Origin of the sequence: Oscillibacter sp. (assembly GCF_032018205.1) — a bacterium.
Taxonomy (GTDB): Bacteria; Bacillota; Clostridia; order Oscillospirales; family Oscillospiraceae; genus Oscillibacter.
This window is the reverse complement of sequence record NZ_DALZOY010000007.1, coordinates 47,068-104,382: the sequence shown is the minus strand read 5'-3', so window position 1 is coordinate 104,382 and position 57,315 is coordinate 47,068. Positions and strand designations below refer to the sequence as shown.

The following is a 57,315-nucleotide window of genomic DNA, read 5'->3' as shown; positions in this document are numbered from 1 at the left end:
GGTGGGGTTCACGGCCCGGCCCACGTCGTGGGCCGCCACAATCTGCTTCACCGTTCCGTCGTCGTTGAGAATGCAGATCTGGGTGGCATAGCCGTAGGCCACGTGGCTCACAGGGTTGGGCACGTCCGCGCCCAGAGGGTCGGTCTTCGCCAGATATTCTCCGTAAAATTCCTGCCCGTCTAAATCCGCCAGCGCTTTTCCATTCAGCGCCGCACAAAGCTGGTCACAGGCACGAAGACAGGCCTCGCCGGTAATCAGCGTCTGGCGGGAACCGGAGGTGGTGCCGGAGTCGGGGGCAAGATAGGTGTTGGACCGCTCGTAAATAATGTCGTCCCGCTTGAGGCCCGTTTTTTCCACGGTCATCTGCGTCAGGACCGTGCCCAGTCCCTGCCCGATGCAGGACGCACCGGCGAAAATGTGGAGCTTTCCGTCTGTCACCATCAGCTTTACCCGTCCGGTGTCGGGGATGCCCACGCCCACGCCCGCGTTTTTCATGGCGCAGCCGATGCCCACGTATTTTGCCCCGTCATAATAGGGCTTCACTGCCTCCAACGTTTCGGCAAGGCCGGTGGATTCGTCCACAATCTGCCCGTTGGGCAACTCCTGCCCGGGGCGGATGGCGTTGCGCCAGCGGATTTCCCAAGGTGTGATGCCCACCAGATATGCCATCTGGTTCAAAAGGCTTTCCACGCAGAAGCAGGTCTGGGTCACGCCGAAGCCCCGGAACGCGCCTGCGGGGGGATTGTTGGTGTAATAGGCCCAGCCGTCGATTTCAAAATTCTGATAGTTATAGGGTCCGGAGGCGTGGGTGCAGGCTCGTTCCAGCACTGGCCCGCCCAGTGACGCATAGGCCCCGGTGTCCGCGATGACCTCCGCCGCCACGCCCTGAATGATGCCGTTTTCGTCGCAGCCCATGGAAAACTCCATCTCCATGGGGTGGCGCTTGGGGTGGATGAGAAGACTCTCCGCCCGAGAAAACTTCACCTTCACCGGCCGCTTAGTAAGATATGCCACTAGCGCCGCGTGGTGCTGGACGCTTACGTCCTCCTTGCCGCCGAAGCCGCCGCCCACCAGCAGGTTTTTCACCTTCACCTTTTCGGCAGGCAGGCCAAGCATTCCCAAAATCTCGTGCTGGGTGTCGTATGCGCCCTGATCCGTGGACCAGACCACAACGCCGTCCCCCTCGGGGAAAGAGACGGCGCACTCCGGTTCCAAAAACGCGTGCTCTGTCCACGGTGTTGAAAAACGCTGAGTCAGCACATGCTTCGATTTGGCGATGGCCTCCGCCGGGTTGCCCCGCTGGATGTGCTTGTGAGAGAGAAGATTGCCGCTTTTGTGAACCAGCGGCGCGTCGGGCAGCATGGCGTCTCTGGGGCTGCGGACCATGGGAAGCTCCTCATAGTCAACTTTCACCAGCGCCTTGGCCTGCGCCAGAATTTCCTGCGTCTCGGCGGCCACCACGCAGATGGCATCTCCCAGGTAATGGGTGATATCGCCCACAGCGATCATGGTGTCCCAGTCCTTTGCAAGGTGGCCCACCTTGTTCTGTCCGGGAATATCCTCCGCCGTGAAAATGCCCACCACACCGGGAAGGGCCTTGGCTTCTTCCGTATGGATGGACAGCACCCGCGCACGGGGATAGGCGCTGCGCACCGCGCTGGCGTATATCATTCCGTCCAGATACACATCGTCGGGGTGCAGCCCCGTACCCGTCACCTTCTCCCGTACGTCGACACGGGGGACCCGGGCGCCAAGGCCCCAGTCCTCGGGCGGCGCGGGAATCTCTCCGGCGCGGAGCACCTCCGCCGCCAGCAAAATCCCGTCGATAATCTTCACATACCCAGTGCAGCGGCAGATGTTGTTGCGGATGGCAAAAGCCGCTTCCTCCCGGGTGGGGCTGGGGTTGCCGTCTATCAGCGCCTTGGCCGAAATCACCATGCCCGGAATGCAGAATCCGCACTGCACGGCCCCCGCCGTGCCAAAGGCATAGGCAAACGCGTCCTTTTCAAAATCGCTTAGGCCCTCCACCGTTACAATGGTTTTTCCCTCCAGCTTGTCGGTCTGGGGAATGCAGGCCTTGGTGGGCTTTCCGTCCACCAGCACCGTGCAGGTGCCGCACGCGCCCTCACTGCACCCGTCCTTTACGGAAGTTAGATGCAGCTCGTCCCGCAGGAAACGGATGAGCTTTTGGTTGTTCGGCACGGTTACAGCTTTGCCGTTTACGGTAAATGTTGCCATCGTGTACTCCTCCTTCAGCTCCGTGCCCGCCCCGGTCCCACGGCTATCAATGGGCTGCACTTACATTCCTGAAAGGTCAACCTTTGAGGCAATTATACAATACCTTTTTGTCTGGTGCAATCTTTGTTTATGCAGTTCGTTATACCACTTGTAGTATCACGGGTTGTGATGGGCCAACTCCCAGCCCACCAGCAGCGCGCCCCGGCGGACTGAGATCACAGCCTCGGACTCAAGGAAATGATTGCTGACGCCCAGCGGAAATTCCGGCGTGAGCACGGCATTACTCAGGGGATATTGAAACCCCTTCTCGTCCACGCCCTCCGCCCGATCCCCCAAGCAGAACGCGGAAAACAGGCCCCACTCCATCTCTTTTTGGATGGTGAGGGACTCGTTTTCAATGGCTGTCCAGAGGAAATCGTCGCCGTACAGCCACCCCCGGACCCCTTTGCGGCGAAGAAACAGCAGGGATTGGAGGTTTGCCAGAGTGTGGTCCAGTCGTTTCCCGCCGGTAAATCCGTAGAGGTAAAACACGTCGCAGCCCTTTTCAAGCCCCGTTTTCAAAGCCAGCATGGCGTCGGTGTCGTCTTTTTCCACCGGGGACCGGTGTACAGCCACGCCCGACGGCTCTTCCATGGAGTCAAAGTCGCCAAGCACAAGGTTCGGTGCGATGCCAAGCTTTTGGCACAGAAGATAACCCGCGTCGGCGGCAATGATAAGGTCGCCGGGGGCAGGACGCTCCCGCAGGCCATAAAAGCTGCCCGCGGCGAAAATAAAACAGCGTTTCATAGATGCTTCCTCTGTTTCTCCCGATTCCGGGCGGGCAAAGGATTTGCCTGCCGGTTTTTGGCAGATTATAGCATAATTTGCACCAATTGACAAACAGGGGGCTGACAAACAGACCCCGGCTCCGCCGAAAGCAGAGCCGGGGTTTTTCGGGGAAATTCCGCTTTTTTGGCGCGGGCAGGTATTACATAATGTGTTCTTCACAGAAATTGTCCACTACCCGCACGCCCATCTCGCCCCGATTGGCCACGGGGAAGAGTGCAATGCTCGTCGGGTCAAAGGCCGGGCAAAGCCGCTTTTCCGGCTCTAGGCGCAGGGCGGGCGCGTGCCTGACGGAACGGTCGGGCCGCTGTTTTTTGCTCATAAAATCACCCTTTGCTAGTTTGTGACCGGGTGCAAAAAGTATTCAAGGTATTTTTTAAAAAAAGGGGTTGACAACTCCGGAATTTTTTGTATAATAATATCTGTTCGCTGCACAGATTGCTTGTACTGCGGACAACAGATAGCGGGTTTGTGTAATGGTAGCACGCCGGACTCTGACTCCGTCTGTGAGGGTTCGAATCCTTCACCCGCTGCCAAAGGAAAAACTCTTGGAACCATTGGATTACAGTGGTTCCAAGAGTTTTTTGTGCTGATTAGGACTGCACTCCACTTTTTATTATTCCCGTTTGAGCCTGCTTGCATCTTATTTTAATGTTGCAAATTTGTTGAACTCATTTAAACTAATTAGTCGTGAGTTAGATTAATGGTATGCACTTGGATTAAGTTGGAACCAACATGAATAATGGAATATGCAGTAATGTTTTTGGTACGTTCCTCGGCGGATACCAGCTATAGAAAGAACTAATTAAATGATAAGGTAAAGAAAACCACTCGCCCTTATAGGGCGAGTGGTTTTGGTTTATCCGTTACTCACGGCTTATCACACAGCCGAATAGGTCGTTTACGAAAATAACATTAAAGAACAAGATGCCTATGGAGAATGTTTATACTCAGTCCAGAATAAGAATAGAAGGTAAATTTATATGCTAAGCACAATGACCAACCATTAGTATAGGGCTGGCGAGCAGTCAATAGATATATCTTGAAAAAACAGGCACGGAAGCCTTTTATTTGGAACTGTACAATCATAGATCGCTGCGCAGCAGAAAATTGCCACAAAACAGAGGTGTGGCGCAAGGAGTGTAGAATCAATGACAGATATTGAAATCAGGCATCTTAGCAAGACGGAGCTGTTGAGTATCCTACGGGATCAGGAAGCTGAACTGGAGCAGCAGCGGACACAGATTGCAAAACTGCAGTCCCAGCAAAAAGCCCAGATTATCCAGATGGAAGAGTGCGGATCCATCGCAGAGGCTTCCCTGCAAATCAATCAGATTTTTCAGGTGGCGCAGGTTTCGGCGGATCAGTATCTTGCCAGCATACGCCAAAAAGAGGTGGATGCGGAAAAGAAAGCACGCCAGGTGGAGACCGAGGCAAACGAGCGGGCGGAAGCGCAGCTTCGGGCCACCGATATAATATGCCGGCAGGCGGAAGAGGAGAGCCAGAGAAAGGCCGCGGCCTTCTGGGATGCGCTGCAACTGCAGCTGAATCAGTTTTACAACAGCCATGAGGGACTAAAGGATATGCTGACAGCATGCGGATTTGATATACAGATTCCCAATCGGGGCAATTGAGTAAGAGATGGGAACGCAGAAAAACACACGTCCTACGCTGGTGCAATTAAACCAGGAATTGGATCGGCGCCACCATAAAAAAGCATTTAACAGGGCACTGCGGGGCACAGTCTGGACTTTGGTGGTTGTGGCCGCCGTAGCCATTATCTGCTCAACGTTCTTTTTTTCAGTCCTTCAGATCGAAGGTAGCAGTATGGAGCCTACTTTAAACGAGGGGGAACTGGTGGTCGCATCAAAGTCAAAGCATTTTCAACGGGACGATATTATCGCTTTTTATTACAATAATAAAGTTTTGTTGAAACGAGTGATGGGGTTTCCCGGCGAATGGATTAATATTGATCAAGATGGAATTGTTTACATAGACAGCCAGGCGCTGGAGGAACCTTATGTTCAAGAGAACGCGTTGGGACAGTGTGACATTACGCTTCCCTGCCAGGTTCCGGAGGAGCGCTGGTTCGTACTCGGCGACCATCGGGCAACGTCGGTGGACAGCCGTTCCAAGGTAATTGGAAACGTTGCAGAGGAACAGCTGGTCGGAAAAGTAGTATTTCGGATCTGGCCACTTTCTAAATTAGGATCTGTCAATTGAGTATTTAGTTCTTCAGGAAGGGGGTGATTGGTTGTTACAAAAATACAATACGGAGAGCCAGCTCATAGTTTTTATTCAAAAACGCAAAAAATGGAAAAAAGTGTTTTTCACTCTGTCCATTTTATCGTTTTTAGTGGCTATGAGCACTTTTCGTCTGCTGACGCTTCCTGCTGTGACGCTAACTGAAGATCCAAACACCATGGAGACCAGCGAGAATTCAGCTTCCTCTGAGGAGGCTCTGCCCGGAGAAGATGGGGAAAACACAGATGAAGCGACGGGGACCGGGGATGTTGCCTCCGGCACAGAGCCGGGGAGCGATGAGGGAGACACGCCCGGCACAGAGCCGGGGAGCGATGAGGGAGACACGCCCGGCACGGAGCCGGGTAGCGATGAGGGAAACACGCCCGGAACAGAGCCGGGGAGCGATGAGGGAAACACGCCCGGCACAGAGCCGGGGAGCGATGAGGGAAACACACCGGGAACGGAGCCGGGGAGCGATGAGGGAAACACGCCCGGAACGGAGCCGGGGAGCGATGAGGGAAACACGCCCGGCACAGAGCCGGGAACCGATGAGGGAGACACGCCGGGAACGGAGCCCGTTCCCAGTGCTGAAGCGGAAAAAAACATCGATCCCGGCATTCCGCTCGACAGTTTGATCAAGGTGCCAGAGATCATTCAACCGTCTGAATACACCTATGACGACGGGAATGGTCTGACGGTCACAGCAGTCCCGCAGGATCCCGCCGCTATTCCAATGGACGCCGAGTTCCACGCGGGTCGGATCACGCAGGAGAGCGCCCCGGACCGCTATACGCAGCTTCAGCAGCTGCTGGTAGAGGAAGGTGGTCTGGTCAGTTCCACGGGGTTTAGCGCCTATGACATCTATTTCCTTCTGGATGGCCTGAAGGTGGAGCCGGGCGGGAGTGAAGTGGATGTAACCATTGTGGATACTACGGACAGTGCCGTCGCACCGGAGGAAGCCCAGGTTTTTCACGTTTTAAACGAGAACTCAGATCCCTCTCTCCAGAAGCTCGCAGTGGAGAATATTGCGGGCAGTTCAGCGGACATGTCGGACGCGGATCAGGGCATCACATTTACAACCGACAGTTTCTCAACGTTTGCGGTGGCGCCTAAGCTTCCCGTCAGCAGCACGCTGACTTATAAGCAGGTTCCTTCGGGTGCACCTGTTTTTACCAATTCCGAATATAATGTTGGCCGGCCGCTTGGCATTGCAGGACATTTCAGTCTGGTCGCTTTTGATACCTTATATATAAGCACGCATTGTAACGGAAACATACTGGCGCAAACCTTGAGCAAGGTCGGGGACTTTGGAACAAAGGGCCTGTCTCCGCTCAGTGAAGTCAGCTATGTTCAAAATTATCAGGACATGAATGGAAACGGTCCCGGAGACAACGAGCTGCTGGTGTTGGGCTCCGATAATGCGGTTGATACCACGGATGGCGGGAACCACTTTACGGTTAAAGGTCACAAATTATCTAACGCAACGGCCCTTTGGCAAGATCATGACACAAGCAGAACTCCCTTTATTGATCTCCAAGCGGTAAAAAGCGAAGCAGAGGGCATATCGTACAGTTTGTCCGCTATACACGATCAGAATATCGAAGTCTTTCTTGTAAATAGCGGGGACCAGACAAAAAGCGGCGTGACGCTGACCGAACCGGGCGGCGTCGGTGTCTACAAAACCACGGCAGATGCTTTGAGCGCATACAATTACTTCAACGTCCGCGGTCTTACGTTCAACGGCGGCGCCCTTTCAGGCGGCACGGTGATTATCAATGTGGATTGCACAGGATGGGACTCGCGTACGTTTAATATGCCGGAATGTAAGATTTATTCGGAGTCCGGCAATGCTCTGAATTTTGAAGAGGTGACGACTTTTACAAACGGAAGAGTCCTTTGGAACTTTACAAACTGCGATGGAATGACGATCAGTACAGGACTGGAATACTGCTCCATCCTCGCGCCGGGAGCAAACATCATAGTTAACCAAAATATAAACGGCACCGTTATTGGCAACAATGTTACGATCAATGCCGAAAACCATCGCGACGATTTTGTCGGTAAGCTTCCGAAGTCGTACGACTATGCCGTCAACAAGGTATGGAAGGACTTAAACGGCAATGTGCTGACCAATGCCGACCTCACGGACTGGAGCGTTGAGGTGGAGCTGCGTGACCAAAATGACAACCTCGTGGATAAGCAGATCTTAAGCAACAGCAACAATTGGAGGTATACCTGGTCTAATCTGGACCGGAACAAAACGTATACGGCTGTGGAGATTGGGGTCTATCGGAATGGAAATCCCACCAACCTGATTGGCCAGTTCACCCCCATCTCCGTCGATTCCGGCGGCAGTTGTACGATTACCAACAGCCAGACGAATTCTTATGAACTGCCGAACACCGGCGGGGCCGGAACCTATCCCTACACTGCCACCGGACTGAGCTTTCTGCTCCTGTCTTCCATTCTCCTATGGAAAAAGAAAAGGGAAGGGAGGGGTTCGGCATAACGGTACCTTTTGGATTCTCAACAAAAAAGTTAGTATAGTGGAAAAGGGGAAATTCGATGAAACCATTGAGAAGAGCATTCAACTTTTTACTGGCAGCGGCTTTGATGCTGGCACTGACCATTCCTGCATTCGCAGCCGACTATTCCATTGATGTTGAAAATGATGCCAGCAAGACCGGGGTATCAATCAACGGGAATACCTACTCAGCCTATAAGATTTTCAACGTAGTTTACGATACGACCAAGAAAGCTTTTTCCTATACGGTGGATAGCGACTGCCTGAACGTTACATACAATAGCCTTTCAGGTTCTGCTCTAATCAACTGGTTGTCGACGGCATCAGATGCGGACGTCCGCAGCTTTGCCGACGATGTCTACACAAAGTATATTGCGGATAAGCTGGTGGCTCCAGCCGGTTCTGCTACAGCCAGCGGTGAAAGAGCCTCGATTCCTTTGACTTCCGCTGGATACTATCTGGTTTACGGCACCGGCGGCAGTGGAGATACCACGGTGACCGCCTCTGTCTCCCTGACCACCGCAAAACCCACCGCAATTATTCAACCAAAGCTGAGCGTGCCCACGCTGACAAAAGAAATTCAACACAATGAATTGAGTTCTTGGGGCAATGTGGGCGACAACCAGATCGGTGACACGGTACACTACCGTACGATCACCTCGGTGCCCGATACCAACAATTACACCACCTATACCTATGTGATCCACGATACCATGAGCGACGGACTCACGTTTGACCCCAGTTCCCTGATGATCAAGATCAATGACGAGGACAGCAAGGTATTGACACTAAACACCGACTATACGATTACATCCGATGCGCATTCTTTCACGGTTGCCTTCAGCAATGTAAAAGCTCTCATCGCGGCCCAAAGCCTCACTACGACTGATCGCTTCTATGTTTACTACAACGCCACTTTAAATGAAAGTGCGAAGATATACACGGAGGGTTCCAATGACAACACCGCTTATCTGGAATACAGCAACAGCCCCTATGATGACGGTCACGGCGAGACGCCGCCGGTGAAGGTTTATGACTGGACCTTTACCATGGATGTAAACAAGACGGATAAAGATAGCCGCCCTTTGACAGGAGCGGAGTTTATCCTGAATACGGACAGTAATTCCACCAATAGCCCCATCGCGCTGATCAAAAGCGGTAGCAGCTATACGATTGCGCCCTCCGGAACAACCGGTACTGTCACCACCATTTCCGCGGGTTCCATCGTGATTAAGGGTCTGGACGATTCCACCATCTATTACCTGCACGAGACAAAGGCTCCCGACGGTTATAATCTGCTGCCCGATCCCGTCAAAATTCAAATCAGCGCAGGTTATGATGCGAACGGTGCGCTGCTCAGCAATTCTCCCACAGTTGCCGTGGACGGTGAGGCTGCAAGCAGCACGCTAAGAACCAACGTCGTGAACCTGACCGGCAATGAACTGCCCTCCACCGGTGGCATGGGTACCACGATCTTCTATGCCGTCGGCAGCATGCTGGCGGTCGGCGCCGGAATTATGCTGATTGCCCGTAAGCGTGTAAAGAACGAAAACTAATCGACTTTTTCTATAATAATTCTAATATGAATACTGCTCCGATTGGGGGAAGTATTACTTTCCTCCAATCGGAAGCAGGGAGAAACCTATGAAAAAGCACTACCCTACCATGATTTTAATATTTGTTTTTTTAGTGGGTCTCTCCGTGCTGCTTTACCCCAGCGTCAGCAATTATTACAACTCTTTTCACCAAAGCCGGGCTGTTGCCAGTTACGACTCAAGCATGGGTAAGCTAACGGAGCAGGACGTTACAGATTCGCTTCAGGCGGCGCAGGCGTATAACGAAAAGCTGCGCAATCAGGGTGAAAGCTGGTTTACATTGACAGATATACAAGAGGCGGAGTGTAATGGTTTACTTAATTTAGATGGGAACGGTATGATGGGCTATCTTTCTATCCAAAAGATTGGAATACGACTGCCCATCTATCACGGCACCTCCGAGTCAGTACTTGCCGCCGGCATTGGGCATCTCACGGGTTCTTCGCTTCCTGTGGGCGGAATGGGAACCCATTGCGTTCTTTCCGGTCACCGAGGACTGCCTTCGGCAAAGCTTCTTACCAATCTTGATGAGTTGGATATCGGCGATACTTTTTCCATTACGGTTCTGCATGAGACATTGACCTATACGGTAGATCAGATTTTGATTGTGGAGCCGAACGAGGTCTCGTCGCTGGATATTGACCCCAACGAGGATTACTGCACGCTGGTTACCTGTACGCCTTATGGAATCAACACGCAGCGTCTTTTGGTTCGCGGGCATCGGGTAGAGACACCCGATGAGACCTATATCTCCGCAGACGCAGTACAAGTTGATCCTTTAATAGTGGCGCCCGTAATTGCCGCACCCATTTTGCTGGTCTTGCTCATCTGGCTGCTGGCCGCTCCGGGTAAAACTGGAACCGCTCAAAAAGGCCGAGAGAAAGAGAAGGGAGGCGAATCGCCTATATGAAATCCATCCTGAAAAAGCTGCTTCATGTGGCTGCATTGCTGTGTATCACCGTCTCCCTCACAACCACGGCCGCCTTGGCGGACAGCTCCCCGTATTCTATTACGCTGAACTGTATGTATGGTGGGACCGCAATTTCCGGCGTGACGTTTCATATTTACCGGGTTCTGGAGAAATCCGGCGACTCCTATGATCTAACCGATGATTTTAAAGATTCAGGGGCCAACATCAAGGCGGGTACCGACAACAAAATCAACTGGGCGGACGCTGCAAACACGCTGGTTGTTTACGTCCGGGCCCACAAAACCTCGATTCACCCCTCCAGCGCGCCCTTGGCCTCGAACAGCAGCGGCAACTGCACGTTCACTCTGAATCAGGAGGGCACCTATCTGATCTTTGGCGATTCCTTGTCGACAAGCAGCGGTACGTATTCCTTCAGCCCATCTCTGGTCACCATCCCGGATTCCAATGAAAAGACGACGACCACCGCCACCGTCAAAGTGTCCTACCAGCCGTACACGTCCCCCGGCAGCGACCCCATCAACGTTACGGTGCTGAAGATATGGAATGACGGCGATGAAGGGGACCTTCGCCCAAATTCCATTATGGTTTCCCTGCTCCGTGACGACAGGGTTCTTTATACCGTGCGGCTTTCAAAGAGCAATAACTGGAGATATGCCTGGAACAATCTCTCCACCGGATATACCTGGTCCGTGATTGAAGACACCGTTCCCGACAATTATACGGTTTCGTATTCGCGGGAGGGGACGATCTTTACAATTACCAACATGTATACGACAAATATCACTCCACCGGAGCCCCCAAAAACTGATGAACCAACAACGGCTGACTTACCGCCGGAACTCATACCCCTGGCAAGCCTTCCCCAGACCGGGCTGCTGCAATGGCCAATTCCGATGATGGCGGTTCTGGGGATCATGCTGTTCAGCCGCGGCTGGTGGGAGCGCTTTAAACGGCAAAACCATGAAAATTAGACGGGATATCGTTTTGATGGCTGCTGGCGGCCTGTTGTTGGCGGGTTCTCTTTTTCTAATGACGTTCAACTGTATGGAAGAAACACTGGCTGACCGTCAGGCTACGGAAACGGTACAGGTTTTGACCCAGCAAATAATTCCGGAGCTTTCTGACAAGACAAATACCGAGACCACCGCCAAGCAAATTCAGTCGGTCAGCGTGAAAGACGAAAGTTACATCGGCGTGCTGGATATTTCCACGCTGGGGCTCTCTCTGCCGGTGATGGACAACTGGAGCTATCCAAAGCTGAAAAAAGCGCCCTGCCGCTACTCCGGTTCTTTTTTGACGGATGATATGATTATTGCAGGTCATAACTACAAGCGGCATTTCGGCCTACTCAAGCAGTTGAAGCAGGGTGATCTGATTACTTTTACAGATGTAGATGGCTTTGTTTATAGCTATCAGGTAGTCACTGTGGAGACTCTGGCATCTTCGGACATGCAGGATATGAGGTTTGAAAATCCGGGCTTGACGCTTTTTACCTGCACTTATGGTGGGAACAGCCGTGTTGCCGTGCGGTGTGAACGGGAGAGTAGCTAATATCAATTGAACAAGGCTGTTTTTCTGCGGTGACACTCGAGGAGGCAAACGTGCAAAAAGCCATAGCACGGCGCGCCGAATCTTTCTGAGATTCAGCGCCAGAATGGACATGGTAACGCTGTGGGCGATGATTTGGTGTGGCATGGTCATAATCAGCCCCAAGCCGCACTTGTGCTTTTCCAGACTGAACCGCCGTTCCACTTCAACCCGCTCGCATTGTCCCCAAAATCCTGTGTTGTGTTTCGAGCCTCATCCTTCTTCGGCCTGTCCAGCGCCGGACCGGAGGTCACAGGAGTGTTTACGGCTGTATAAAAGACCGTTCGTCTTTGAAGACGAACGGTCTTTTATACTTATCCACTACTCACGATTTATCACGCAGCCAAAAAGGCCATTGACAAAAATAGACCGTATGTGTTTGGATAAGTCTCTATTTGGTGACCCGGCGGGGATTCGAACCCCGGACCCACTGCTTAAAAGGCAGATGGTCGTCCTATTGCGTTGGTGGATAAAAGACTATAACAGACTATCTAAAGGAAGTGATGGGGGGTATATCTCAAGCCGGATTTAATAGTATTTGCTCGTCAAATAATTTTTATATGCTTAGCTGTTGACAATGTAAACCGTCGAGAATATAATATGTCTACAATGTAAACAGAATGGAGCGTGATTGGAGTGAATGAGCCAAATATAAGACTTACCAATACCGAATGGCAGCTCATGGAGTGTTTGTGGGAAACGTCACCACGCACCGGCAGAGAGACCACGGATTATTTGAAGAAACATGTGGGCTGGACCCGAAGTACGACATTGACGATGCTTCGCCGCATGACGGAAAAGGGCCTAATCCGCTGCGAGGATAAAGAGGGTATGAAAGTCTATTCTTCTCTCATTAAGCGTGAAGACGCTGCTTTGCAGGAAACAGAAGACTTCCTTAGCCGGGTCTATAAAGGCAGCCTAAGCCTTATGGTAAGCACTCTGACAAAAAAGCAGGCACTTTCGCAGGCGGAACTTGACCAGCTGTATGGGATACTGCAAAAGATGGAGGAGGCAAATAATAGTGATTAAATGGATTGTTACCTCAAGCATTTTAATTGCAGTCATCATCGCTCTGCGCTATTTTTTAAGGGGCAAAATTAGTCTGCAGCTGCAATATGCTCTTTGGGGATTGGTCCTTCTGCGGCTGCTGATCCCGTACAGTATTGGCAGCAGCGGTTTCAGCGTGATGAACACGGTGCAAAAAGTTCCTGTCGTGCAGGACTTTGAAAGTGTGAGAGACGTTGGAAATATTTGGCACACAGAAAGCGGCACCGTTGAGGGATATCCGTCCTATGAACTTATGCCGGAAACGCCAGTCACCGTTGCGGAGAATAAAACGGAGGCAGAGTTTACACGCATGGAAAAGGCGCTCGCCTTCCGCAAAGCATTTATTCAGATTTGGCTATGCGGAGTGGCATTTCTGGTCATCGCTTTTGCTGCTTCAAACGTGCGATTTTCATCCCGCCTCCGCCGTAGCCGCAAGCCGTTGGAGGCAAAAGTCTCAGCGCTTCCTGTATATATTTCCAATGAAACAGACACCCCTTGCTTGTTTGGGCTTTTGCATCCAGCAATTTATTTAACACAGGACGCTGCCGAGAATGCGACGATACTTCGGCACACGGTGGAACATGAAACCACTCATTTCCGGCATGGCGACAATTTTTGGTCAGTTCTGCGGATAGTTTGCCTTGTTCTCCACTGGTATAACCCTCTAGTATGGTGGGCAGCGTTTCTTTCACGGGATGATGCGGAGCTTGCCTGCGATGAGGCAACAATACGCCGTATTGGAGAGGCCGAGCGCGCCGAGTATGGCAGGACACTCATCCGCATGACTTGCCAAAAGCGGGCTGCTTTAATGCTTTCGGCAACCACCATGACTGGAGGTGAGCGCATCATCAAGGAACGTATCACACTGATCGCTAAAAAGCCAAAGCTGCTCATCTCGGCGGTGATTGCCGTTGTACTCGTGGCGTTCGCTACGGCATGTTGCACCTTCACTGGGCCAAAAATGATCTACAATGTTGGTGTTGTTCCACTCACGGCAGAGGAAATGGAACAGTATAATAAAACCTTTGAGCCGCTGCTGTATGACGAGCAGGGGAACTCCGTCAGCGTCAATCCGATCAGCCAATTCCTTTCCTCATACTACGGCCGGCCAGAGGATATCAATTTGGCCGAATTGTTGCGGTATTTTCCTTCTGATGGTGACGTAACGGAGAAAACTGAATTTGAGGCGCTCAAGGATTCCGAAAACTGGCCTTTCGGTGTCGATATGACCTTGGACGGGATGCCGGTTCCCATTCACAAATTCTCAGCCAGCACCGTAAATGAAGCATTAAAAGAATATATGGGCATTTCGCAGGATGATCTTAGCAGAGTGGGAATGGATGAATTGATTTATCTGAAGGACTATGACGCGTACTATAACTTTACCAGTGATGCCGGGTTTGCCTACTTCACATACACAAGCGGTGAACGGCAGGGCGATATTGTACGCCTGTTTTGCGAAACTGCGGCACTCACACTGAGAATACAAGACGGCGGCTTTTTGATTGTGTCGCATCAGCGTATCGGGGACGCACCCGGTGAATCCTCCGATCAAGCGCAAGATGATATTACCTTGCTTGGTTCAAATGGAAAAAATGCCCCCTGAAACTTGGCATGAGCGTGGATGAGGCAACGAAAAAGCTGGAGGCGTCAGCTTGGCACCGCTTTGGAAAACTATGCCCTGACTAACTTTTTAAGTTCGTCAATTTCTTCGGACAAGGTCTTAATCAAAAACGCTATTATTTAGGGTTTCTCTGAGGTGCTCTCCATTTAACGTAATAGCGTTTAATAAATCAATGGCCTTATAGGCTTTCTAATACGATCCATAGATAGATACCTCCATTTTGATATATTTAATGAGCAAAGTTTTCGGTACACCAACCTTTTCGATGATGGTGGAAAGTATGTAATCCATAACTCTTATGACACTGGAAAAGCGCCACTTGATAACGGTGGTGCAAAGTGAATTAGTAAAGGCGACAAAGTGCTAACAAAACGCACCGCGGAATTACAATCAAGTAATTCCACGGTGCGTTTTTTCAATTGATGGAACAACAATGTGTCAGAACAAACGGCAGGCGGCGCCAGCTCGTCACCGTACAAAGAAGGCGCGGTTTTAATTACCCAATAGCTTCGGCAGCGTTTGATTTTACTGGTATAGTGGCGTCAATATATTAAATTTGTGGGGTGAGCGAAACGGATTCAATTTACTCCGTTATGTGGTGGCGTTCTGAGCTTTTGCCTTACAGACCATTGGCCTTTCTCTTATCAGAGATACGACTTTCGGGGTGGTATGCGCATTGCCGACGGTTTATTTGCAGAAGTCCCGTTTGCGGAACAGGGATCGCAGCAGTACCATCCACCCCCAAGAGAGGGACACGGCAGGCAGACAAGCCAGTAAGATCGCCTTCACAGGGGAAATTGCGGAGAAGCAAATCGGCCCGAAAAAGATGAGAAATGTCACCACCAACATGGTAAGCAAAGTGATTTTCTCTTTTTTTGTATTGGGCGGCGTCAAAAAAATCTTTAGCAAATCCATTTCAACTTGTTTTTTTGCCATTCCACGCATCGTTGTTCACTCCTTTTTCAGTTCAGCGGACCGGTGACCCGTTCCACTGCTTTTGTCAGTTGTCCTGTGTGAATCAGCTCCCGCAAGGCCACAATGTATGGGTAAAGGAATATATCCTTATCCATAACAGGCACCAGGTCCCCCACTGCTTTCAGCGCAGCGGCGCTGCCTGCCCCCCGGCTTACATCTCTATCTAAAAACTGTTGGGCCTGATAGCTGGAAAGCAGTTCAATCGCCAGAATATACTCCAGCTTCTCCGCCGCGGCACCCGCCTTTTTGCAGGCGTTGTAGCCCATGGCCACGTAATCTTCCTGATTGCCGCAGGTGGGCGTATTGTCGATGGTGGACGGCGTGGCCAGCATTCTCAACTCGTTCAGGAGACCGGCCTGCGTGTATTGGGGAATCATCAGCCCCGAGTTTAGGCCCGGCTTTTTGATGCAGAACCACGGATAGCCCGACAAGCTCTCATCAATTAGCCGGTTGTTGCGCCGCTCTGACATCTTAGCAAGCCCCACGGCGGCGATACAGGCGCTGTCCATCTCCATTCCCACGTAGGATGAGTCTGCGTTGCAGGCGGAGATTACGGCCTCATTTCCGTCCTCCGGCCAAATGATGGGATTATCGCAGCAGGCGTTCATCTCAATCTCAATTGCCGCTTTCGCGTCCAGCAAGGTCTTTTTTGCCGCGCCGTGAAGCTGGGGGATGCATCGAAGAGACAAGGCGTCCTGTACCCGGCTGCCCCGGTATTTCTCCATAATACCGGAGCCCTTCAAAACGGCACGGACATTTTCCGCTGTTCGGGTCTGGTCGGGATGGGGACGTACCTGCATCACCCGAGGATCAAAAGCGTCCAAAACGCCTCGGCTGGTCTCTAATGTCAGCGCGCCGATGATATCGGCGGCTTTAGCTGCGTTCAGCAGATCCCAAATGGCCAGCGCCGCCATAGCAGTAGATGAGGTGGTGCCGGATACCAGCGCCAGGCCCTCTTTGGAGCCAAGAACGAGAGGGGGCAGACCTACTTTAGCCAAAGCCTCGCGGCCTTCCAACAATTTGCCGTTCAAATAAGCCTTTCCTCCGCCGATGAGCACCATGGCCATGTGAGCCTCCGGGGACAGATAGCCTACGCTTCCGTCCCCCGGAGCCCACGGCGTCAACCCCAGATTCAAAAAATTTCGGTACTGCTCCAGAACGGCAATGCCCACACCGGAGTAACCCTGCCCCAGATTTTGCAATACCATCAGCATGGTTCCCCGTACTCGCTCGATTGACAAAGGTTCCCCCACGGACACGGAATGGGAAAGCAGGATGTTTTCCTGAAGCTGGGCCGTTTCCTCCTTGTCGATGGCCTTGGTACACAGTGCTCCAAAACCAGTGGTTACGCCGTACATGACTTTTCCCTCGTCCACCCAGCGCTCCACCAGAGCCCGGGACCGCTTTACACGCGCCTGATATTCGGCAGAAAATTCCACCGAGGCTCCGTCCCGGGCCACCGCAATAAAATCTTTCAAAGTGATGGGCGCGCCAAGGACGACAGTTTGATTTTCTTTTTTCACACGATGCCTCCGCTTACTCGACTTTTTCGGGTGCTGCGGCAGTTTCAGCGGCCTGAATATCGAGCTTTGTAGCCGGATCGAAGAAAAACACCTTCACTGCGGAAAACACCTGAAGAATAAAAATAGCCAGAACCACAAAGCCGCCGCAGGCCGCCAGATATTTTACACCGTCCACGCCCTGCGCGCCGCCGCCAAAAGCAACCATGATGCAGGCAATCAAACCAATGGACGCGCCCCAGACAACTTTCTGCCAAAGGGCCGGTTCCTCGTCGTGCCGCGCACCCTGCGTGCACAGAGCCGAGATGGTGGTGGACATGGTGTCCGCTGTGGTGGAGAAGGCCGCGATCAAAGTGATAATAATGGCTGGGATCAAAATGGAACCCAGAGGCACATGCTTTAGGAACTCCCATATGCCGGCCACTGCGCCATTGGACTGAATTGCGGAGATGATATCCGCCTTGCCCGCGATCTGCCAATTCAGCGCCGTGCCGCCCCAAACGGCAAACCACACAAAACCGAAAGCAGAAGGAAGCATCCAGTTGATGACCAAGAACTGCCGAATGGTTCGGCCATATGCGATGATGGCAAAGAAAATGCCCATCAGCGGCGCATAGGCAATCCAGATTGCCCAGTCATACATGGTCCACCATGTTACCAACGCGGAGCCGCCCACAGTGGAGGGATCAAAACCCCACATCCAGAAGCGGTCCAGCCAGTAGCCAAGGCCCACGTTGGCCATATTGAGAATGTAAATCGTGGGCCCGATAATAAAGAGCAAAATCAGCAAAACATAGAAAATTTTTGAGGTCAGACCCGCCAGCCACTTGATGCCCTTATCAATGCCTGTGACGGATGCGGCGGTAAAGGTCACGGTGATGATCGCGGTGAGAATAAACCAGACAAGCGGTCCTTGAGCAATGCCGTAGGCAGAAGAAAGACCGGTGCCGATCAGCGCCAGACCCGCGCCCAGAGAGGCCGCGAGGCCCAGAGCAATTGCCAGCACGGAAAGCACATCAACCAGAGATTTCCAAAAGCCGTGCATCACCTTTTCACCGAACAGCGGCGTGAGGGATGCGGCCACAGACAGTTCCTTGCCCCGGTTGAAGTAGAGATACGCGATGAGTACACCGGACAGGGCATACATGGCGTAGGGGATGACTGTCCAGTTATAAAAGCAGCGGCCCATGGAAAAGTATGCCGCTTCATCGCTGAGAGCCGGAATCCCATAGCCATCCAGTTCTCCGTAGATATTGCCGAAATAAATCAGCACCTCATTGACGCCGTAGGTAATCAGCCCGGTTGCAATGCCGCCGGTGAGGGTCATGGCAAACCAAGAACCAAAGGAGTGCTTTGCCTTTGCCTCCGGTCCGCCCAGCCGAATGTTGCCCAGCTTTGAAAAGGCCAGCAGACTGATGAGCAGCAGAGTTCCCATGGCTACCAGTTGATAGAGCCAGCCGAAATTGCCCAGGGACCATCCAAAGATGGCGCTGGCAACCTCCGTCAGCCACGCATTGTTGACGACCCCCAAGATTGCGGCGCCGCCGATCACCAAGAAGCAGGGAACGAATACGCTCCAACGGACAGGTTTTTGCGCGGTGTTTTTTTCGCTCATGACATGTTGTTGTATGGATCTGACGCTAAGACGGCAGATCATACGCTCCTTTCCTCTTTTCAAAAATAAAAGCAATTTCCGTGCCGACTTTGTGCAACTTTAAAAAGCAAAGTGAAAAAATGATGGTAAAAAATTAGATTTTCCTTGTAAATTCTGCGTTTTTTACAAATAAAAATTTTTCTGGCCACGACTTTTACGTGACTAAAAATAGTCTGTATTTGTTTTTATTAAAGTAATATCTGCAGAAAGTGCCAAACTATTTTGCATATCGCAAAATAGTTTGGCACTTTCCTTGACGCGTTTCACAGAGTCGTGCTATCCTTAAAACAAGGAGGCGATTTTTTGGAGTTCTACGATTTTTATTTTCTTTTGGAAAAAGACGGGATGATCGACCAAGTGGTGTGGGGAAATCCACAGGCACGGGAGATGTACCAGCTTCTGTTTTCCGATTGGGCACTCCGCAGGCACAAACCCGCAAAGGCATTTTCCCTGCCGGACGGGGCGCACACGGGAGAATTTGTCTGGGGCAAGGATCACTTTTTCTTTGAAAAGCTTCCGGCAGAGAACGATAAGACGTATCTGCTTATCAAAAAGCGAAATGATTGGGAGTGGCTTATGACGCAGGCCATGAACTATATTTTGCAGGGGATTCAGATCTATGACAAAAATGCTTGCGCGGTCTTTTTTAACAAGTCCAGTCGGCAAATTTCTCAAATTCCAGACGATCTGGCTGTGGGCGGGCGGCATCTGCTGGACATGTACGAACTGAGCGAGGATATCAGTACTGTGATGACATGCCTGAGAACGCAGTCCCCGGTCATCAACCGAGTGGATCACTTCACATCCAGCAACAGCGTCTCCATTGCCACCGCAAATACTGCCTACCCAATCCTGCGCGGCAAGGAACTGGTGGGCGCCGTGGTGTTTGAACAGAGCAGCAGCATCGTAAATGCCGACGCCCAGAGGATTGAAGAAATTGACAGAGCTTTAAAGCAATATGCCCAGCACACCCAAACCGTCCGCTTTACCGGATATACGTTTGAACACATCATTGGACACGGGCCGAAGCTTCAGGAGGCGGTCGAGCTGGCCCAGAGGGTGGCCCCGCGTGGAAGCTCTATCTTATTGGTGGGGGAGACTGGAACGGGAAAGGAGGTCTTTGCGCAAAGCATTCATCGGGCAAGCAACCGCCGGGACAAGAAGTTTGTGGCGCTGAACTGCGCCGCCATTCCGGAAACGCTGATTGAGAGTTTGCTGTTTGGGTCTCAAAAGGGGGCGTTCACAGGGAGTGAGAGCAAACCGGGTTACTTTGAGGAAGCCGAAGGCGGCACACTCTTTCTGGATGAACTGAATTCCATGAGCCTAAGTATGCAGTCCAAAATTCTGAGGGCCATTCAGGAAAATACGTTCCGCCGGGTAGGCGGGCAGAAAGACATTCAAATGGATGTGCGCATCATTTCCTCTTGCAACGAGGACCCGTTTCAGGCCGTTGTGAAAAACGAGCTTCGCAAGGATCTTTTTTACCGCTTGTCTACCGTGATGATCGAGCTGCCGTCTCTGCGAGAGCATCTGGAGGATCTGGACGAGCTGATTGCCTATCGGCTCAATACCACGTCCTTCCAGTTTGTTCACACGTTTTCTCAAATTACCCCGGAAGTTCGGCAGCTATTCAGCGCCTATGCCTGGCCGGGCAATGTGCGGGAGCTGTTCCACGTGCTGGATTATGCCCAAAACGTCACGGACGATGATGTACTCAAGGTGGAGTATCTACCCAGTTATCTGCGAAAGCAGCAAGAAACCCGGCCGGAGTTTGTGGAACCGGGCAGCGGCAGCGACGCTGCTACCTTCCCATGGGAAGAGAACCTGCAAAGCATTATGGACACTTATGAAAGCAAAGTCCTGCGTGAAGCTCTGGCGCACTATGGGTATAACATCTCAAAAACCGCTGATGCATTGGGCCTTAGGCGGCAGAGCCTGCAATACCGTATCAACAAATATGGTATTATCATCTGATGCGGAAAGCAGATACAGTTACGCTCGTATTGGCGTCGGACGTTGCAGGCTTGGCGGCCAAACGTCTCTTCGCCGCTTGGTTACTCCGGCAGGCCAGCCTTTTTAGCGCTCTTAATATTCAACTGCTTCGCCTTGCGCACTAACGTGGATTGCGACATCCCGAGGATCTTTGCGGCCTTATACGTACTTTTATAATTGGATAGCGCTTCGGAAATCATCTTTTTTTCCAACTGTTCAACGGCCTCTTTCAATGAGAATTCGGAAGCCGACTCCGTATTTGTATCCATATTCAGCTTTCCGCTGAACACCGTTAAAATCTGCTGTGGCGTGATGGCGTTTCCGCTGGATACGATCACCAATCGCTCTACCACGTTTTCCAATTCACGCACATTTCCCAGCCAGTCGTGCTGCTCGAGCAATATGACTGCCTGACTGAGGAAAAATTTTGAGGTTTTATATTTTTTATTAAACTGCATCAAAAAGCTGGAGGCCAGAAGAGCGACATCCTCTCTTCGCTGGCGCAGGGGGGGAATCAGAATGGGTACCACATTCAGCCGATAATAGAGGTCGCACCGGAATTTCCCTTCGTTTACCTGCTGAAGAAGGTCCCTGTTTGTGGCGGAAATCACCCGAACGTTAATTGGGATGTTGTGCGTGCCGCCCACCCGGCGTATTTCCCGCTCCTGCAAAACGCGCAGCAATTTTGGCTGTAAGTGAATGGGAAACTCCCCGATTTCATCCAGCATAATGGTTCCGCCGTCCGCCACCTCGAACAGGCCGATTTTTTGCTTGAACGCGCCCGTAAAAGCGCCCTTTTCATAGCCGAACAGCTCCGACTCCAGAAGGTTTTCAGGAATTGCAGCACAGTTGACCGAGATAAAGGGGCCGTCTGAGCGGAGACTTTTATTGTAGATTTCCTTTGCGACGACTTCTTTTCCAACGCCGCTTTCCCCTGTAATTAAGACGCTGGCATCGGATTTCGCAATGACGGAAATCAATTTGCGCAGGGAAATCATCTCCTTGGAATTTCCGACCAGATTGGTTGCGGCCTGATGATCTCTTAGATATTGTAATTCCTCCTGCATCCGGTTATTTTTTTCAATTTCCTGCTCCAGTTCATCCTTCCACTTAGACATCATCGTCAGGTCCTGTATCTGTGTGAATACCAGCACCAAGTCTTCGTCGTTGAAGATGGGGGTGCTGCGCACCACCACCTGCCCGCCGTCCGGCATCTGTGAGACAACAACCACCTCGCGCTTCTTTTCAATCGCTTGTAAGCAGGCGGGGGTATTGGTCGGCACCTTTAAATAGTTATAGGCGAGGTCCACGATGCTGTCTGTCAATTCGTGCTGAATATCGTCTAATGAGAGATAGTAGTTCATTGTCTTTGTCACTTCATCAATACTGGAAATATTCCGGTGAATGACCTCCTGCCGGGACAGCTTATAGGTATTTTCCCATGCCCGGTTCACAAACTGCACGGTTCCGTCCGGGGTGATGAAATGAACCGGCTGCCGAATTAGGTCTGCAAGTTGAAGAACATCAATATAGGATGCATCCCAGTTGAAAGGCTCTTTACTCATGACGCAAGACTCTCCTTCACGTTCCATTTGCGGAATTATTCAGACTCGACGCGCGAATACATTGGGGATTCCCAGATCTGTCCGATACTTTGCGATGGTCCGGCGGGAAATATTCAAACCGTTTGTTGCAAGCAAATCCGTAATCTGCTGGTCGCTCAGCGGCGTGCAGGGGTCTTCTGCAGCAATCAACTCTTTGATTTTTCTAGTCAGCCCATCATTGGAAACATCGGAATTTCCAACATTGAGCGAAACAAATTTCCGCAGGGGAAACGTCCCTCGGGGACAGCTCAGATATTTTCCTCTCAGAGCCCGGCTGACAGTTGATTCATGACACGGCAGCTCCTGTGCCAATTCCCCGAGGAGCAGCGGCTCGATGGGCCCGCCGTTTTCAAAAAAAGCCCTCTGGCGATCCAGTATCAATTCGCAGAGGTGCAGAAGCGTTTTCCGGCGCTGTTCAAGCGCCGTTTGCAGCATTTTGGCCTGACGGAGCCGGTCGTATAAATAGGTGGCATTCTCCTTGTCGTGAGACCCCTTCAGCAGATTGATATAGTATTGACTAATGTGGATGCTTCCGCTCCATTTGTCGCAAAGGCAGATATCCCATCCGTTTTCTTTGGGAAGCATCAGGATATCCGGAATGACATAGGCCCTCTCCGCAGGGGCGAAGCAGGAACCGGGATACGGTTCCAGCCCGCGAATGACCCGCAATGCCCGCTCCATCTGTGGAAGCTTTACGCCGCACTTCCTTGCAAGGCGGCTCATTGACAGAGTTCCTGCCGATTGGAGGAAATTTTTTACAAAGTATTCCGCAGTCTCACACCGCTGGGGCAGCTTGCGCAGTTGGACCAGCAAGCACTCTTGAACGGAGGCGGCGCAGATTCCCGCCGGCTCCAGTCCGCGCAAAAGGGCGAGACAATATTCCGAATCCTCCGCCGTACCTTTGCAGCAGGCCGCGGCCTGATCTGGGGTAATCTTCAGTCTCCCGTTGTCTTCTATGGAGCCAAGGAGAAAATTCATCATTTTTTGTTGAGCGCCCGTTAGCTTTAAAAAGTCGATTTGCAGGCGTAGGTACTGCTCCAGGGACATCGTGCGGCTGTCGGGGATTTCCTGCTCCGGCATGTCCTCGGTCACCGTGCGTTCATAGAAACCGCGGCTGTACACCGGCTGCTGGCTAAACCAATTGGCAAGTCTGAGCTCCTTTTCAATTTCGCTTCGGTCCCGCTCGACATTGATCAAAGGATTTTCGTTTTCAGCCTGATTCAGAAATTCACTCAGCTCATCTCCGCTCATTTCAAGAACTTCCAGCCGCTGTAACTGATATTGGTGCAGCTCCTGCCCTTGTCGGACTGTTTGCTCGATTCCCGACACAGCATTTTCTCCTTTCGATCTACTTTTGCATTATTTTGCGAGAAAACAAACCGCTTTTGCTGATATCAAATATAGCACAGCTTGAATTCGTTTCGCAAATGTCTCTGTTTCCCAATTTTCTTAAAAAAAGTTAAAATTGAATTTTCCGCTTATTAACAAGTCAAAAACAACTTGATTTATTACTTGTCGGAGTCGGCGGCCAATCGCAATGCGATTGGCTGTTTTTTGCACTTCTTTGAATGCCTTTATTGAAAAGTCTGCTTCAATATTACCATATAAAAACGAATAAGTCATTTTCAACTTGCGCTTTTAGATGTCGGCATATTTGGTTTGGTCATAATAACTATTTATTGATGACTTTTTTTCTGAATTTGTAGATTCAACAAAATTTCAAAATTTTTTTTGGTTTTATGACTGTTGGCCTGAAAAATGCTTTACAAAGTAAGGTTATAACAGGAGGTTTTGCAATGAAACAAAATAGAAAAGCGTTTATTACGGCGGAAATTACAGGGGTGATGTACAGTTCGCGCATGAGCCCGTATCTCCCTGTCACTCCACAGCAAATCATAGATGATGCAGTTCGCTCCTATGAAGCGGGGGCCTCTGTTGCGCATATTCACACGCGAAATCCAAGCACTGGCGAGCCGGATGCGGATATAGCCCAAATGCGCGAAATTGTGGGCGGGATTCAGCGGCGCTGCGATATGATTGTCTGCGTAGGCTCCGGTGGAAGTCAAACGATGTCTCTGGAAGAGCGGTTGGCCCCCATTTCAGAATTACAGCCGGAAATGGCCGATTGCAATGCCGATTCCATGAATGTTGCTTTATCCGATGCTTCAGAGAAAATTTTAGCCGGATTCGGCTGGAGAAAGCCCTATCTCCGTGAAACCGGAGGATGTGCATTTACCAACGCGTGTGCCAATATGGAACTCTTTGTCCGAGCAATGAACACAAATGAAACGCGTCCCCAATTTGAAATTTACGATCCCGGTATGCTGAACAATGTTGCTTGTTTTGTAAAATGTGGAATTGTTAAATCGCCTGTGTATTTGCAGTTTGTGCTGGGAGTTCAAGGCGGCATTCCAGCCTCTGTAAAGAATTTGCTGTTTTTAAAGGAAACCGCCGACCTGCTGCTGGGGGAGATGGGCTACATTTGGTGCGCTGCCGCTGTGGGCCGGCATCAACTGCCTATGGCGGCGGCGGCGCTGGCAATGGGGGGCAATGTTCGTGTGGGGCTAGGGGACAGCCTATATCTTCGCACCCACGTTTTGGCACAGTCCAATGCCGAGCAGGTGACCGCCGTCCGGAGTATTGCCGACGCACTGGACGTCGAGCTGGCCGTACCGTCCGAGGTCCGGAGTATACTTGGGCTGAAGGGTTCCGATCGGGTGGTTTTGGCATAATGCGGAATTTGCTCCCTTACGGTTTTACCATTGCGGGGCTGTCTTGATACTTAAGTAAAAGCATTTAGATAATCCTGGCGCAGAGCAGATAAACCAGAGGAATCGTCAAAACGGAGAGCAATGTGCTGGAAATCACGCAGGCCGCCGCCAGTAAGCCGTCCTTTTCATATTCCTTCGTGAACATCACCGTCATCGCGCCCGCCGGAAGCGCGGACAAGATGACCGAAACACCTGCGACGGCTGCTTGCGTGATTCCGACCAGCTTGAGCATTGCCAGCACAATCAGCGGCATTCCCAGCAGCCGCCAAAAGCAGAGCTTCCAAATTTCTTTGTTTAAAAACATTTCCAGTTTTAAGTCGGAAATGACGCAGCCAATCAAAATCATGGATAGCGGGGTAGTACAGTTTCCCAAGGAGGAGATGGCGTTTTCCAGAGGAACGGGCAGGGTAATCTTCAACCAGGCGACCAGCAGGCCCAAAACAACCGCCCACAGGGGCGGTGATTTGAGTAAACGTTTCATCCAGCCGTTTGATTTTCCGGCCACAAAATAGGCAATTCCGATGCTTAAAATAAAAATACGCGCCGGAAGCAGGGCCACGGACAGCAGCAAAATCCCCTCCGCACCATAGATTCCGCCGATGACCGGCATTCCCATGAAATTGCCGCTGGGACAAAGGATGGCAAAACGCAGCACCGGCTGCTGCAAGGTGGGCTTCTTTCGATAAAGCAGTACGCCGATAAGTATGTAAAGCAGATGCACCGCAATGGTGATCAGGATCATCAGTACGGAGCTTTTCAGGATGTCGTCGGGGATGCGCTCAAAAAAAGCGGAAAACACACTGCATGGCAATATCAAATTAATCATCATTTTTGAAAGGCCGGCGCTGACTCCCTCCGTGATGATTCCGGTCTTTTTTCCTAGAGTACCAATTAAAATCATGACCAGCAAAGAGCACTGCAATTGCAGAATTGTAATTGTCATTTTGTGATTCTCCCATTCGGTGATATAAGTCGTTAATAGTTTTCCTGTTTTTAATCTTCCTCAGAGTATAAGAGCAATTTACATACCAGATATTTGATTTTGAGCAAATCTATTTTCCCCGGAGTGGAAGATATGGCAATCCGCCCCTAATATAGAGATTGGCACGGAAAATGCTACCCTTTAAGATTGAGGTACCCGGCTGTTTATCATCTGAAAGAAACCCATCGGACGCACAGCCTGATTTTGCGGAGCGATTCGCAAAGCCTTCCGAGCCACGCTCCCATTGCGTGGCTTTGTGCTATTGGTTTTCGTCAAGAGCATTGAACGCTTTATTTTCAGCCTTCGGTTTCAAAATGAAAGGAGACATTATGAAGCAGTATCCTCATCTTTTTTCTTCCATCGACATTGGGTCTATGCATGTAAAGAATCGCATTTTTATGGCGCCCATGTCTTCCCATCTTGCAAGTACCAGCGGACGTTTGACAGAGGAAATGCTTGCCTACTACGAGGCTCGCGCCAGAGGCGGGGCGGGTTACATCACAATTGCCAGCGTCCTCATCGACCGCCTTTCCCGCTATGGCACCTTTCGCAATGTCGGTCTTTATGAGGACGCTCAAGTTGAAGAGCTTTGCCGGCTGACCGACGCGCTGCACCGCCACGGGGCGGCAGTGGGCGCACAACTGCTTCATCCCTCCACGGCGGCTCTGTCCCGGTACAACGAGGGCCACAAGCCGGTTGCCGCGTCTCCGGTTGAGGCAAGAGCCTATGCGGAGCTTCCGCGGGAACTTACAAAAGAGGAAATCCGGGAATTTGTTTTAAAGTTCGGCGCCGCCGCTCTGCGGGTGGAAAAGGCGGGGTTTGACGCGGTGGAAATTCACTGCTGTCACCGCCATGGTCTACTGGGGAATTTCCTTTCTCCGCTGCACAATAAGCGGGTGGATGAATACGGCGGCGGCGTTGACGGGCGGCTTCGGATGCCCTTAGAGGTTATTGCCGAAATCCGCAGACAGGTAAGCTCGGATTTTCCTGTCATTGTGCGGATGTCCGCCACGGATGGCGAGCCGGACGGACAGTCCCTCCTTGAAGGAATCTACATTGCACGCCGCTTTGAAGAGGCCGGGGTTTCCATGATTCATTTGTCCAACGGCTCGCTGGATATTCCGTGGAAAACCACCGCGCCGTCCGGTGTTCCGCAGGCATTTAACGCGGACCTTGCGGGAAAAATCCGGAAATCCATCCGTATTCCGCTGGGGTTTATTGGCCGCATCAACGAGCCGTGGGTTGCCGATATGGTGATTGAACAGGGGAAAAGCGATGTGGCTTATATTGGCCGCGCGCTAATTGCCGACCCTGAATTTCCAAATAAGGCGCAGGAGGGGAGGGAAAACGAGCTATGTCCCTGTATCGGCTGTCTGCGCTGCCTTGCCACCGTCAATGCGGATGGAAGCGTTTGCTGTACCATGAATCCCGTGGCTGGGCACGAACTGGAGGCGGAAAAGCCCCAGGCGGCAAGCGTACCTTCCAAAAAAGTGCTGGTCATAGGGGGAGGACCGGCAGGACTTTCCGCCGCAGTCGAAGCGGCCCGACAGGGCCATCAGGTGACGCTAATTGAGCGCACCCATCGTCTGGGCGGGCAGATGTATCTGGCCGGTTTCCCGCCCTGTAAGCACGATGTGGCAAAGGGGACCCGTTATCTCATTGAGCAGGCCGAAGCCGCCGGTGTGCATATGGAGCTTGAGAAGAACATTTCCGCCGGTGATATCTCCGCGCAGGGATATGACGGCGTGATTCTGGCCGTCGGCGCAGACCCCGTTCTTCCTCGCTTCTTGCAGGGCGCCGCACAGTTGGTCAGCGCGCAGGACGCGTTGGAGGGCAACGTCACCGTCGGACACAACGCCGTGGTCATCGGCGGGGGACCGGTGGGCTGTGAAACCGCAGATTTCCTGATCCATCCCCACAACGACCTCGGCCCCAACAGCAGGCGTGTAAGCATTGTCGAAATGGATGACTATTTGGAGAAAAATGAGCGGACCGCCGCCCGGATGCTTTTGGTGGAGCGGCTGCTTGCCAAGGGCTGCCAAATTGTAACGGGCGCAACAGTGGAATCCGTCAATGGGGATACGTTGCATTATCTGAAGGACGGGCAGTCTAAGGTGATTGACCGCATTGATACGGTGGTGGCTGCCGTTGGGACCAGAGGAGACACGGACCTGCTTGCTGCGCTGCGGAAGCTGCCCGTGCCTGTGCAGGCCGTCACGGATACGGTCAACATTCTGCTGGCGATTTCCGGCGGACGGGATGCCGCCAGAGCGCTGTTCCGGGAATCAATTCAATGAACTATTAAGAACGCGTAGGGAAGCGGGGCGAAATTTTCATTTCGCCCCGCTTTTTTGCGGTCTGTGGATCAATTTCAACGGAGATTATTGCGCTGCAAAGCCCGTGCGCACCGCCCCAAGGCACTTGGCGCTTTCCGTGCGGAAAAACACTTGATCGTTCATGCAGGTGACAAGCCGGAAGCCCTGCTTCAGCCGCTTGATGGCCGCGTCCTGATTCCCGGTTACAATGCCTGCTGTAATGTCATATTTTTTGCAGGTATTCAGCACGGTTTCCACAGCTTCAACCACATTGGGGTGATTGACGTCTCCCGGGTGGCCCATGTCCTGAGAAAGGTCCGCAGTGCCGATAAAGATGCAGTCCAATCCCGGCGTCTGGCAGATTTCCTCGATGTTTTCAACGCCCCGCTTGGTTTCGCACTGCATAATGGTATAAAGATTTTCATTGGATTGCCTGGTATAGTCCTCGTACATGCCCCATCTGGGGCCGCGGCCGCCGTTTGCCCCGCGCTTGCCCAGCGGAGGATACTTGACGTAGCGGATAATTCCGTCCGCCTGCTCGCGGCTTTCCACCATGGGGACCATCAGACCGTGAATCCCCACGTCCAGCAGGCGGCTCATCATGGGAAGATCGTTGGGATCATAAACCCGGACAAACGCCGCCATACCGTATAGCTCGCAGGCGCGGGCCATATCCACCATGGTTTCCGTATCGGTCTGGGCATGCTCCGCATCGATGATAATAAAGTCCATTCCGTTGATGCCCAAGCACTCGCAGTTCATCGCGGAGCCGGAAGCGACAAAAGCACCCAGAACATATCCGTTCTCCGCCAGCTTTTCCTTTACAAAATTCCGCATTTTCATGTTTCTGTCTTTCTCCTTCAAAGGCGTTCGGCCTTGATTTTTGAATTTCCCGGAAAAAGGTCCGGAAGAATACAACGTTCCTCCGGACCTTCCTCGTGGTTCTTATTTCTTCAGGGCTTCCAGAAACTCCATGTACTTCTCTTTGAACTCGGGCCGGGGAGTTCCGAAGATGTCCATCTGGAAGCAGGGGATATCCGTGTCGTGGACATCGATGTAATGCATCACGTTGGCGGGAACCACCACAAAGCCGCCGGGCGTCAGATGATAGGGCGTGCCATCCACATAGTAGTCGCACTCCCCCTCAAGCACCAGCGCCACCTGCTCCTCCGGGTGAGAATGGGGCCGCTTTTCGTGACCGGATGTGACCTGCCCGAGGGTGACGGTCATATCGTCTGCGCCCATGGCCAGCGTAACCTGCTTAATTCCTTCGCGAATGGGTCTCCAAGGCATTTTATTCCAGTTTCCAGACATAATTTCACTCATGATTTTTACTCCTTCAATTTTGTTTCAATCAGTAAATCTGGCTAACAAGGTTTCCTCAGGCAAGCCCCATCATCCGCGGCACAAACATCACAAGATCCGGGACATATGCCATCAGCAAGGTTGCAATGAGGGCTGAGATAATAAATGGAATCAGGGGCTTAGACAATCGGTCCAGCGGGATTTTTGTAACGTTTGAGGTTACAAACAGGGTCATGCCAACGGGGGGCGTCACCAGACCGATGGTCAGCATGATGCAGAACCAAACGCCGAAGTGAACCGGCTCCATCCCTGCGTAGGTAGCCAGCGGCATCATCACCGGCGTGAAGATCAGCATGGCTGCGGTGGCTTCCATGGCGCAGCCCACAAGAATCAGAATTGCAAACATCATCATAATGATGACCGCCCCGCTCTGTGTGATGCCGAGAACGGCGCTTTCGATGGTGGCGGGGACCTTTGCAATTGCCATGGTCCAGCCCATAATATTGCCGAACCCGATGATGATAAAGATTCCGGCTGTGGTGCCCACGGAGTTCATCAGAACCTTGGGGAAAATTTTGAAATTCATCCTGCCATAAATTAGGCCCGCGATAATCGCCGCAAACACGGCAACTGCGCCGGATTCGGCAGGGGTGAAGATACCGGCTGTGATGCCGCCAACCAGAATTACGGGTACCAGCAAGGCAGGAATCGCCTTGATAAAGCTTTGGAAGGCCAGCTTGCCGTCAAAATGGTCGGTGCTTTTGGGAAGCCCGCGCTTCTTCACGTTGAGGCGAATGACGGTGATATAGGCCAGACCGATCAGCAGTCCGGGAATTAATCCGCCCATGAACATCGCGTTGAGGGAAACGCCGGTTAAAACGCTGAAGTAAACGAAGGTGGTGCTGGGGGGAATGATGGGGCCCAGCACGCCGGAGGCACAAACCAGCGACGCGGAGAAGTCGTCGGGATATCCGTCATGAATCATCTCCGGAACCACCACCGCGCAGAGAATGGCGGCAACGGCGTTGGCTGAGCCGAGAATTGCCGACAGAATCATGGCCACGAGGATTACCACATAGGCAAGGCCGCCGCGGAAATGCCCCACCAGTGTGCGGACAAAAGAAATCAGCTTTTCGGTGACGCCGCTGGCATTCATCAGCTCGCCTGCCATAATGAAAAACGGGATGCAGGTCAGGCTGCTGACGTTCATGCCCGCAAAAACCTTTTGCGTGAGAATGTTGAAGTAGGAGTCGACCCCCATCGTCATTACATGGGCGAAGCCGGCCAGGCCAAGAACAAAGCAGATTGGAACGCCAAGGACCAGCGTCACCAGAAATACGGTAAGAACTGCTATCACGGTGCCTTGTCCTCCTCTGCTTTGTTTTGATATGCTCCATGCCGCCAGGATGTCAGGATGTTGTAATACTTCTCCAGCGTAAAAATAAAGATGATTCCCAGACCCATTGCAATTGGCAGATAGGGCCAGAACATCGAGATCTTCAGCCCGATGCTTACCTGCTTGACAATGGACGGCGTTTGCAGCGTTTGCAGGGCATTCATAAACATATAGCCTGAAAACAGCAGACAGATCGTGTTGATGACAAGCGTCAAAATCAGTTTGGTGGTCCCCTTCACATGCGCGGAGATAAGGTCAAACGCCACCAGTCCGCCCTCTTCGCGATAAGCTGCCGCACCGCCCAGCATTGCGACACACACAACGCCGTCACGGATCAGTTCGTCCGCCCAGGAGAAGGATAGCCCGAACATATAGCGCCGAACGATCTCCGCCAGCGATACGACCAGCATAATGCCAAGACATAGAGCAGCCAGGGCTTTCGCAACAAAGGCAAGTCCGTTAAGAACACGCTCAATTTTTCCCATGCTTTACCCTCTTTCGATAAATTACGAGCTTACTGCAGACTCTGCGCCATATCAATCAGGTCGGCAATTTTGGGGTCCTTTTCACGGTAGTCATTCCACGTCTTTGTGGCAATATCAACAAACTCCTGACGTGCGTCGCCTTCAATCGTATTAAACTGAACGCCCTTATCCTGACAGACCGCCACGGCCTCTTTCTCGTAATTAGGAAGGTATTTGCTGAACAAATTCTGGGCGCCCAGATCCATTCCGGCCAAAATGGCGTCCTGCTGATCAGTGGTAAGGCTGTTCCAATAATTCAGATTCATAACCAGCATGGAGGGGAAGGGATACAATCCGATTTCAGAAACGTATTTCAGCACCTCGTAATGGTTCATGGCATAAATGGAGGTCATGTTGATTTCCTCGCCGTCAACAACGTTGTTCTGCAAAGCGGTAAACACCTCGCTGTAAGGCACGGTAACGGGGCTGGCGCCCAGATCCTTCATAACGCCCTCCAGCATATTGGAGCTGGCGATGCGCAGCTTCAACCCCTTCAGATCTGCAACGCTGGTGATGGGGCGCACGTTGTTTGCAAACAGCCGCATACCGTTTTCGCCCACGCCGACAATCTTCAGCCCCAGATCCTCGCCTACCTGGTCAAAAATCGCCTGCGCCGCATCGCTGGTCAGGACCTGATATTCCGTTTCATAGTCACTGATCAGGAAGGGGAGCTGAAAGGCTTCAAACAGGTTCGTGTAAGTATTAAAGGAACTGGTGGTAACCGTCACGCACTGGATGGTGCCGTCCATAATCTGCTGCATCATGTCGGCCTCGCCGCCCAAAACGCCGTCGGCCTGATAGTCCACGGTGATGTTGCTGTTTTCCTGCATATAGGCAATCGCATCCTGATCGGCGGAATACTGAGGCATGGAGCTGCTGCCGTAGTTGCCCCAGATAATTCTGATGGGCTCGCTGTCACTCTGGGCGGCACTGGCGGAAGCGGAAGCTCCACCGGAAGAGGAACTGGATGAATTGCCTCCGCAGGCAGTCAGAAAGAGCACAGAAAAGGCCATGGTTGCCGACAGCAAGGCTTTTACATGATTCTTTTTCATAATTTCCTCCGTTAAGTGTTTTTTTATTTACACATTCAACAGCAGCGCGGGATTCTTCTTGGCGATCAGATCAATGTCTTCCTCGCTGAGGCCGAACTTGTCCATCAGCACACGGATAAAGCGGTACATCCCTTCCACCGGGGAGCCGTTGCCGTTTTGCCCCATGTCGGAGTCCAAAATCATGCGATCCAGAGGAACTGCTTTAAGCATCTCACCAATCACTTCGTCACCCAGAGTACCCAGCTTGGAGCCGCAGGTGAAAACGCAGACGTTGATTTCGATAAACGCGCCCAAGTTGGCCCACTTGGTCATTTGCTCGTAGCTTGCGCCAATGTGGAACTGGGGATGGTTAACCAGAATGTGCTTCACGCCAAGCTCCGTGGCCTTTTCCACCAGATGGTCGATTTCCCAGGCGGTTCCGTGGCCGGTGCCGAGAACCACGTCCTTTTCCGCAAGCAGTTTGAGAATTTCAATGGCCTCATCGTCCATTTTGCCGTTTTCATCTACATAAGTAACCGGCGTTTCGGGGACTGACATCTTGCCTGCCCCCACAAAAGTGCCTTTGTGGTGGTCAATGTGATTCTTTGAGGATACCGTGGGGAAGTAGATAATTTTTGCGCCCATATTGATTGCCGCATCCACGGCCAGCGTATTGAAAAGACCAATGGAATTGTTCAGAGCCATCGAGCTGTAAATCTCAACACCCTGGGCGTCGCAATGCTCCTGAACCATCTTGACACCCATACAGCTGGGAAAGTAGTGGTCCTTCACCAGAAAGCCTCGATAACCGGCCACAACGGCCTCCTTCAGCATATCGGCGGCATCTACCGCCCGATTGGCGACAGAGGGGCCGGCGTGGACGTGAATATCCAGAATCCCCCTGAGAATTTCTCTTTCGTCTTTCATAATTTTCCTCCTTAAATTTTATTTGATTTTGTTGGCTAATCTAGATTTTCTGTAAGATGCAATCCTACATTTGTAAATATAGCAATATTTGTGCCATTTTTTAAAATGATATCTGGTGAAAAATTCACAACATTTCCATGAAGGGAGGAAAGCAAATAAAGCCAACAATTGCAGGCACTTTTAAGACTCGCCCCATTATTCGCGTGCAGTCCGCCCCTTTATCCGGAAAAAAAGAGCTGCCAATACGTTTCATTTTCAACTCGCCTTTACGGTATGAATACAAAAATGACTTATTGGACAGCTCTGCGAGACTTATCCTCAGCATGGAAAAGGCGCGCTTTAGAGGAACACCGGCCTTTTCGGTGTCTTGGTGCATTAGGTCCCCAGCATTGTTTGCAGGCTGTCCGCCACACTGAGCGGGGCTTCGGTGGCCGCACGAACCTCATCCACCGTGTATTCCGGATTGATTTCCGTCAGCAACAAGCCCCGGTCCGTGACCTTCATAACGCCCATTTCTGTGATAATGGTGGTGACGCAGTTTACTGCCGTGTAGGGCAGAGTGCACTTTTTCAGAATCTTGGGTTTCCCCTTAGCTGTGTGCTCCATGGCAACGATGCATTGCTTTGCCCCCACACACAGATCCATGGCCCCGCCCATTCCCGGCATCTTTTTGCCGGGAATAATCCAGTTTGCCAGACTGCCTTCCTCGTCAACCTCCAGCGCGCCCAAAATACAGGCGTCCACATGGCCGCCGCGAATCAGGGCGAAATTGGTGGCAGAATCCGTGAAGGCCCCACCGGTGAGGACGGAGGAGGGAGCGCCGCCTGCGTCCGTCACGTGATAGGGCGCATAATGCCCGTCCTCTTCACCGGGCCGTCCGCCGGCCCCGACAATGCCAAGCTCGGCGTGAATCGTCACTTCGATGTCCTTTGGCAGGAAGGCCGGAATCATGGTGGGCAGGCCGATGCCAAGATTCACAATGTCCCCGTTTTTCAATTCCTTTGCCGCACGGGCGGCAATCACTTCCTTCGCGTTCACTGTGCTGCGCCCCCCTCCACGATATAGTCCACCAAGATTCCCATGGTCATCACATCTTCCGGCTGAATTTCGCCGATGTTCACCAACTGCTCCGTCTCTACAATCACCAGCTCGGCGGCACCTGCCATAGGGACGTTAAAATTGCGCATGGTCCCCTTATACCAAACGTTGCCTGCCATGTCGGTTTTATAGCCGCCAAGCAGCGCCACGTCGGCCTTCAGCGCCTTCATTAGGAGATAGTCCTTGCCGTCAACTGAGAGTTTGCGATCTGTGAGGGGGCTTTCCTCCACAACGGTCCCCACACCCACCGGCGTCAAAACGCCGCCCAGTCCCGCGCCCCCGGCACGAATCATTTCCGCAAGGGAGCCTTGTGGAACCAAGTTCACCTCCAGCGTTCCCTCCATCGACTGCTGCCCCACCTCGGGCGACATGCCCACATGGGTGGCAATGACCCGCTTCACCTTGCGCCAGTGAATCAGACCGGCCACGCCGTAATAGGGCTCGCCTCCCGGACCGACTTCCCGGCCCATGTCGTTTCCAATCAGGGTAAAGCCGCCCTTATCTGATTTAATCAGCTCGTCAATAATTGAATGGGCCTGCCCGCAGCCCAGAAAGCCGCCAATCATAATGGTTGCGCCACTGGGAATCAACGCCGCCGCTTCCTTTGCGGAAACCACTTGTTTATTTGCCACGCATGTTCCTCCATTTCGTGAGTGTATCTTAGAAATTTACATGATCAGCGCCCTTGAGCTTCAAAATCGCCCGGGCTTCTTCCGCCGTGGCCACCTCGCGGCCCAGAATATGCGCCGCCGAGGCAGCGGCCTGAATCTGCTCCGCATTAGATTTGGCCAGCACCCGGGGGCGGATGTACAGGTTGTCCTCAAGGCCCACGCGGGCATTGCCGCCCATGGCCATCGCCGCCGTGATCATGGGGAACTGATGTCTTCCGGCCGCCGCGCAGGACCAGTTGAATTCGTCAAGCTGCTTTTCGGCGGTATTGTGCAGGAAAACCAGGTTGTCCACCGATGCGGGCAGCCCGCCCTGAATTCCCATGACGAATTGCAGATAAATGGGGCACTTCAAAATGCCTTGCTTTTTGAAATAGGCAATGTTGTTGATCATGCTTGCGTCATAGACTTCAAACTCGGGAATGGTGCCATTTTCCTGCATGGTGTGAATGTAGGTGTCCAGTCCCTGATAGGTATTGGCAAAGACGTTGTCGTAAGTGCCTCCCAGATATTTTTTCTCCCACGCGGGAGCGTCGTCCGTCAACTGTGGAACAAGACCGGCCAAAACAAAATTCATAGAGCCTGCGTTGCAGGAGGCCAGCTCCGGCTTCATATCGGGGACCACCGACAAGCGCTCCTGAACCGTCATCATCTGGCTGGCTCCGGTGGTGATGCAGATGATGACGTCGCATTCCTCCTTGATGGCGCTCGCCATCTGGCGCATCAGCTTGAGATCGGAGGACGGCTCCCCGGTTTTGGGATCTCTTGCGTGCAGATGCACCACGGCCGCGCCTGCCCGGGCCGCGCCAACCGCCTGAGCAACGATATCCTCCGGCGTAATCGGCAGGTACGGGCTCATACTGGACACATGAACCGCGCCGGTGATGGCGGCAGTCAAGATTACCTTATTGTTTTTCATTGAAAAGCTCCTTTCCCTTATTCCTTCACAAGATTTCTGACCTCTTGAAAGTGCTGCTTGGTGCGGCTGTGGAAAAAGCCCAGATCGTTCATGCAGGTGACAAGCTGAAAGCCCTGACGGATGCGTCGGGCTGCGTCGTCGGCGCTGGCAGTCACAATGCCGGGAATAATTCCGTGTCTTTTGCATGCCGCCAAAATGCGATCAATTGCCGCCACCATTTCCGGTGCTTCCACCTTGTGGTTGGCGGAGGAATCGGCCTTAAACTGAATGCCCATTTCCAGAGACAAGTCCCCCGTGCCGATGAAAATTGCGTCCAGACCCGGCGTTGCGGCAATTTCTTCAATATTGTCCAGACCCTCGAGGGACTCGCACTGAACAATGCACAGGGTGTTGTCGTTGGCGTTTTTCACATAGTCGTCGTATGCGCCCCAGCGGGGACCGCGTCCGCCGTTGGCCCCGCGCTTACCAAGGGGAGGATATTTTAAGTACTGCACTGCGTGCTGCGCCTGGGCGGGGGTTCCCACCAGCGGGGCCATCACGCCGTGGACACCCACGTCCAGCATCCGACTCATCATGGGCGCGTCGTCCGGGTCATAAACCCGGACCAGCGGAGCCATGCCGTACAGCTCCGAGGCGCGGCACATCTGGACGATGCTTTCCGCATCCGTCTCCGCGTGCTCGCAGTCAATCATCACGAAGTCCAGTCCGCCAAGGCCGAGAATCTCGCAGTTCACCGCCGAGCCGGAGGCCACAAAGGCTCCCAGCGCATAGCCGTTTTCCGCAATTTTTTCTCGGACAAAATTACGCATTTTCATATCGATCTATCCTTTCCATGCCCGGTCTGACGCATCTTTTATGAAGGTCAACGGGCTGCGGTTTCTTTTAATTAAGTACAGAGGCCGGTTTTCACAGGCCTCCGTACTAAAATGTTCTTCATTGAAAATTCCTGCGGAGGCCGAAAGATTATCCTCTGACCTCAGCGTCGGTATCCTGCGGCCCAGTCAGGTCGGGAACCTCCCGTCCGCCTGCGTCCCAGTCGATATCATATTCGGATTTCAGCCACGCCTTGTACTCATCACAGCTTGAAGAGCGCTTGGGGGACATGATATCCATCTGATAGCACGGGCCCTGAGAGCGATAAACCTGCGCGTAGTGCACATAGTGAGGGGGAACGTTGACCCAGCAGCCGGGGGACAGGCGGTAGGGAACACCGTCCACCCAGTAGTCGCACTCGCCCTTGACGACGGTTGCAATCTGCTCGTTGGGGTGGGTGTGGGGTCCGATGGGCATTCCGTTGAACATCTGGCCTAAGCACATGTGCATGTTGGCGGCCTCCATAGCAAAGCACTTCATGTAGCACATGACCTTGCCGTCAACATCCTTTCTGTGATTGGGCATCCAGGGGAGATCGTTATAGTTGCCGTACATAATTTTAGCCATGATTCAGTTTCCTTTCAGATTCGTTTATTTGTCTTTTCAGCGCAGGGATTTTCTTTGAAGAACAGGGGATCGCGTCAAAATTCCAGATAGCTCTGAGGAAGACCCTCCAGAATGTCAGAGGTCAGACTGTAAGATGCAATGGGATAGCGCAGGCCATTTTTGCTCAGTCCTTCCAGACCATTTACCGCGCGCACCAAGTCCTGCGGGGAAAAGGTCAGCCGTAATTCGTTTTCCCCCATACCGGCAAACTTTTTATCCGCATAGCACGGCAGGCTCATAGACGGCTCTCCCGTCAGAAATGTCCGAACCCAGGAGTCAGAGCAGGTGGACTCGCCCACAAAGGTGAAATTCAGTTTTTTATAGTCCTCAAACTGATACCCGGACAACAGTAAAAACGCCTGCGCTGGGCTCATGTACAGCACGCATACGTCCGGCTGAATCCGCCCCGCCGTCAGCGGCGATGCCACCACGGCCATGTATTCCGGCGGCACGCAGTTCAGCGCCTGATTGTGCGCTTTTGCCGCCTCGAGATTGTTAAACCAGACCCCGTTGAAGATTTCCCCGGAATGCCACTTCTCGTCCCGTTCAAACATCCCGTTGATTCCGCGGCAATAATTTGCGTGCACGTTTTCAAACTTGCAGGCGCTGGTCCAGTTATACTGAGCGGCATGCCCCACAATGGTGCACGGCGGCAGATGCTTCTTATGAATCCGTACCTTCGGGATACTTTGTAGCTCCTCCTCCGTTTTGATCCATTTCATGGCAACAGGAGGCGTTTGCAGGCGCAGCAGCTTTGTCAGCCGCTCGACAATACTTTCCCAGTCATAGTTTTCCATGATGTCACTGTCCCTTCCTCTCAATGACAGGACCTTCTTGCCGGGCTGATTCGGCCCGATACATCCTGTCCGCCTTTTGTAATAGCATTTTGGATGCCAAGTTAACGATATTTGAAATTTTTTATTTTTTACTTTTTTAAGGGACGTTTGGCATCCGTTTTGCTTTTCTTACTAAATATCAAACAAATCTTGAAAATAAAAACTATGAATCAGAAAGGATTGACAGATATGGAGCAAAGCATAAAAGAAATCCCGTTTGGAGTGACGGCCGATGGACAGGCGGTGCAGCTTTTCCGCATCCCCAACAGCACCAACGATTACGTTGAGGTATCTACATACGGGTGTAGCCTCAAGAGCGTTTTCATTCATAATCGTCGGGGCGCTCTTCAAAACATGCTGGCTGGCTTTGAGACGCTGGCGGAGTATGAGCAGGCCCCCACGCTCATATGCGGAATCGCAGCCGGCGCTGCTGCCGGAGACTACGCGCGGCTGCTGGCCCACAAGGTCTGGAAGGTGGAGGAGACCGGCGACAATTACGTGCTGATGTCCTGTGCCACCTCTGCGGAGGAAAGCGGCTGCGCCATGACCGTGGGGGTTCGCATCATGTGGGTTAATTTAAATCGTCTGGTGGTGGATTTATATGTGACGCCGGAGCAGCAGGCGGCAGTCAATTTCAGCTGTCAGTTTCCGTTCCGGTTGCTGGAGAGCGGCGGGCTGGACGGCTACGTCACGCGCACCTTCTGCGCTACAACACTGGCGGAAGGAGAGGTGTGTCCCATCAGCGACACGCCCTACGCCGACATGGCGTTTCAGCCTGTGGAGGGGTCTTCCGTCACCTTTATTTCAGGGGACGACGAGGTGAAGCCCATGGCCGAACTGGCCAACGTTCAGGCAGGGCTCACGGTTTCCGCCTACGGGAATCTGTCCTCTCTTCGCGTGGAGCCGCAACCGCTGCTTGGGTCCGTCCTTGTAAGTCAATCCATGATGCGGGAGGTCACGCTGGGCGGGGGAGAAACCCTGTCAGGCAGAGTCATTTATGGATTTGACAAGCTGCTTACGAAAGAAGAACTGGAAAACCCGGAACCCTCCTGTTTTGGCGGCTTTTGCTGATTTAAAAAATGAATTGAATTCGGATTGCTTTTTGCGGACAATTTCACAGATGACTTAAAATATGGGCGCGGCGGGAATCATAAATTTCCCGCCCCGCCCTGGGACATCAGTGAACTTTTTCTTCCGTCAGTCCTGTGCAATCCGCCTATAAAAAATCAAAGGGGATACCAAAATTTTGTGCCGAAGCGATATTCGGTGATAAACGCAAAGTTTTTTATTGACTTCTCCTTGGGCCTTTGCTAAGATACGTTCAAACATGAAGATGTGAAGTAGTAAGCAGCATTGCCCTTTCAGAGAGTTGCCGTCTGGTGCGAGGCAACAGGGCGCAATCTGCCGAACTGGTCACGGAATGGCTGCGCCGAACACATAAGTAGGCGCGGACGGAAGCCCCCGTTACAGAAGGCAGAGGTATGTCAGTACCTCGTAAAGTGCATTCGCAAGAATGAAGAAGAGTGGTACCGCGTGAGGATTTTATCCTTTCGTCTCTTTGCTAAACCGCAAGGAGACGGAAGGATTTTTTGCGTCTTCTTGGACAGTATTTGGGAGGTCAACATGAAAACAGCAGCGACGACATCGGCAGCAATTCCGAATCCCGACATGAAATCCAGAAGGAGCGCGTTTTTCCTCGCTTTTTCCGTGGGCTCGGTCCTGTTCTCGGCCCACGCCGGAGGCGGCTTTGCCACCGGCAATCAGGCCAACACCTATTATGTGGGCCTTGGCTGGCTTGGTCCGGTGGCGGCCATTCTGGCGGTGCTCCTCATGTCCCTGACCATGCGGGAAGCCATGTTCTTTTACAATTCGCGGAACCTCAAATCCTACAAAGAGCTGTTTGAAGCTATTTTCAGCCCCTTTAAAAAGATTGAATGGCTTTTCGAGGTGTTTTTCTACATCATGGTGGTCATGGCCATTGCCGCCGCCATCTCGGGAGCGGCCTCTGCGCTGAACGCTTACTTTGGAATTCCCTATGCCCTCAGCGTTCTGGCGGTTGGCGCGCTGGTGCTGACACTTACCATCTTTGGGGCGAATCTGGTTCGTCTGGCCTCCACCTATATGGGCATGGCCATTCTGGTCATCGCCATCAGCATTTACGCCATCGGTATTACCAAGGGGGAGAACATCGCCACCGTTCTGTCCGCCAGCTTTCAAAACACCGGCTTTTCCATGTTTCCCAAGGCGATTTTAAACGCTTTTGTCTACGCGGGCTTCCAGTGCGTCACGCTGCCCACCATGCTGGCCTGCGGCAAGCCGCTTTCCGATAAGCGGGGCTGCAACAAATCCATGAACATTGCCTTTGTTATGAACGCCGCCGCGTTGACCCTGTCGGTTTTCATGCTGCTGTCTTGGCAGGGGTTTTATACTGCTGCGGAGGGCGGAACCGTGATCCCTACGCTCACTGTCTGCCGCGAGATCGGCATTCCGTGGCTCACGGTGGCCTATGGGGCCTGCCTGTTGCTGTGCCTAATTTCCACCGGCGTCACCACCACCTTCGGGTTTGTGGCCAAGTTTGAAAATGTATCTGTTTTCAAAGGGATTGAGAATCCCGCCTTGAAAAACGGCATTATTGCCGCCTCCATCATCGCAATCTCCATGGGAATCTCCTTTGCGGGGCTGACCAACATTATCAAATACGGCTATGGCTACTGTGGGTATCTTGGCATCGCGGTGGTGATCGTTCCCATGCTGACCATGGGCGTTTATAAAAACCGTCAGTTTTTGGCGGCAAATCCGGGTTATAAGGGTTAAGGAGAGGTAAGAAATGGAAAGAACACTGATTCCAAGCTATACCATCGGCGCGGACGCGTATGACGGAATTTCCTCCGTCTGCTCTGCCTACGGAACAAAGGCGGTGATGATCGGGGGCAAAAAGGCCATGGCCGCAGCGCAGGAGAAAATTATTTCCGCGCTGGAGGGTTCCTCTGTGGAGGTGGTCCGCTGCCTGTGGAACGGGGGAGAGGCCTCCGTTGAAAATATCGAACGGCTCACCCCCGACACGGAGGACGCGGACATGATTTTCGCCGTGGGCGGCGGCAAGGCCATCGACACCGCAAAGGTGCTGGCACAGCGGGCGGGGAAGCCCTTCTTCACCTTCCCCACCATCGCTTCCACCTGCGCCGCATACACCAGTCTTGGCATTCTCTATCATCCGGACGGAAGCCTGCGGGAATACTCTTTCTCCAAGGTTCCGGCGAACCATGTGTTCATCAACACCCAAATTATCGCGGAGGCGCCCGTCAAATATCTCTGGGCCGGAATTGGCGACACCATGGCGAAGCACTACGAGTGCACCGTCTCTTCCCGGGGGCATACCCCCCGCCACTCCGACGGCATGGGCATTGCCCTAAGCACCATGTGCGCAAAGCCTCTGAAAATTTTCGGAAAGCAGGCGCTTAAGGACTGCGAAGCAAACACCGTGACCTCCGACCTGACGGAGACGGTGCTCGGCATCATTGTGTCCACCGGCATGGTTTCCAACTTTGTGCAGGTGGACTACACCACGGGCCTTGCCCACGCGGTGTACAACGGCTTCACGATTCTGCCCTCCACGGAGGAGTTTCACCATCTCCACGGTGAGGTGGTGGCCTACGGAATTCTGGTGCTGCTTACCGTTGACAAGCAGTATGAGGAGCGGGACGAGGTGTTCCGGTTCAGCAAATCCATCGGGCTGCCCACGAAGCTTGCGGATATCCACGCCACGGAGGACGACTTGCAAAAGGTAGCCGACAAGGCGTTGAAGGGCATCGATGTGCGGGTTTACCCCTACGAGGTGACCGATGCACTGATTATAGGCGGTATTCGGGAGCTGGAGGAATATAACCGGATGCAGGAGCAGACCCGCTGAGACATCTGGCGGTTCCGACGTATGGGGCAGCGCAGACGGGCCGCCCGAAACAGTGGGGGCTTGATTGAATCAGCCCTTTTTCGAGGACGGCGACTGTGAATGGATAAAAAACCGCCCCGCCGAATTTCGGCGGGGCGGGGAAGACGGCGGTTCAGTCGTCCAGCTTAGCGTTGCACTTTGCAAGGAAGCGGGCATTGTCGATGACGGCGCGGGTGTGGGTCCCGTGGCCGATAGGGCCTTTTTCGTCCCAGGCCGTGACCTTGAAGTCCACCATTTTGCCGTTTTCAGAAATGGCAGTGACTTCGGCTTCCGCCCAGACCTTCATACCCACGGGGGTGGGGGCGTCGTGGCTGATTTCAAGGCGCACGCCGACGCTGCCCTTGCCCTCCTCAAGACCCTGCTGCAAACAGTTGAGGGCTGCGGTTTCCATCAGGGCCACCATAAACGGCGTGCCAAACACCGGCAGCGCGCCGGACCCGGCGGCGGAGGCGGTCAGCGCGTCTGTGACTGTCTGCTCCCCACGGTAGGTTGTTCCGATTGTTACCATTTTTGCATTCTCCTTTGTTTGTTGAATTGTGTGTGTTCATTATACCGATAAGCTCTTTGCCTTACAAGGGTAAAAAGAAAAAAACCGGATGGGACCGGTTTTTAGGGAGAATGCAGGCGGCGGGGAAACCGGATTCCGGTTTCCCCGCCGTTTTTTAATTGTCGGGCTTAAGCCTTCAGTCGCAGCCACTCGGAGTCATAGAGCTTCAACGTGGCTTCGGGCAGGTTCAAAAATGCTTCACAGCTTGCCAGCACCTCGTCCGAAGGATAGGCCACTGGGTCAGAGGTAATTTCCGGATCCAGCGCTGCCTTGACGCTCATCAGGGGAGTGGAGTAGCCGATGGCCTCGCAGTTGGCGACACCCACCTCCGTGGAGCACATGAAGTTGATGAACTTCTCTGCGTTTTCCTGATTGGCGGCGCCTACGGGGATGCACATGGCGTCGGTAAAGATGTTGGTTCCCTCGGAGGGAAGTACGAAGGCAAGATCCTCGTTATTGGCGTGCATGGAGAGATAGTCTCCCGCGTAATACACGCCCATGGCGGCTTCTCCGCCTTCCAGCTTGTCAAAAATCTCGTCCATGACATAGGCCTGAACAATGCCGTCCTTCTTCTGCTGAATCAGAAGGTCCGTGGCTTCGGTAATCTGGGCCGGGTCGGTGGTATTGTAGGAATAGCCGAGGGTTTTCAGCGCCACGCCGATGGCGTCCCGGGAGTTGTTGATCATCAAGACCTGCCCTGCGTATTTTGTGTCAAACAGGGCCTGATAGCTGGTGATGGCCTCGTCCACCATGGATGTGTTGTAGATAATACCCACAGTACCCCACATATAGGGGACGGAATAGGCATTCTCCGGGTCATAGGCGGGATTCAGAAAATTGGGGTCCACGTCTGCCGCGTTGGGGATGTTGTCAAAGTTCAGCGGCAGAAGCATCTCCTCGTCAATCAGACGGGAGATCATATAGTCAGAGGGAATGATTACGTCATAGGAGTCTCCCTGCTTCAGGTTGGCGTACAGCGTTTCATTGTCGGGGCAAACGGTGTAGTTCACCTTAATGCCGGTGTCCTCCTGAAATTTTTTAATTACGTCCAGCGTTTCGTCCTGTCCGTCCGAGATATACTCGCCCCAGTTGAGAACGTTCACCTCACCGTTGGGATACTTGCCGGCAGAGTCGCCGCAGGCGGTGAGCAGGGGGCAGACCAAAAGGGCCGCCAGAGCCAGAGAGAGGATCTTTTTCAATTCTTCATATTCTCCTTTGCAGATTGTAGTATGGGGGCAAACGGCGCGCTGCGCCGGAGCCTTTAGGTTCTTGGGGTCAGTGCGGCGCGCTGCCGCCGTACGGCGGAATTCTGTCGGGACTGACGCAGGTTCACGATCACCAGCAGCGCCAGCACCGAGATAAATAAAAGCGTGGAAATGGCGTTGATTTCCGGGCTGATTTTCCGCCTTGCCATAGAATAAACCTCCATCGCAAGGGTGGAAACCTTGTTGCCTGCGGTAAAATAAGAAATCACAAAATCGTCCACCGACATGGTAAAGGCAATGATTGTCCCGTTGACAATGCCGGGCATCAGGTCGGGGAGAATGACTTTGCGGAAGGCGTAAAAGCCCCGGGCACCCAAATCTTGCGCCGCCTCGTAGATGTGGGGGTCCAACTGCCGCAATCTGGGCATGACGGAGAGAATTACATAGGGAATGTCAAAGGTGACGTGGGCGATCAGCATGGTGCCAAAGCCCTTGACCAGCGTCATGCCAGTAGCCTTGCCAACGGTAGCGTTAAACGCCCCGATGGCAAGCATGAACAGGAGGGATAGAGACACACCTGTTACAATGTCCGCGTTGGTCAGGGGAATGTTGTTAATGGACATTAAAGTGTGGCGGCTGCGCCGCTTCATGGCCGCGAAGCCCATGGCGGCGGCGGTCCCCGCCACCATGGCGATGAGGGAGGCCAGCACGCTCACCAAAAGCGTGGTTCTCAAGGCGCTGAGAATCGCATCGTCCTGAAACAGGCGAACATACCATTGCAGGGAAAAGCCGCCCCACACTGTCCGACTTTTCGTGGCATTAAAAGAAAAGAAAATCAGCACGAAAATCGGCGCGTAGAGAAACAAAAAGGTCAGTGCCATCAGCAGGCGATTGCCAAAATGATTCGTTTTCACAGCAGCATCGCCTCCTCCTCGCCCTCTCCAAAGCGGTTCATCACGGCCATGGAGATCAGCACAATGGCCATCATTACAAGGGAGATGGCAGAGCCGAGGTAGGGGTTGTACGACCCGCCCAAAAACTGCGTTTCAATCAGGTCGCCCAGTAGCGTCACCATGCCGCCGCCAAGCAGGCGGGAGATGGCAAAGGTTGCAACCGAGGGGACGAACACCATGGTGACTCCAGAGAGAATCCCGGGAACCGACAAAGGGAAAATCAGCCTGCGGAAGACCACGGCGCTGTTGGCGCCCAAGTCCTGCGCCGCTTCAATCAGCCGTGGGTCAATTTTCTCAATCACCGTGAAAATGGGCAGAATCATAAAAGGCAGATAGTTATACACCATGCCCAGCACGATGGCCCCGCGGGTGTTGATCATGGGGAAATAGGTGAAATCCGTCCCGAACAGGCCGTTTACCAAAGCAATCAGGCCAATTTTTTGAAACAGGGTGTTCAAAAGCCCAGTGTTTTCCAAAATGGACATCCAGGAGTAGGTTTGAAGCAGAAAGTTCATCCACATGGGCAGCATAATCAGGATTGTGGCGATGCGCCGAAGGCCCGGGCCCTCCCGGGCCAGAAACCAGGCCACGGGATAGCCGATCAGAATGCAGATCAGCGTAGCGATGGCCGCCAGCAGGAAGGACCGGCCGAACACGGCGGCATAGGTCCCCATGGCACGAAAATTTTCCAGCGTAAAGCTTGTGCCATTGTGAAAGGCGTAAATCACCACCAAGATCAGAGGCGCCACCACAAAAATTGCCATCCATGCCACATACGGCATGGCCAGACCCTTATTCCTCATGGCCGCCGCCCTCCGGGGAATCCTCCTCCTCGTCCAGCGCCTCCGCGTCGGACAGCTCGTCATATTCCTCGCTGTAAGAGCTGTAATCTCCAAATTTTCCGGAGTACGCGCTCTTTTTCATAATGTGAAATCCTTCCGGGTCAATTTTTACACCGATTTTTGCGCCCAAAGGCGAGTGGTCTGTGGTCTGAATCAGCCACTTAAAGCCGCGAAAGTCCACGATGATATCATACTGCATGCCCTTGAAGGTCACGTTGGTGACGGTACCTACAATCTGGCCCTGCTCCACGGGAACAATGTCGATATCCTCCGGGCGGACCACCACGTCCACCGGCTCGTTCGGTGCAAAGCCTCCGTCCACGCAGGGGAAGGTCTTGCCGTACAGCTTAACCACCCGGTCTTCAAGCATCACGCCGTCGATGATGTTGGACTCGCCGATAAAGTCCGCCACAAAGGCGTTTTTCGGCTCGTTGTAGATGTCCTCCGGCGTGCCGATCTGCTGGATGGAGCCCTTGTCCATCACCACGATGGTGTCGGACATGGTGAGGGCCTCCTCCTGATCGTGGGTAACATATATAAAGGTAATGCCCACCTGTTGCTGAATCTTTTTCAGTTCCATCTGCATATCCTTGCGCAGCTTCAGATCCAGCGCGCCCAAAGGCTCGTCCAAAAGCAGCACCTTGGGCCGGTTTACCAGCGCCCGGGCGATGGCAACTCGCTGCTGCTGGCCGCCGGAAAGGGCGTCCGGCTTGCGGTGCTCAAAGCCGAGAAGGCTGACGGTTTCCAGCATTTCCAAGACCTGTCGCTTGATTTCCGTCTCCGAGAGCTTCACTGTCCGCTTTCCGGAAGGGTCGGCGGGGTCGGGAACGCGCTTCATCCGCAACCCGAAGGCCACGTTTTCAAATACGTTCATGTTGGGAAACAGGGCGTATTTCTGAAACACCGTGTTGATCTGCCGCTGAAAGGGCGGAACGTCATTAATCCTCACACCGTCGAACAGGACATCTCCCGACGTTGGCGTCGTGAAACCCCCGATGATACGCAGCGTCGTGGTTTTGCCACAGCCGCTGGGTCCAAGCAGTGTGAGGAATTCTTTGTCATTGATGTAGAGATTTAAGTGATCGAGAACAAGCTCGTCGTCAAACGCCATGCAGAGATCTCGCAGGCGAATCAACTCTTTGGACATTTATCCTCCCCCGTTTCTACAATTGATAGAATAAAAACGCCTCTTTTCTCTGTTGAGGGGGAACCTTTCTCGTTGAAATTCGGCAATTACAAACTATATCGAAAAGGCTCTGAAAAGTCAAGGAAAATAGCGATTTTTGAACGGAATATTTTCTACCCGCAAAACCTTGCCCCGCAGGTATTGAAGAATTCCCGCATCCGACTGAAAATCAAACGCCAGTTGATAAGACCAAAGGCACTGCTTTTGCTCCCCGTAGCGCCGATTCGTCTCGCCCCGGCCATATTTGCCGTCTCCCAGCAGGGGACAGCCGATTTCCGCCATCGAAACACGGATTTGATGGGTTCTGCCTGTCAAAAGCTCGCACTCCACCAGAGACAGTTCGCCTTTCGTCTGCAAGGTCTTATAATAGGTAACGGCGCTGCGTCCGCCGGGGATGGGGCGGCGGTAAAAAGAAACCTCTTTTTTTCGCTCATCCTTTAAAAGAAAACCCTCGATTTTTCCGGCAGAGGGCCGGGGATTTCCCACCGCCACGCACAGATAGGTCTTTCGCAGCTCGTGGGTGCGGATTTTATCGTTGATAATCCGCAGCGTCTCTGCGTTTTTCGCGGCGATGACGATACCGCCGGTGTTACGGTCGATGCGGTTACAAAGGGCCGGGGCAAAGGAGTTCTCCTCCGCTGGGTCCCACTCGTGCTGCTGATAAAGGTATGCCTGAATGTGGTGGACCAGCGTGTTCACCTTTTCTGCTTCGTCGGCGTGGACCACAAGGCCTGGACGCTTATTTACCAGCAGAAGGTTTTCATCTTCATATATAATGTCAAGCTGGGGACGAAAGGCGGAGAGGAATTTGTCTTCCTCTGCGTCCGGCTCCTGAAAAAATTCGTCGTTGACGTACATCTGCACGATATCGCCCAATTCCAGCCGGACCTCCCGCTTTGCGCCCTTGCCGTTGACCTTCACCCGCTTGAGGCGGATATATTTCTGCACCAGAGCGGGGGGCAGAGTGGGCGCGGCCTTGGCCGTGAATCGATCCAGCCGCTGTCCGGCGTCGTTTTTGTTGATGGTAAATTCCCGCATAGGACCCTCCAAATATCGGTATAGGCACATTGTAGCCGATTTTAGGAAAAAAGCAAGGAAATCCGAAAAAGTATTTGACAAGTCTTTCAATATCCATTATAATACTGCTCGTGTCATTGCGAGGTGTGCTATGCGTTTGGATGTAAAACCGATTTTGAATTTGCCCGGAAAATCCTTGGATTTTCATTTTTCCATGGATTTGTCCGACGCGGAGCTGAACGGTCAGTATCCCGTGGGAGAGCCGGTTGAGGTGGAAGGGTCTGTACGCAACAGCGCGGGTGCGCTGGAGCTTTCCATGACTGCATTTGCCACGCTGGACGCCGTCTGTGACCGCTGCACGAAGCCTGTCCGGGTTCCCAAGGAAGTGGAGTTCTCCTGCCTGCTGGCGGAGGAACTGGAAAACGGGGAAAACGACGAGATCGTTTTGCTGGAAAATGGCGAGGTGGATGTGGGCGAGTTGGCCCGCACCGTGTTCATTCTTGAAATGGACGCCAAATTTTTGTGTTCTGAAGATTGCAAAGGACTTTGCTCCCGTTGCGGCGCCGACCTGAACCTCGGTCCCTGCGGCTGCAAGAAGGACGCGGACCCGCGTTTTGCGGCCCTTGCAAAGCTTTTGGAGAGCAACCAATAAATACGTAACAAGAGCGGAGAGGCCAAGCCCTACCGCTGATCTGAAGGAGGTGTCATCATGGCAGTACCCAAGACAAAAGTATCCAAGGCAAGACGGGATAAGCGCCGCAGCTCCACGTGGAAGCTGGCGACCCCCGGCCTCGTTGCCTGTTCCAAATGCGGTGCTCTGCACCTGCCTCACAGAATGTGCAAGGAGTGCGGCACTTACAACGGCCGGACCATCAAGGTCGTCAAGTCCGCGGCCGTGAACGCTGCGAAATAAGGTTTGCATCATAAATGGGGAGGAAAGAGTGCGCTCTTTCCTCCTTGTTTTGTGTCCGGCGAGGGATTGACCGCGCCGGTAGATCTGCCGCGCTCTGTTAGCTGAAATCAAAACGCTGTACTTTTTTGATATGTATGGTATGATTAGCTTGAAAATGAGAATTTTACCATAGTATCTTTGTGGACGCCAGCGTTTCCGCTTTGTGCGCCGGACTGGCTGGTGTGCCGCTTGATTGATCTAAAACGAAAATAGATGCATCGCTTGTTTTGCCCGGCTTTTGGGCATGAATATACAGAAACGGGAGGAAACCCATGAAACCCATTGTTGCCATTGTGGGCCGGCCCAATGTGGGCAAGTCCATGCTGTTCAATAAGCTCATCGGCCGTCGGCTCTCCATTGTGGAGGATACGCCGGGGGTCACCCGCGACCGGGTGTATGGTGAGACGGATTGGAATGGCCGCACCTTTACACTGATTGACACCGGTGGTATTGAGCCCCGGACGGACGACCAGATTCTCACCTTTATGCGCCAGCAGGCGCAGCTTGCAATCGACCACGCCACAGTCATCGTCTTTTTAACGGACGTGAAGACCGGACTCACCGCCTCGGACCACGAGGTGGCGAATATGCTGCTCAAAAGCGGCAAGCCCATCGTTCTGGCGGTGAATAAGATGGACTCCACCGGTGCTATGAACCCGGACTTTTACGAATTCTATAATCTGGGAATGGGCGACCCCGTTGCCGTCTCCGCCGTTCACGGCCACGGCACCGGCGACCTGCTGGACGCCTGTGTGGCCTATTTCCCTCCGGAAGAGGAAGAGTCGGAGGGGGCCGATGCCATCAAGGTGGCGCTGATCGGCAAGCCCAACGTGGGCAAGTCCTCTCTTTTGAACCGGATTCTGGGGGAGGAGCGGAGTATCGTCAGCGACGTGGCGGGCACCACGCGGGACGCCATTGACTCTCCCTTTGAAAACGAGCAGGGGAAGTTCCTGTTCATCGACACGGCGGGCATGCGGAAAAGGTCCAAGGTGGAGGAGGATATCGAGCGGTACAGCGTTTTGCGGGCCACCATGGCCATTGAGCGCAGCGACGTGTGCCTGATCCTCATTGACGGACGGGAAGGCGTGACCGAGCAGGACACCAAGGTGGCAGGTCTTGCCCACGAGGCGGGAAAAGCCGCTGTCATCGTGGTGAATAAGTGGGACCTTGTGGACAAGGACGACAAGACCATGGACCGGCTCACCGCGGACATCCGGCGGGATTTGGGATATATGACCTACGCCCCGATTCTGTTCATCTCCGCCCTGACGGGGCAGCGGGTGAACAAGCTCTTCGAGATGATTGTGGCCGTGAGCAATCAGGCGTCTTTGCGCATCACCACGGGGATGCTGAATAACGTCCTTTCCGACGCGCAGACCCGGGTTCAGCCCCCCTCCGACAAGGGCCGCCGCCTGAAAATCTACTATATGACGCAGGTGGGCATCCGCCCGCCCCATTTTGTGGTGTTCTGCAATGATGCAAGCTTGTTCCATTTTTCCTATCAGCGGTATCTGGAAAACCAAATCCGCGCCGTATTCGGACTGACGGGGACGCCCATCATCCTCTCCATCCGGCAAAAGGGCGACAGGGAGGAATGACGCGATGGCAAGCTATGTGTTGGCTGCGATAATCGCTTATTTTCTGGGCTGCTTTAACGGGGCGGTGATTGTCTCCAAGTATATTCTGAAAGACGATATCCGCACCCATGGCAGCGGCAACGCGGGCCTGACCAATTTTTACCGCACCTTTGGAGGTGCGCTGACCTTTGTCGTCATTCTGACGGACGTGCTCAAGGCGGTGCTTGCGGTACTGATCGGCATTTGGCTCTTTGTGCATTTTCAGGCGCAGACGGCGCTGTTCGGCAAATATTATGCGGGCCTGTTCTGCCTGATCGGGCATATGTTTCCCTGTATGTTCCACTTTAAGGGGGGTAAGGGCATCCTTTCCGGCGGCACGGTGGCCATTATGATCGACTGGAGGCTGGCGCTGATCGCCTGGGGCGCATTTCTGCTGATAACTGCGCTGACGCGGTATGTCTCTCTCGGCTCCGTTTGTGCTGCCGCCGCCTTCCCTACGGTCACGGTTTTTTTGTATCAGGATTTAGTGCTGACAATTCTGAGTGCGGCCATCGGCGGACTGATTCTCTATATGCATCGGGCTAATATCCGGCGGCTGCTTCGTGGCGAGGAGAGCAAGTTCAGCTTCCATCGAAAGCAATAATGGGCGGTTCAAAGGGGCTTTGCCCCGGAAAATTTCCACAGAAAGCGGGATTTGGATATGAAGGCAGTGGTTTTAGGCAGCGGCGGCTGGGGCACGGCTCTGGCCATGGTGCTGTGCGATAATGGGCACGACGTAACCCTCTGGTCCCACAGTCCGGGAAAAGCAGAGCTAATGGAAAAGAGTCGGAAAAATCCGGCGCTGCCTGCCGTGGAGCTTCCTTCTGCGCTGAAATTCAGTGGAGAGATTCGCTGCGTGGAGAACGCGGATATTGTGGTATCCGCCTCGCCGTCCTATGCTGTGCGGAGCAATGTCCGCCCTGCCGTACCGTTTTTGAAGGAGGGCACGGTGCTGGTCAGCGTGTCCAAGGGCATCGAGCGGGACACCAACCTGCGCATGAGCCAGCTTGTGCGGGAGGAAACGGGGGACCGATTCGCCGTGGCGGCCCTGTCCGGCCCCTCCCACGCGGAGGAGGTGAGCCTTCGTCTGCCCACCGGCTGCGTGGCGGCGGGGGAGAATGGCGAGGCTGTGAAGCTGGTGCAGGACGCGTTTATGAACCAAAATTTCCGGGTCTATACCAGCCCGGACATTGTGGGCGTGGAACTGGGTGGCGCGCTGAAAAACGTGGTGGCCCTGAGCTGCGGAATCTGCGACGGAATGGGCTATCAGGACAACACCAAAGCCCTTTTGATGACCCGGGCCATGGGGGAAATCGCCCGGCTGGGCGAGACGCTGGGCGGACACCGCCAGACCTTTGCGGGCCTTGCGGGAATGGGGGACTTGATTGTCACCTGTACCTCCATGCACTCCCGAAACCGCCGCGCAGGCATTCTTATTGGACAAGGGAAGACTGCGCAAGAGGCCATGGAAGAGGTGGGCGCGGTGGTGGAGGGCTATTACGCCGCAGAAAGCGTCCATCAACTAAGCCTGAAGGCGGGGGTGGAAATGCCCATTTGCGATCGTGCCTATCAGGTGCTTTACCGGGGCAGGGCTGTCCGGGACGTAGTGGCGGAGCTGATGGGCCGCTCTAAAAAAGACGAACTGGGCTATGACTGGATGTAATGTGCGATAAAATGTGGCCACGGGCGATTTTGCCCGTGGCCACAAAATCCTGAAGAAATAAAAATAACTCCCGAACCACTTGGCTCGGGAGTTAATTCTCATATCAGACCGCTCTGGTAACTTTGCCGGAACGCAGACACCGGGTACAAACATATACATGGCGCGGCGTACCGTTCACAACTGCTTTGACACGCTTTACGTTGGGCTTCCAGGGACGATTGGAACGTCTATGGGAGTGAGACACCTGAATCCCGAAGGTGACACCCTTATCGCAAAATTCGCACTTAGCCATCCGTTGCACCTCCTTGCTGTTGGGAAATCAAACCTGCTTTTCACAGGCACAAACGATATTTTAACAGATGAAAAGATAAAAAGCAAGGGGAAATCTTAAAAATATTCAAAAATATTAAAGAAGGGCGGGCGGGGTGAAACAGTTGCGGAAAACAGGCGTATACGCTATAATAGACATATACGCTCAATTGGGCGTAAGCGTTATAATAATAACCAAAAAGCGGTTATGATAAAAATACCAATTCATGCCGCAGCGGCGCTGTGCGTCTGCGAACTGAAAACACCGCAGGGCGGCAGGCAAAAGGCCGCCCCGGAAGGAGACTGGCGCTTATGACGGCGAACGGACTGAAAATGACCGAGTTTGCGGCTGCCTTTGATTTGCAGCTACTCAATCGGGGGAGCGATTATGAAGAGGCGGTTCTTACCATCACGGACGTAAATCGTCCGGGACTTCAGTTTTTGGGATTTTACGATTATTTTGATCCCCGCCGCCTTCAGGTGATCGGCAAGGCGGAGGTCATGTATTTGAAGGGCCTGAACGCACAGGAGCGGAAAAAGGCTTTTGACGACCTGTTTCTCTATGATATCCCGGCGCTGGTGGTTTCACGGAATCTGGACTGCTTTCCCGAGTGCCTTGAAAGCGCAAGGGAATACGAGCGGACGCTGCTGCGTACTTCGGAAACCACTGTGGAGTTCACCTCTCACGCCATTGAGTTTCTCAATCGCCGGCTGGCCCCCTGCATAGGGCGGCATGGCGTTTTGATGGATGTATACGGCGAGGGGATTCTGCTTACCGGGGACTCGGGCATCGGAAAGAGCGAGACGGCCATCGAGCTGATTATGCGGGGACACCGGCTGGTGGCGGACGACTCCGTGGATATCCGCCGCATTTCCAACGAGCTGATCGGCACGGCCCCAGAGATGATCCGCCACTACATTGAGCTGCGGGGCATCGGCGTGATCGACGTGCGGCAGTTGTTTGGAATGCGGGCCATCAAGGAAGAGGCCCAGATTGATTTGGTGGTGGAGTTGGAGCAGTGGGACAGCAGCCGGGTTTATGACCGGCTGGGGCTGGAGGATCACTATTTGGAAATTCTGGATTTGCAGGTGCCCTGCGTCAACATTCCCGTGCGGCCCGGACGGAATTTGGCCAGCATTGTGGAGGTGGCCGCCATGAACAACCGCCACCGCCGCTTTGGCTACAACGCCGCAGAGGAACTGGTTCGGCGGGTGGACGAACGGGCGGACCGGGGAGCGCAGTGAGATGTACGTCGGCCTGGACGTAGGGGGGACGAATCTGCGTGCCGGTCTTGTGGATGAAACGGGCCGCCTGCTGGCGGTGCGGAAAATTCCGCTGGGCGAATTTCGGGGAGCGGAGCCTTTTGCAAAAACACTTGCGTCTCTTGCCGCGCAGGCGGCACGGGACGGGGGCATATCCCCGGAGAGTCTTGCATACGTGGGTATGGGCATTCCCGGCGCGGCAGCAAAGGGAGAAGTGCTTTATACCTGCAATATTCCAATGAAAAACGTTCCCCTTGCGCGGTTGTTCCAAAGATATCTGGATGTTCCCATCCTGCTGGAGAACGACGCCAACTGTGCCGCCGTGGGTGAATATTTTTGCGGCGCGGGACAGGGGACGAAAAATTTCGCCGTAGTGACCCTTGGAACCGGCATCGGCGGAGGGTTTATTCTAAACGGAAAGCTCTACTCTGCCGGAGGAATGGCCGGTGAGGTGGGGCATATGGTTGTGGAGAAGGGCGGCGTGCCCTGCGCCTGCGGACGGCGGGGCTGCTGGGAGGCCTATGCCTCCGCCACGGGCCTGATCCGCATGACGAGGGAAGCCATGGAGCGAGATAAAACCAGTCGCTTGTGGGAAGAATCCGATGGCGGAACCGCCGTCACCGGCAGGACGGCCTTTGCGGCGGCCCTGCGGGGGGATGAGACGGCGAAGGCGCTGTGCCAAAGCTATGTTTCGTATCTGGCGGCGGGAGTTGTAAACCTTTTGAACATATTCCAGCCAGAGGTGTTTGCCATCGGCGGCGGAATCGGAGAGGCGGAGGAGGCGCTGCTGCTTGCTCCTCTGCGGGAAATTGTGGACCGGGAGAGCTATGCCGTCCACTGCGGCGGAAAGGTATCCGTGGTCCGGGCCGCGCTTGGCGGCGACGCGGGAATGATTGGCGCGGCGCTGCTGAGGCGGATAATCTGAATTTTTGAGGGGGAGCCGTATGGATTGGGCGGAGGAGCTGGACAAATGGGCGACGGACTATCTGCCGGACCTTGCAATGAAAACTGACGAGGCCATGAGCCGCCATACCTCTTTTCACATCGGCGGACCGGCAAGGCGCATGGCCTTTCCCCGCAGCGGGGAGCAGGCGGTGCTGCTGACGAACTTTGCAAAAAGCTGCGGCGCGCGGCCGCTGGTGATGGGAAACGGGACAAATCTGCTGGTGCCTGACGAAGGGCTGGACCGACTGGTGATTGACACCACCGCCGGGCTGAACCGGCTGGAGCTGGGAGTGGGGGAAAACGAACTGAAGGCCGAGGCTGGTACGTCTCTGGCGCGGCTGGCGGACCTTGCGCAAAAGCAGAGCCTTACGGGATTGGAGTTTGCCCATGGCATCCCCGGTACGGTGGGGGGCGCTTTATGCATGAACGCCGGAGCCTACGGCGGGGAGATGAAGCAGGTGGTGGCCGGAGCCGCCCTTCTGAACCCGGAGGAAGGTGTGAAGTACCTCTCGGCGGAGGAACTGGACCTTGGCTATCGCCGCAGCGTGCTGACTGACCACCCGGACTGGGTGGTTTTATACGCCGTCTTCCGCCTGACACCCGGCGATCCAGTCCAAATCCGGGCGAGGATGAACGACTTGAAAGCAAGGCGAAAAGCCAGTCAGCCTTTAGAGCTTCCCAGCGCGGGCAGCACCTTTAAGCGCCCGGTGGGCGCTTACGCGGGGACCCTGATTGACCAATGCGGGTTGAAGGGACTGCAGGTGGGTGGCGCGCAGGTAAGCGAGAAGCACGCGGGCTTCGTCGTGAACCGGGGGAACGCCACCTTTGCCGACGTGACGGAGCTGATTCGTCAGATTCAGCAGCGAGTGGAGGAGCTTTCCGGGATTCGTCTGGAGCCGGAGGTTAAAATCGTGCGGTGAGCGCCGCGCGGGAGAGAGAAGCGGGTGATTGTATGGAAATTCTAATTATTTCAGGCCTATCTGGGGCTGGAAAGAGCAAGGCCGCCTCCTTTTTGGAGGATTTGGGCTTTTATATCGTGGACAATATGCCCGCGGCGATGATTCTGAAATTTGCGGAGTTTTGCGCCGGGGGAAACGGACGGTATGACCGGGTGGCGCTGGTGTATGATGTGCGGACCTCGGATTCCTTCACAGAGCTGTTCGATGTGCTGGAAAAACTGCGGGGCATGGGCGGCGTGTGCCGGATGCTGTTTTTGCAGGCCTCGCCGGAGACAGTGATCAAGCGGTATAAGGAGACGCGCCGCCGCCATCCGCTCAGCGGAGGGACGGATACCTTGGAGGAAGCCGTCCGCCGGGAGATTGAGGTGATGCGCCCTGTAAAGGAACAGGCGGACTATGTGATCGACACCAGCAGCCTGTCCACTGCACAGCTTCGGGCCGAGCTTTTGCGCCTTTTCAGCGAAAAGGACGAAAAGACGGGGATGACCGTTGCGGTGACCTCCTTCGGATTTAAGTATGGTCTGCCGCTGGAGGCCGATCTGGTGTTGGACGTGCGGTTTTTGCCAAACCCCTTTTATATCGAGGAGCTGCGGGAAAAAACAGGGCTGGACAAGGATGTGTCCGGCTATGTGTTCTCCTTCCGTCAGGCACGGGAATTTCTCGACAAGCTGAAGGATTTGCTGGCGCTGACGCTGCCGCTGTACGCCGGGGAAGGGAAAACCAGCCTCACCGTGTCGGTGGGTTGCACCGGCGGACGGCACCGCTCCGTGGCCGTGGCCCATGCGCTGACAGGCTATATCCGTCAGTTGGGCTACCCCGTGACGGAGTATCACCGGGACATGCCCAAGGGCTGACAGGCCCCGAGGTGAAAGGAACGCCATGGAAAATCAACACACGCTCTACCGTCCTCCAAGAGCGCGGGGGCCCAAAATTGCCGTCATCGGCGGCGGACACGGCCTTTCCAACATGCTGCGGGGACTGAAGCAATATACGGAAAATCTCACCGCCATCGTCACGGTGGCGGACGACGGCGGCGGCTCTGGGGCGCTGCGCAGCGATTTGCGGATGCCTCCCCCGGGAGATATCCGCAACTGCCTTGAGGCGCTGGCCAATACGGAGCCGCTGATGGCGGAGCTGCTGCACTACCGCTTTTCGGAGGGGGTGCTTGCCGGACAGAGCTTTGGAAACCTGTTTCTGGCGGCGCTGAACGGTATTTCCCCCTCCTTTGACGCGGCGGTGAGCCGCATGAGCGAGGTTTTGGCCATCACGGGGCGGGTGCTGCCCGTCACCAATGCCAA

At 53.5% G+C, this 57,315-nt stretch carries 54 protein-coding genes, 1 tRNA gene and 1 other annotated feature (1 of these 56 only partly in view); of the genes, 26 read left to right on the top strand and 29 right to left on the bottom strand.

What is annotated here, in order from left to right:
• From xdh to RTU96_RS07325, 3 genes are all read right to left on the bottom strand, one after another.
• Window positions 1–2,238 carry the 5' portion of a selenium-dependent xanthine dehydrogenase gene (gene xdh / locus RTU96_RS07335; protein ID WP_312635884.1) on the bottom strand. Its footprint begins 312 nt before the window's first position, so 2,238 of the gene's 2,550 nt are visible here — the first part of the coding sequence; the start codon lies at window positions 2,236–2,238; the stop codon falls past the left edge of the window.
• Window positions 2,239–2,394: 156 nt separating this feature from the next.
• Window positions 2,395–3,024, bottom strand: coding sequence for a thiamine diphosphokinase (locus RTU96_RS07330; protein ID WP_312635881.1), 630 nt, complete (start codon window positions 3,022–3,024; stop codon window positions 2,395–2,397).
• Window positions 3,025–3,205: 181 nt separating this feature from the next.
• Entirely contained in the window at window positions 3,206–3,385 is a 180-nt protein-coding gene (locus RTU96_RS07325; RefSeq protein WP_312635879.1) for a hypothetical protein, read from the bottom strand.
• A 140-nt stretch (window positions 3,386–3,525) separates the two neighbouring features.
• On the opposite strand from RTU96_RS07325, the gene RTU96_RS07320 reads away from it, so the two are divergent.
• The 10 genes from RTU96_RS07320 to RTU96_RS07275 all read left to right on the top strand — a co-directional run bounded on the left by RTU96_RS07320 (window position 3,526) and on the right by RTU96_RS07275 (window position 14,597).
• A tRNA-Gln gene (locus RTU96_RS07320) sits at window positions 3,526–3,599 on the top strand.
• Window positions 3,600–4,214: 615 nt separating this feature from the next.
• Complete coding sequence (locus RTU96_RS07315) at window positions 4,215–4,697, top strand: hypothetical protein (protein ID WP_312635878.1); 483 nt, start codon at window positions 4,215–4,217, stop codon at window positions 4,695–4,697.
• A 7-nt stretch (window positions 4,698–4,704) separates the two neighbouring features.
• Window positions 4,705–5,286: a signal peptidase I gene (gene lepB / locus RTU96_RS07310; RefSeq protein ID WP_312635877.1), complete on the top strand. Its 582-nt coding sequence runs from the start codon at window positions 4,705–4,707 to the stop codon at window positions 5,284–5,286.
• A gap of 139 nt (window positions 5,287–5,425) precedes the next feature.
• On the top strand, window positions 5,426–7,816 hold the full coding sequence (locus RTU96_RS07305) for a choice-of-anchor A family protein (RefSeq protein WP_312635952.1): 2,391 nt from the start codon (window positions 5,426–5,428) through the stop codon (window positions 7,814–7,816).
• 65 nt (window positions 7,817–7,881) lie between these two features.
• Entirely contained in the window at window positions 7,882–9,387 is a 1,506-nt protein-coding gene (locus RTU96_RS07300; protein WP_312635875.1) for a SpaH/EbpB family LPXTG-anchored major pilin, read from the top strand.
• Window positions 9,388–9,475: 88 nt separating this feature from the next.
• Window positions 9,476–10,336 (top strand): class C sortase, encoded by an 861-nt coding sequence (locus RTU96_RS07295; protein WP_312635874.1) that lies wholly within the window; start codon window positions 9,476–9,478, stop codon window positions 10,334–10,336.
• Window positions 10,333–11,328, top strand: coding sequence for a Cna B-type domain-containing protein (locus tag RTU96_RS07290; RefSeq protein WP_312635873.1), 996 nt, complete (start codon window positions 10,333–10,335; stop codon window positions 11,326–11,328). The genes RTU96_RS07295 and RTU96_RS07290 overlap by 4 nt, the downstream gene beginning before the upstream one ends.
• On the top strand, window positions 11,318–11,908 hold the full coding sequence (locus tag RTU96_RS07285) for a sortase (RefSeq protein ID WP_312635872.1): 591 nt from the start codon (window positions 11,318–11,320) through the stop codon (window positions 11,906–11,908). The genes RTU96_RS07290 and RTU96_RS07285 overlap by 11 nt, the downstream gene beginning before the upstream one ends.
• A gap of 672 nt (window positions 11,909–12,580) precedes the next feature.
• A complete protein-coding gene (locus tag RTU96_RS07280; protein WP_312635871.1) occupies window positions 12,581–12,973 on the top strand; it encodes a BlaI/MecI/CopY family transcriptional regulator in 393 nt (130 codons plus the stop codon).
• Complete coding sequence (locus RTU96_RS07275) at window positions 12,966–14,597, top strand: M56 family metallopeptidase (protein ID WP_312635870.1); 1,632 nt, start codon at window positions 12,966–12,968, stop codon at window positions 14,595–14,597. Before RTU96_RS07280 ends, RTU96_RS07275 begins: the two co-directional genes overlap by 8 nt.
• 705 nt (window positions 14,598–15,302) lie before the next feature.
• On the opposite strand, the gene RTU96_RS07270 is transcribed toward RTU96_RS07275, so the two are convergent.
• The 3 genes from RTU96_RS07270 to RTU96_RS07260 are packed head-to-tail and all read right to left on the bottom strand — an operon-like array spanning window position 15,303 to window position 18,725.
• Window positions 15,303–15,551: a hypothetical protein gene (locus RTU96_RS07270; RefSeq protein WP_312635869.1), complete on the bottom strand. Its 249-nt coding sequence runs from the start codon at window positions 15,549–15,551 to the stop codon at window positions 15,303–15,305.
• 26 nt (window positions 15,552–15,577) lie between these two features.
• Complete coding sequence (locus tag RTU96_RS07265; protein ID WP_312635868.1) at window positions 15,578–17,113, bottom strand: aromatic amino acid ammonia-lyase; 1,536 nt, start codon at window positions 17,111–17,113, stop codon at window positions 15,578–15,580.
• Window positions 17,114–17,126: 13 nt separating this feature from the next.
• The gene (locus RTU96_RS07260; RefSeq protein WP_312635866.1) at window positions 17,127–18,725 is read right to left on the bottom strand and encodes a BCCT family transporter; all 1,599 of its coding nucleotides are present in this window, start codon (window positions 18,723–18,725) and stop codon (window positions 17,127–17,129) included.
• A 342-nt stretch (window positions 18,726–19,067) separates the two neighbouring features.
• Here RTU96_RS07260 and RTU96_RS07255 point away from each other — a divergent pair, with 342 nt between their 5' ends.
• Window positions 19,068–20,738, top strand: a complete 1,671-nt coding sequence (locus RTU96_RS07255) for a sigma 54-interacting transcriptional regulator (RefSeq protein WP_312635864.1) — start codon at window positions 19,068–19,070, stop codon at window positions 20,736–20,738.
• A gap of 80 nt (window positions 20,739–20,818) precedes the next feature.
• On the opposite strand, the gene RTU96_RS07250 is transcribed toward RTU96_RS07255, so the two are convergent.
• Window positions 20,819–22,321: a sigma 54-interacting transcriptional regulator gene (locus RTU96_RS07250; protein ID WP_312635862.1), complete on the bottom strand. Its 1,503-nt coding sequence runs from the start codon at window positions 22,319–22,321 to the stop codon at window positions 20,819–20,821.
• A gap of 39 nt (window positions 22,322–22,360) precedes the next feature.
• Entirely contained in the window at window positions 22,361–23,689 is a 1,329-nt protein-coding gene (rpoN, locus tag RTU96_RS07245) for an RNA polymerase factor sigma-54 (RefSeq protein WP_312635860.1), read from the bottom strand.
• 410 nt (window positions 23,690–24,099) lie between these two features.
• Between rpoN and RTU96_RS07240 the strand changes: the two genes are divergently transcribed.
• On the top strand, window positions 24,100–25,092 hold the full coding sequence (locus RTU96_RS07240; RefSeq protein WP_312635857.1) for a 3-keto-5-aminohexanoate cleavage protein: 993 nt from the start codon (window positions 24,100–24,102) through the stop codon (window positions 25,090–25,092).
• 64 nt (window positions 25,093–25,156) lie between these two features.
• Here RTU96_RS07240 and RTU96_RS07235 read toward each other — a convergent pair whose 3' ends face one another.
• A complete protein-coding gene (locus RTU96_RS07235; protein WP_312635856.1) occupies window positions 25,157–26,074 on the bottom strand; it encodes an AEC family transporter in 918 nt (305 codons plus the stop codon).
• 368 nt (window positions 26,075–26,442) lie between these two features.
• Here RTU96_RS07235 and RTU96_RS07230 point away from each other — a divergent pair, with 368 nt between their 5' ends.
• On the top strand, window positions 26,443–28,410 hold the full coding sequence (locus RTU96_RS07230; protein WP_312635855.1) for an NAD(P)/FAD-dependent oxidoreductase: 1,968 nt from the start codon (window positions 26,443–26,445) through the stop codon (window positions 28,408–28,410).
• Between the two features lie 84 nt (window positions 28,411–28,494).
• On the opposite strand, the gene RTU96_RS07225 is transcribed toward RTU96_RS07230, so the two are convergent.
• The 13 genes from RTU96_RS07225 to RTU96_RS07165 all read right to left on the bottom strand — a co-directional run bounded on the left by RTU96_RS07225 (window position 28,495) and on the right by RTU96_RS07165 (window position 38,572).
• Window positions 28,495–29,271 carry an aldolase/citrate lyase family protein gene (locus tag RTU96_RS07225; RefSeq protein ID WP_312635854.1) on the bottom strand — a complete coding sequence of 259 codons (777 nt, stop codon included), beginning with the start codon at window positions 29,269–29,271 and terminating at the stop codon, window positions 28,495–28,497.
• 102 nt (window positions 29,272–29,373) lie between these two features.
• Window positions 29,374–29,754 carry a cupin domain-containing protein gene (locus RTU96_RS07220; RefSeq protein WP_294854652.1) on the bottom strand — a complete coding sequence of 127 codons (381 nt, stop codon included), beginning with the start codon at window positions 29,752–29,754 and terminating at the stop codon, window positions 29,374–29,376.
• A 55-nt stretch (window positions 29,755–29,809) separates the two neighbouring features.
• On the bottom strand, window positions 29,810–31,090 hold the full coding sequence (locus RTU96_RS07215; RefSeq protein ID WP_312635853.1) for a TRAP transporter large permease: 1,281 nt from the start codon (window positions 31,088–31,090) through the stop codon (window positions 29,810–29,812).
• Window positions 31,087–31,614, bottom strand: coding sequence for a TRAP transporter small permease subunit (locus tag RTU96_RS07210; protein WP_312635852.1), 528 nt, complete (start codon window positions 31,612–31,614; stop codon window positions 31,087–31,089). The genes RTU96_RS07215 and RTU96_RS07210 overlap by 4 nt, the downstream gene beginning before the upstream one ends.
• 29 nt (window positions 31,615–31,643) lie before the next feature.
• Window positions 31,644–32,705, bottom strand: a complete 1,062-nt coding sequence (gene dctP / locus RTU96_RS07205) for a TRAP transporter substrate-binding protein DctP (RefSeq protein ID WP_312635851.1) — start codon at window positions 32,703–32,705, stop codon at window positions 31,644–31,646.
• A 27-nt stretch (window positions 32,706–32,732) separates the two neighbouring features.
• Window positions 32,733–33,611, bottom strand: a complete 879-nt coding sequence (locus tag RTU96_RS07200; protein ID WP_312635850.1) for a DUF6282 family protein — start codon at window positions 33,609–33,611, stop codon at window positions 32,733–32,735.
• Window positions 33,612–33,735: 124 nt separating this feature from the next.
• A complete protein-coding gene (locus RTU96_RS07195; RefSeq protein WP_312635849.1) occupies window positions 33,736–33,987 on the bottom strand; it encodes a hypothetical protein in 252 nt (83 codons plus the stop codon).
• Window positions 33,987–34,649, bottom strand: coding sequence for a 3-oxoacid CoA-transferase subunit B (locus RTU96_RS07190; protein WP_312635848.1), 663 nt, complete (start codon window positions 34,647–34,649; stop codon window positions 33,987–33,989). The genes RTU96_RS07195 and RTU96_RS07190 overlap by 1 nt, the downstream gene beginning before the upstream one ends.
• Entirely contained in the window at window positions 34,646–35,341 is a 696-nt protein-coding gene (locus RTU96_RS07185) for a 3-oxoacid CoA-transferase subunit A (protein ID WP_312635846.1), read from the bottom strand. The genes RTU96_RS07190 and RTU96_RS07185 overlap by 4 nt, the downstream gene beginning before the upstream one ends.
• Window positions 35,342–35,369: 28 nt before the next feature.
• Window positions 35,370–36,296 (bottom strand): 3-keto-5-aminohexanoate cleavage protein, encoded by a 927-nt coding sequence (locus RTU96_RS07180; RefSeq protein ID WP_312635844.1) that lies wholly within the window; start codon window positions 36,294–36,296, stop codon window positions 35,370–35,372.
• A gap of 17 nt (window positions 36,297–36,313) precedes the next feature.
• Window positions 36,314–37,111: an aldolase/citrate lyase family protein gene (locus RTU96_RS07175; protein ID WP_312635842.1), complete on the bottom strand. Its 798-nt coding sequence runs from the start codon at window positions 37,109–37,111 to the stop codon at window positions 36,314–36,316.
• A 148-nt stretch (window positions 37,112–37,259) separates the two neighbouring features.
• Window positions 37,260–37,736, bottom strand: a complete 477-nt coding sequence (locus tag RTU96_RS07170; protein WP_312635840.1) for a cupin domain-containing protein — start codon at window positions 37,734–37,736, stop codon at window positions 37,260–37,262.
• 74 nt (window positions 37,737–37,810) lie between these two features.
• Window positions 37,811–38,572, bottom strand: a complete 762-nt coding sequence (locus RTU96_RS07165) for a DUF169 domain-containing protein (protein ID WP_312635838.1) — start codon at window positions 38,570–38,572, stop codon at window positions 37,811–37,813.
• Between the two features lie 204 nt (window positions 38,573–38,776).
• On the opposite strand from RTU96_RS07165, the gene RTU96_RS07160 reads away from it, so the two are divergent.
• The 3 genes from RTU96_RS07160 (at window position 38,777) to RTU96_RS07150 (ending at window position 42,521) form a co-directional block, all read left to right on the top strand.
• Window positions 38,777–39,682, top strand: a complete 906-nt coding sequence (locus tag RTU96_RS07160) for a hypothetical protein (RefSeq protein ID WP_312635836.1) — start codon at window positions 38,777–38,779, stop codon at window positions 39,680–39,682.
• Between the two features lie 250 nt (window positions 39,683–39,932).
• Window positions 39,933–40,172 (top strand) — a binding site (T-box leader).
• Between the two features lie 62 nt (window positions 40,173–40,234).
• Window positions 40,235–41,425 (top strand): hypothetical protein, encoded by a 1,191-nt coding sequence (locus RTU96_RS07155; RefSeq protein WP_312635835.1) that lies wholly within the window; start codon window positions 40,235–40,237, stop codon window positions 41,423–41,425.
• Window positions 41,426–41,438: 13 nt separating this feature from the next.
• Window positions 41,439–42,521, top strand: a complete 1,083-nt coding sequence (locus tag RTU96_RS07150) for an iron-containing alcohol dehydrogenase family protein (RefSeq protein ID WP_312635834.1) — start codon at window positions 41,439–41,441, stop codon at window positions 42,519–42,521.
• 151 nt (window positions 42,522–42,672) lie between these two features.
• Here the strand turns inward: RTU96_RS07150 and RTU96_RS07145 are convergent, their stop codons facing one another.
• The 6 genes from RTU96_RS07145 to RTU96_RS07120 form a co-directional block, all read right to left on the bottom strand.
• Window positions 42,673–43,068: a thioesterase family protein gene (locus tag RTU96_RS07145; protein WP_312635832.1), complete on the bottom strand. Its 396-nt coding sequence runs from the start codon at window positions 43,066–43,068 to the stop codon at window positions 42,673–42,675.
• 167 nt (window positions 43,069–43,235) lie between these two features.
• Window positions 43,236–44,306, bottom strand: coding sequence for a spermidine/putrescine ABC transporter substrate-binding protein (locus RTU96_RS07140; protein WP_312635831.1), 1,071 nt, complete (start codon window positions 44,304–44,306; stop codon window positions 43,236–43,238).
• A gap of 62 nt (window positions 44,307–44,368) precedes the next feature.
• Window positions 44,369–45,193, bottom strand: a complete 825-nt coding sequence (locus tag RTU96_RS07135) for an ABC transporter permease (protein ID WP_312635949.1) — start codon at window positions 45,191–45,193, stop codon at window positions 44,369–44,371.
• A 29-nt stretch (window positions 45,194–45,222) separates the two neighbouring features.
• Entirely contained in the window at window positions 45,223–46,068 is an 846-nt protein-coding gene (locus RTU96_RS07130; RefSeq protein ID WP_312280227.1) for an ABC transporter permease, read from the bottom strand.
• Window positions 46,058–47,254, bottom strand: coding sequence for an ABC transporter ATP-binding protein (locus RTU96_RS07125; RefSeq protein ID WP_312635830.1), 1,197 nt, complete (start codon window positions 47,252–47,254; stop codon window positions 46,058–46,060). Before RTU96_RS07125 ends, RTU96_RS07130 begins: the two co-directional genes overlap by 11 nt.
• Before the next feature lie 117 nt (window positions 47,255–47,371).
• Complete coding sequence (locus RTU96_RS07120; protein WP_312635829.1) at window positions 47,372–48,331, bottom strand: RluA family pseudouridine synthase; 960 nt, start codon at window positions 48,329–48,331, stop codon at window positions 47,372–47,374.
• A 193-nt stretch (window positions 48,332–48,524) separates the two neighbouring features.
• Here RTU96_RS07120 and RTU96_RS07115 point away from each other — a divergent pair, with 193 nt between their 5' ends.
• The 5 genes from RTU96_RS07115 (at window position 48,525) to RTU96_RS07095 (ending at window position 52,541) form a co-directional block, all read left to right on the top strand.
• On the top strand, window positions 48,525–48,962 hold the full coding sequence (locus RTU96_RS07115) for a DUF177 domain-containing protein (RefSeq protein WP_312635828.1): 438 nt from the start codon (window positions 48,525–48,527) through the stop codon (window positions 48,960–48,962).
• A gap of 57 nt (window positions 48,963–49,019) precedes the next feature.
• A complete protein-coding gene (gene rpmF / locus RTU96_RS07110; RefSeq protein WP_293010272.1) occupies window positions 49,020–49,223 on the top strand; it encodes a 50S ribosomal protein L32 in 204 nt (67 codons plus the stop codon).
• Window positions 49,224–49,534: 311 nt separating this feature from the next.
• Window positions 49,535–50,860 carry a ribosome biogenesis GTPase Der gene (gene der, locus RTU96_RS07105; RefSeq protein ID WP_294854614.1) on the top strand — a complete coding sequence of 442 codons (1,326 nt, stop codon included), beginning with the start codon at window positions 49,535–49,537 and terminating at the stop codon, window positions 50,858–50,860.
• 4 nt (window positions 50,861–50,864) lie between these two features.
• Window positions 50,865–51,482 (top strand): glycerol-3-phosphate 1-O-acyltransferase PlsY, encoded by a 618-nt coding sequence (gene plsY, locus RTU96_RS07100; protein ID WP_312635827.1) that lies wholly within the window; start codon window positions 50,865–50,867, stop codon window positions 51,480–51,482.
• Window positions 51,483–51,539: 57 nt separating this feature from the next.
• A complete protein-coding gene (locus RTU96_RS07095; RefSeq protein ID WP_312635826.1) occupies window positions 51,540–52,541 on the top strand; it encodes an NAD(P)H-dependent glycerol-3-phosphate dehydrogenase in 1,002 nt (333 codons plus the stop codon).
• Window positions 52,542–52,644: 103 nt separating this feature from the next.
• Here the strand turns inward: RTU96_RS07095 and rpmB are convergent, their stop codons facing one another.
• Window positions 52,645–52,833 carry a 50S ribosomal protein L28 gene (gene rpmB / locus RTU96_RS07090; protein ID WP_293010275.1) on the bottom strand — a complete coding sequence of 63 codons (189 nt, stop codon included), beginning with the start codon at window positions 52,831–52,833 and terminating at the stop codon, window positions 52,645–52,647.
• Between the two features lie 329 nt (window positions 52,834–53,162).
• On the opposite strand from rpmB, the gene hprK reads away from it, so the two are divergent.
• The 5 genes from hprK to RTU96_RS07065 all read left to right on the top strand — a co-directional run.
• Window positions 53,163–54,095 carry an HPr(Ser) kinase/phosphatase gene (hprK, locus tag RTU96_RS07085; protein ID WP_293010276.1) on the top strand — a complete coding sequence of 311 codons (933 nt, stop codon included), beginning with the start codon at window positions 53,163–53,165 and terminating at the stop codon, window positions 54,093–54,095.
• A 1-nt stretch (window position 54,096) separates the two neighbouring features.
• Complete coding sequence (locus RTU96_RS07080) at window positions 54,097–55,038, top strand: ROK family protein (RefSeq protein WP_312635824.1); 942 nt, start codon at window positions 54,097–54,099, stop codon at window positions 55,036–55,038.
• A 19-nt stretch (window positions 55,039–55,057) separates the two neighbouring features.
• Window positions 55,058–55,978, top strand: coding sequence for a UDP-N-acetylmuramate dehydrogenase (gene murB / locus RTU96_RS07075; protein ID WP_312635823.1), 921 nt, complete (start codon window positions 55,058–55,060; stop codon window positions 55,976–55,978).
• A gap of 32 nt (window positions 55,979–56,010) precedes the next feature.
• On the top strand, window positions 56,011–56,871 hold the full coding sequence (gene rapZ / locus RTU96_RS07070; RefSeq protein WP_312635821.1) for an RNase adapter RapZ: 861 nt from the start codon (window positions 56,011–56,013) through the stop codon (window positions 56,869–56,871).
• 25 nt (window positions 56,872–56,896) lie between these two features.
• A partial coding sequence (locus RTU96_RS07065) for a YvcK family protein (protein WP_312635819.1) occupies window positions 56,897–57,315 on the top strand: 419 nt, incomplete at its 3' end.

Excerpts from the sequence above, each read along its gene's own strand:
- RTU96_RS07330 (WP_312635881.1), bottom strand. The coding sequence starts at position 3,024 with ATGAAACGCTGTTTTATTTTCGCCGCGGGCAGCTTTTATGGCCTGCGG.
- RTU96_RS07325 (WP_312635879.1), bottom strand. The coding sequence starts at position 3,385 with ATGAGCAAAAAACAGCGGCCCGACCGTTCCGTCAGGCACGCGCCCGCC.
- RTU96_RS07315 (WP_312635878.1), top strand. The coding sequence starts at position 4,215 with ATGACAGATATTGAAATCAGGCATCTTAGCAAGACGGAGCTGTTGAGT.
- lepB (WP_312635877.1), top strand. The coding sequence starts at position 4,705 with ATGGGAACGCAGAAAAACACACGTCCTACGCTGGTGCAATTAAACCAG.
- RTU96_RS07305 (WP_312635952.1), top strand. The coding sequence starts at position 5,426 with ATGAGCACTTTTCGTCTGCTGACGCTTCCTGCTGTGACGCTAACTGAA.
- RTU96_RS07295 (WP_312635874.1), top strand. The coding sequence starts at position 9,476 with ATGAAAAAGCACTACCCTACCATGATTTTAATATTTGTTTTTTTAGTG.
- RTU96_RS07290 (WP_312635873.1), top strand. The coding sequence starts at position 10,333 with ATGAAATCCATCCTGAAAAAGCTGCTTCATGTGGCTGCATTGCTGTGT.
- RTU96_RS07285 (WP_312635872.1), top strand. The coding sequence starts at position 11,318 with ATGAAAATTAGACGGGATATCGTTTTGATGGCTGCTGGCGGCCTGTTG.
- RTU96_RS07270 (WP_312635869.1), bottom strand. The coding sequence starts at position 15,551 with ATGGCAAAAAAACAAGTTGAAATGGATTTGCTAAAGATTTTTTTGACG.
- RTU96_RS07260 (WP_312635866.1), bottom strand. The coding sequence starts at position 18,725 with ATGAGCGAAAAAAACACCGCGCAAAAACCTGTCCGTTGGAGCGTATTC.
- RTU96_RS07250 (WP_312635862.1), bottom strand. The coding sequence starts at position 22,321 with ATGAGTAAAGAGCCTTTCAACTGGGATGCATCCTATATTGATGTTCTT.
- RTU96_RS07240 (WP_312635857.1), top strand. The coding sequence starts at position 24,100 with ATGACTGTTGGCCTGAAAAATGCTTTACAAAGTAAGGTTATAACAGGA.
- RTU96_RS07235 (WP_312635856.1), bottom strand. The coding sequence starts at position 26,074 with ATGACAATTACAATTCTGCAATTGCAGTGCTCTTTGCTGGTCATGATT.
- RTU96_RS07230 (WP_312635855.1), top strand. The coding sequence starts at position 26,443 with ATGAAGCAGTATCCTCATCTTTTTTCTTCCATCGACATTGGGTCTATG.
- RTU96_RS07225 (WP_312635854.1), bottom strand. The coding sequence starts at position 29,271 with ATGAAAATGCGGAATTTTGTAAAGGAAAAGCTGGCGGAGAACGGATAT.
- RTU96_RS07220 (WP_294854652.1), bottom strand. The coding sequence starts at position 29,754 with ATGAGTGAAATTATGTCTGGAAACTGGAATAAAATGCCTTGGAGACCC.
- RTU96_RS07210 (WP_312635852.1), bottom strand. The coding sequence starts at position 31,614 with ATGGGAAAAATTGAGCGTGTTCTTAACGGACTTGCCTTTGTTGCGAAA.
- dctP (WP_312635851.1), bottom strand. The coding sequence starts at position 32,705 with ATGAAAAAGAATCATGTAAAAGCCTTGCTGTCGGCAACCATGGCCTTT.
- RTU96_RS07200 (WP_312635850.1), bottom strand. The coding sequence starts at position 33,611 with ATGAAAGACGAAAGAGAAATTCTCAGGGGGATTCTGGATATTCACGTC.
- RTU96_RS07195 (WP_312635849.1), bottom strand. The coding sequence starts at position 33,987 with ATGCACCAAGACACCGAAAAGGCCGGTGTTCCTCTAAAGCGCGCCTTT.
- RTU96_RS07180 (WP_312635844.1), bottom strand. The coding sequence starts at position 36,296 with ATGAAAAACAATAAGGTAATCTTGACTGCCGCCATCACCGGCGCGGTT.
- RTU96_RS07175 (WP_312635842.1), bottom strand. The coding sequence starts at position 37,111 with ATGAAAATGCGTAATTTTGTCCGAGAAAAAATTGCGGAAAACGGCTAT.
- RTU96_RS07170 (WP_312635840.1), bottom strand. The coding sequence starts at position 37,736 with ATGGCTAAAATTATGTACGGCAACTATAACGATCTCCCCTGGATGCCC.
- RTU96_RS07165 (WP_312635838.1), bottom strand. The coding sequence starts at position 38,572 with ATGGAAAACTATGACTGGGAAAGTATTGTCGAGCGGCTGACAAAGCTG.
- RTU96_RS07160 (WP_312635836.1), top strand. The coding sequence starts at position 38,777 with ATGAATCAGAAAGGATTGACAGATATGGAGCAAAGCATAAAAGAAATC.
- RTU96_RS07155 (WP_312635835.1), top strand. The coding sequence starts at position 40,235 with ATGAAAACAGCAGCGACGACATCGGCAGCAATTCCGAATCCCGACATG.
- RTU96_RS07150 (WP_312635834.1), top strand. The coding sequence starts at position 41,439 with ATGGAAAGAACACTGATTCCAAGCTATACCATCGGCGCGGACGCGTAT.
- RTU96_RS07145 (WP_312635832.1), bottom strand. The coding sequence starts at position 43,068 with ATGGTAACAATCGGAACAACCTACCGTGGGGAGCAGACAGTCACAGAC.
- RTU96_RS07135 (WP_312635949.1), bottom strand. The coding sequence starts at position 45,193 with ATGGCACTGACCTTTTTGTTTCTCTACGCGCCGATTTTCGTGCTGATT.
- RTU96_RS07130 (WP_312280227.1), bottom strand. The coding sequence starts at position 46,068 with ATGAGGAATAAGGGTCTGGCCATGCCGTATGTGGCATGGATGGCAATT.
- RTU96_RS07125 (WP_312635830.1), bottom strand. The coding sequence starts at position 47,254 with ATGTCCAAAGAGTTGATTCGCCTGCGAGATCTCTGCATGGCGTTTGAC.
- RTU96_RS07120 (WP_312635829.1), bottom strand. The coding sequence starts at position 48,331 with ATGCGGGAATTTACCATCAACAAAAACGACGCCGGACAGCGGCTGGAT.
- RTU96_RS07115 (WP_312635828.1), top strand. The coding sequence starts at position 48,525 with ATGGATTTGTCCGACGCGGAGCTGAACGGTCAGTATCCCGTGGGAGAG.
- rpmF (WP_293010272.1), top strand. The coding sequence starts at position 49,020 with ATGGCAGTACCCAAGACAAAAGTATCCAAGGCAAGACGGGATAAGCGC.
- der (WP_294854614.1), top strand. The coding sequence starts at position 49,535 with ATGAAACCCATTGTTGCCATTGTGGGCCGGCCCAATGTGGGCAAGTCC.
- plsY (WP_312635827.1), top strand. The coding sequence starts at position 50,865 with ATGGCAAGCTATGTGTTGGCTGCGATAATCGCTTATTTTCTGGGCTGC.
- RTU96_RS07095 (WP_312635826.1), top strand. The coding sequence starts at position 51,540 with ATGAAGGCAGTGGTTTTAGGCAGCGGCGGCTGGGGCACGGCTCTGGCC.
- rpmB (WP_293010275.1), bottom strand. The coding sequence starts at position 52,833 with ATGGCTAAGTGCGAATTTTGCGATAAGGGTGTCACCTTCGGGATTCAG.
- hprK (WP_293010276.1), top strand. The coding sequence starts at position 53,163 with ATGACGGCGAACGGACTGAAAATGACCGAGTTTGCGGCTGCCTTTGAT.
- RTU96_RS07080 (WP_312635824.1), top strand. The coding sequence starts at position 54,097 with ATGTACGTCGGCCTGGACGTAGGGGGGACGAATCTGCGTGCCGGTCTT.
- murB (WP_312635823.1), top strand. The coding sequence starts at position 55,058 with ATGGATTGGGCGGAGGAGCTGGACAAATGGGCGACGGACTATCTGCCG.
- rapZ (WP_312635821.1), top strand. The coding sequence starts at position 56,011 with ATGGAAATTCTAATTATTTCAGGCCTATCTGGGGCTGGAAAGAGCAAG.